Annotated in this window: 50 protein-coding genes, 1 tRNA gene and 2 riboswitches (2 of these 53 running past the window's edge); of the genes, 17 read left to right on the top strand and 34 right to left on the bottom strand. The window is 52.1% G+C overall.

Annotated features, from left to right (window positions below; genetic code table 11):
• Nucleotides 1-838: the 5' portion of a histidine ammonia-lyase gene (hutH, locus tag KIS77_13805; GenBank protein ID MCW5923414.1), read on the bottom strand. Its footprint begins 656 nt before the window's first position; the window shows 838 of its 1,494 coding nt (coding positions 1-838); it begins with the start codon at nucleotides 836-838; its stop codon lies off the left edge, out of view.
• A gap of 103 nt (nucleotides 839-941) precedes the next feature.
• On the opposite strand from hutH, the gene icd reads away from it, so the two are divergent.
• Nucleotides 942-2,207: an NADP-dependent isocitrate dehydrogenase gene (gene icd, locus KIS77_13800; protein ID MCW5923413.1), complete on the top strand. Its 1,266-nt coding sequence runs from the start codon at nucleotides 942-944 to the stop codon at nucleotides 2,205-2,207.
• Between the two features lie 147 nt (nucleotides 2,208-2,354).
• Here icd and KIS77_13795 read toward each other — a convergent pair whose 3' ends face one another.
• From KIS77_13795 to KIS77_13785, 3 genes are all read right to left on the bottom strand, one after another.
• Nucleotides 2,355-3,503, bottom strand: coding sequence for an FAD-dependent monooxygenase (locus tag KIS77_13795; protein ID MCW5923412.1), 1,149 nt, complete (start codon nucleotides 3,501-3,503; stop codon nucleotides 2,355-2,357).
• 267 nt (nucleotides 3,504-3,770) lie between these two features.
• Nucleotides 3,771-4,073: a PIN domain-containing protein gene (locus KIS77_13790; protein ID MCW5923411.1), complete on the bottom strand. Its 303-nt coding sequence runs from the start codon at nucleotides 4,071-4,073 to the stop codon at nucleotides 3,771-3,773.
• Nucleotides 4,074-4,206: 133 nt separating this feature from the next.
• A complete protein-coding gene (locus KIS77_13785) occupies nucleotides 4,207-4,428 on the bottom strand; it encodes a hypothetical protein (GenBank protein ID MCW5923410.1) in 222 nt (73 codons plus the stop codon).
• Between the two features lie 327 nt (nucleotides 4,429-4,755).
• On the opposite strand from KIS77_13785, the gene KIS77_13780 reads away from it, so the two are divergent.
• Complete coding sequence (locus KIS77_13780) at nucleotides 4,756-5,244, top strand: XisI protein (protein ID MCW5923409.1); 489 nt, start codon at nucleotides 4,756-4,758, stop codon at nucleotides 5,242-5,244.
• A gap of 22 nt (nucleotides 5,245-5,266) precedes the next feature.
• Here the strand turns inward: KIS77_13780 and KIS77_13775 are convergent, their stop codons facing one another.
• From KIS77_13775 to KIS77_13745, 7 genes are all read right to left on the bottom strand, one after another.
• Complete coding sequence (locus KIS77_13775; GenBank protein ID MCW5923408.1) at nucleotides 5,267-5,611, bottom strand: hypothetical protein; 345 nt, start codon at nucleotides 5,609-5,611, stop codon at nucleotides 5,267-5,269.
• Nucleotides 5,604-6,578 carry a hypothetical protein gene (locus KIS77_13770; protein MCW5923407.1) on the bottom strand — a complete coding sequence of 325 codons (975 nt, stop codon included), beginning with the start codon at nucleotides 6,576-6,578 and terminating at the stop codon, nucleotides 5,604-5,606. Before KIS77_13770 ends, KIS77_13775 begins: the two co-directional genes overlap by 8 nt.
• Nucleotides 6,568-7,761, bottom strand: coding sequence for a DNA (cytosine-5-)-methyltransferase (dcm, locus tag KIS77_13765; GenBank protein MCW5923406.1), 1,194 nt, complete (start codon nucleotides 7,759-7,761; stop codon nucleotides 6,568-6,570). The genes KIS77_13770 and dcm overlap by 11 nt, the downstream gene beginning before the upstream one ends.
• Before the next feature lie 73 nt (nucleotides 7,762-7,834).
• Complete coding sequence (mfd, locus tag KIS77_13760) at nucleotides 7,835-10,243, bottom strand: transcription-repair coupling factor (protein ID MCW5923405.1); 2,409 nt, start codon at nucleotides 10,241-10,243, stop codon at nucleotides 7,835-7,837.
• 19 nt (nucleotides 10,244-10,262) lie between these two features.
• Nucleotides 10,263-10,829 (bottom strand): hypothetical protein, encoded by a 567-nt coding sequence (locus KIS77_13755; GenBank protein MCW5923404.1) that lies wholly within the window; start codon nucleotides 10,827-10,829, stop codon nucleotides 10,263-10,265.
• The gene (locus tag KIS77_13750; protein MCW5923403.1) at nucleotides 10,826-11,092 is read right to left on the bottom strand and encodes a hypothetical protein; all 267 of its coding nucleotides are present in this window, start codon (nucleotides 11,090-11,092) and stop codon (nucleotides 10,826-10,828) included. Before KIS77_13750 ends, KIS77_13755 begins: the two co-directional genes overlap by 4 nt.
• Nucleotides 11,093-11,272: 180 nt before the next feature.
• Nucleotides 11,273-12,307 carry an IS630 family transposase gene (locus KIS77_13745; GenBank protein MCW5923402.1) on the bottom strand — a complete coding sequence of 345 codons (1,035 nt, stop codon included), beginning with the start codon at nucleotides 12,305-12,307 and terminating at the stop codon, nucleotides 11,273-11,275.
• Nucleotides 12,308-12,673: 366 nt separating this feature from the next.
• On the opposite strand from KIS77_13745, the gene KIS77_13740 reads away from it, so the two are divergent.
• Both KIS77_13740 and KIS77_13735 read left to right on the top strand, forming a co-directional pair.
• A complete protein-coding gene (locus KIS77_13740; protein MCW5923401.1) occupies nucleotides 12,674-13,678 on the top strand; it encodes a trypsin-like peptidase domain-containing protein in 1,005 nt (334 codons plus the stop codon).
• 86 nt (nucleotides 13,679-13,764) lie between these two features.
• Entirely contained in the window at nucleotides 13,765-14,493 is a 729-nt protein-coding gene (locus tag KIS77_13735; protein MCW5923400.1) for a toll/interleukin-1 receptor domain-containing protein, read from the top strand.
• A gap of 31 nt (nucleotides 14,494-14,524) precedes the next feature.
• Here the strand turns inward: KIS77_13735 and KIS77_13730 are convergent.
• From KIS77_13730 to bamD, 7 genes are all read right to left on the bottom strand, one after another.
• Nucleotides 14,525-14,607: transfer RNA gene (locus tag KIS77_13730), tRNA-Leu, on the bottom strand.
• 51 nt (nucleotides 14,608-14,658) lie between these two features.
• Nucleotides 14,659-15,192 carry a Fe-S protein assembly co-chaperone HscB gene (hscB, locus tag KIS77_13725; protein ID MCW5923399.1) on the bottom strand — a complete coding sequence of 178 codons (534 nt, stop codon included), beginning with the start codon at nucleotides 15,190-15,192 and terminating at the stop codon, nucleotides 14,659-14,661.
• 78 nt (nucleotides 15,193-15,270) lie between these two features.
• Nucleotides 15,271-16,620, bottom strand: a complete 1,350-nt coding sequence (gene rseP, locus KIS77_13720; GenBank protein MCW5923398.1) for an RIP metalloprotease RseP — start codon at nucleotides 16,618-16,620, stop codon at nucleotides 15,271-15,273.
• A gap of 203 nt (nucleotides 16,621-16,823) precedes the next feature.
• Nucleotides 16,824-17,741: a DUF4835 family protein gene (locus tag KIS77_13715; protein MCW5923397.1), complete on the bottom strand. Its 918-nt coding sequence runs from the start codon at nucleotides 17,739-17,741 to the stop codon at nucleotides 16,824-16,826.
• 55 nt (nucleotides 17,742-17,796) lie between these two features.
• Nucleotides 17,797-18,984 carry a bifunctional phosphopantothenoylcysteine decarboxylase/phosphopantothenate--cysteine ligase CoaBC gene (gene coaBC, locus KIS77_13710; protein ID MCW5923396.1) on the bottom strand — a complete coding sequence of 396 codons (1,188 nt, stop codon included), beginning with the start codon at nucleotides 18,982-18,984 and terminating at the stop codon, nucleotides 17,797-17,799.
• A gap of 74 nt (nucleotides 18,985-19,058) precedes the next feature.
• Entirely contained in the window at nucleotides 19,059-19,391 is a 333-nt protein-coding gene (locus KIS77_13705; GenBank protein ID MCW5923395.1) for a DNA-directed RNA polymerase subunit omega, read from the bottom strand.
• A 182-nt stretch (nucleotides 19,392-19,573) separates the two neighbouring features.
• Entirely contained in the window at nucleotides 19,574-20,395 is an 822-nt protein-coding gene (gene bamD / locus KIS77_13700) for an outer membrane protein assembly factor BamD (protein ID MCW5923394.1), read from the bottom strand.
• Nucleotides 20,396-20,678: 283 nt separating this feature from the next.
• Between bamD and xseA the strand changes: the two genes are divergently transcribed.
• Both xseA and KIS77_13690 read left to right on the top strand, forming a co-directional pair.
• Nucleotides 20,679-21,899 carry an exodeoxyribonuclease VII large subunit gene (xseA, locus tag KIS77_13695; protein ID MCW5923393.1) on the top strand — a complete coding sequence of 407 codons (1,221 nt, stop codon included), beginning with the start codon at nucleotides 20,679-20,681 and terminating at the stop codon, nucleotides 21,897-21,899.
• Nucleotides 21,900-21,990: 91 nt separating this feature from the next.
• Complete coding sequence (locus KIS77_13690) at nucleotides 21,991-22,872, top strand: NAD kinase (GenBank protein MCW5923392.1); 882 nt, start codon at nucleotides 21,991-21,993, stop codon at nucleotides 22,870-22,872.
• A 7-nt stretch (nucleotides 22,873-22,879) separates the two neighbouring features.
• Here KIS77_13690 and KIS77_13685 read toward each other — a convergent pair whose 3' ends face one another.
• The 5 genes from KIS77_13685 to KIS77_13665 all read right to left on the bottom strand — a co-directional run bounded on the left by KIS77_13685 (nucleotide 22,880) and on the right by KIS77_13665 (nucleotide 27,770).
• A complete protein-coding gene (locus KIS77_13685) occupies nucleotides 22,880-24,775 on the bottom strand; it encodes a choice-of-anchor B family protein (protein ID MCW5923391.1) in 1,896 nt (631 codons plus the stop codon).
• 243 nt (nucleotides 24,776-25,018) lie between these two features.
• A complete protein-coding gene (locus KIS77_13680; protein MCW5923390.1) occupies nucleotides 25,019-25,702 on the bottom strand; it encodes a Uma2 family endonuclease in 684 nt (227 codons plus the stop codon).
• A gap of 406 nt (nucleotides 25,703-26,108) precedes the next feature.
• Nucleotides 26,109-26,792 carry a Uma2 family endonuclease gene (locus tag KIS77_13675; GenBank protein ID MCW5923389.1) on the bottom strand — a complete coding sequence of 228 codons (684 nt, stop codon included), beginning with the start codon at nucleotides 26,790-26,792 and terminating at the stop codon, nucleotides 26,109-26,111.
• 78 nt (nucleotides 26,793-26,870) lie between these two features.
• Nucleotides 26,871-27,383, bottom strand: coding sequence for a GNAT family N-acetyltransferase (locus KIS77_13670; GenBank protein MCW5923388.1), 513 nt, complete (start codon nucleotides 27,381-27,383; stop codon nucleotides 26,871-26,873).
• 30 nt (nucleotides 27,384-27,413) lie between these two features.
• Nucleotides 27,414-27,770: a hypothetical protein gene (locus tag KIS77_13665; GenBank protein MCW5923387.1), complete on the bottom strand. Its 357-nt coding sequence runs from the start codon at nucleotides 27,768-27,770 to the stop codon at nucleotides 27,414-27,416.
• Here KIS77_13665 and KIS77_13660 point away from each other — a divergent pair.
• Nucleotides 27,769-29,046, top strand: coding sequence for an MFS transporter (locus tag KIS77_13660; GenBank protein MCW5923386.1), 1,278 nt, complete (start codon nucleotides 27,769-27,771; stop codon nucleotides 29,044-29,046). The two genes, KIS77_13665 and KIS77_13660, sit on opposite strands and share 2 nt — an antisense overlap.
• Nucleotides 29,047-29,581: 535 nt before the next feature.
• Here KIS77_13660 and KIS77_13655 read toward each other — a convergent pair.
• The 8 genes from KIS77_13655 to KIS77_13620 all read right to left on the bottom strand — a co-directional run bounded on the left by KIS77_13655 (nucleotide 29,582) and on the right by KIS77_13620 (nucleotide 38,986).
• Nucleotides 29,582-30,166, bottom strand: a complete 585-nt coding sequence (locus tag KIS77_13655) for a hypothetical protein (protein ID MCW5923385.1) — start codon at nucleotides 30,164-30,166, stop codon at nucleotides 29,582-29,584.
• Nucleotides 30,167-30,381: 215 nt separating this feature from the next.
• On the bottom strand, nucleotides 30,382-31,578 hold the full coding sequence (locus tag KIS77_13650) for an aminotransferase class V-fold PLP-dependent enzyme (protein MCW5923384.1): 1,197 nt from the start codon (nucleotides 31,576-31,578) through the stop codon (nucleotides 30,382-30,384).
• A 9-nt stretch (nucleotides 31,579-31,587) separates the two neighbouring features.
• Nucleotides 31,588-33,111, bottom strand: coding sequence for a tetratricopeptide repeat protein (locus tag KIS77_13645; protein ID MCW5923383.1), 1,524 nt, complete (start codon nucleotides 33,109-33,111; stop codon nucleotides 31,588-31,590).
• A 152-nt stretch (nucleotides 33,112-33,263) separates the two neighbouring features.
• The gene (locus tag KIS77_13640) at nucleotides 33,264-33,428 is read right to left on the bottom strand and encodes a hypothetical protein (GenBank protein ID MCW5923382.1); all 165 of its coding nucleotides are present in this window, start codon (nucleotides 33,426-33,428) and stop codon (nucleotides 33,264-33,266) included.
• Between the two features lie 42 nt (nucleotides 33,429-33,470).
• Nucleotides 33,471-34,799: a citrate (Si)-synthase, eukaryotic gene (locus KIS77_13635; protein ID MCW5923381.1), complete on the bottom strand. Its 1,329-nt coding sequence runs from the start codon at nucleotides 34,797-34,799 to the stop codon at nucleotides 33,471-33,473.
• Between the two features lie 136 nt (nucleotides 34,800-34,935).
• A complete protein-coding gene (locus tag KIS77_13630) occupies nucleotides 34,936-35,364 on the bottom strand; it encodes a hypothetical protein (GenBank protein ID MCW5923380.1) in 429 nt (142 codons plus the stop codon).
• A 989-nt stretch (nucleotides 35,365-36,353) separates the two neighbouring features.
• Nucleotides 36,354-37,520: a homoserine dehydrogenase gene (locus KIS77_13625; GenBank protein MCW5923379.1), complete on the bottom strand. Its 1,167-nt coding sequence runs from the start codon at nucleotides 37,518-37,520 to the stop codon at nucleotides 36,354-36,356.
• A 275-nt stretch (nucleotides 37,521-37,795) separates the two neighbouring features.
• A complete protein-coding gene (locus tag KIS77_13620) occupies nucleotides 37,796-38,986 on the bottom strand; it encodes a PLP-dependent transferase (GenBank protein ID MCW5923378.1) in 1,191 nt (396 codons plus the stop codon).
• A gap of 257 nt (nucleotides 38,987-39,243) precedes the next feature.
• A riboswitch (SAM riboswitch) is annotated at nucleotides 39,244-39,361 on the bottom strand.
• Between the two features lie 302 nt (nucleotides 39,362-39,663).
• On the opposite strand from KIS77_13620, the gene KIS77_13615 reads away from it, so the two are divergent.
• The 3 genes from KIS77_13615 to KIS77_13605 all read left to right on the top strand — a co-directional run bounded on the left by KIS77_13615 (nucleotide 39,664) and on the right by KIS77_13605 (nucleotide 45,150).
• Complete coding sequence (locus KIS77_13615; protein MCW5923377.1) at nucleotides 39,664-40,116, top strand: hypothetical protein; 453 nt, start codon at nucleotides 39,664-39,666, stop codon at nucleotides 40,114-40,116.
• Nucleotides 40,117-40,149: 33 nt separating this feature from the next.
• Entirely contained in the window at nucleotides 40,150-42,879 is a 2,730-nt protein-coding gene (locus KIS77_13610; protein ID MCW5923376.1) for a T9SS type A sorting domain-containing protein, read from the top strand.
• A 653-nt stretch (nucleotides 42,880-43,532) separates the two neighbouring features.
• A riboswitch (SAM riboswitch) is annotated at nucleotides 43,533-43,650 on the bottom strand.
• 624 nt (nucleotides 43,651-44,274) lie between these two features.
• Entirely contained in the window at nucleotides 44,275-45,150 is an 876-nt protein-coding gene (locus KIS77_13605; protein MCW5923375.1) for a hypothetical protein, read from the top strand.
• Between the two features lie 378 nt (nucleotides 45,151-45,528).
• On the opposite strand, the gene KIS77_13600 is transcribed toward KIS77_13605, so the two are convergent.
• Nucleotides 45,529-48,279, bottom strand: coding sequence for a 2-oxoglutarate dehydrogenase E1 component (locus tag KIS77_13600; protein MCW5923374.1), 2,751 nt, complete (start codon nucleotides 48,277-48,279; stop codon nucleotides 45,529-45,531).
• Between the two features lie 694 nt (nucleotides 48,280-48,973).
• Here KIS77_13600 and KIS77_13595 point away from each other — a divergent pair.
• The 3 genes from KIS77_13595 (at nucleotide 48,974) to KIS77_13585 (ending at nucleotide 51,488) form a co-directional block, all read left to right on the top strand.
• Nucleotides 48,974-50,005 (top strand): IS110 family transposase, encoded by a 1,032-nt coding sequence (locus KIS77_13595; protein ID MCW5923373.1) that lies wholly within the window; start codon nucleotides 48,974-48,976, stop codon nucleotides 50,003-50,005.
• A gap of 31 nt (nucleotides 50,006-50,036) precedes the next feature.
• Nucleotides 50,037-50,531 (top strand): D-glycero-beta-D-manno-heptose 1-phosphate adenylyltransferase, encoded by a 495-nt coding sequence (gene rfaE2 / locus KIS77_13590; protein MCW5923372.1) that lies wholly within the window; start codon nucleotides 50,037-50,039, stop codon nucleotides 50,529-50,531.
• A gap of 297 nt (nucleotides 50,532-50,828) precedes the next feature.
• On the top strand, nucleotides 50,829-51,488 hold the full coding sequence (locus tag KIS77_13585; protein ID MCW5923371.1) for a metal-dependent transcriptional regulator: 660 nt from the start codon (nucleotides 50,829-50,831) through the stop codon (nucleotides 51,486-51,488).
• A gap of 31 nt (nucleotides 51,489-51,519) precedes the next feature.
• On the opposite strand, the gene KIS77_13580 is transcribed toward KIS77_13585, so the two are convergent.
• Entirely contained in the window at nucleotides 51,520-52,635 is a 1,116-nt protein-coding gene (locus tag KIS77_13580; GenBank protein MCW5923370.1) for a DUF1015 domain-containing protein, read from the bottom strand.
• A 180-nt stretch (nucleotides 52,636-52,815) separates the two neighbouring features.
• Here KIS77_13580 and KIS77_13575 point away from each other — a divergent pair, with 180 nt between their 5' ends.
• On the top strand, nucleotides 52,816-54,435 hold the full coding sequence (locus KIS77_13575) for a hypothetical protein (protein ID MCW5923369.1): 1,620 nt from the start codon (nucleotides 52,816-52,818) through the stop codon (nucleotides 54,433-54,435).
• Nucleotides 54,436-54,438: 3 nt separating this feature from the next.
• Here KIS77_13575 and KIS77_13570 read toward each other — a convergent pair whose 3' ends face one another.
• Entirely contained in the window at nucleotides 54,439-55,014 is a 576-nt protein-coding gene (locus tag KIS77_13570) for a hypothetical protein (protein ID MCW5923368.1), read from the bottom strand.
• A 133-nt stretch (nucleotides 55,015-55,147) separates the two neighbouring features.
• Here KIS77_13570 and KIS77_13565 point away from each other — a divergent pair, with 133 nt between their 5' ends.
• The 3 genes in view from KIS77_13565 to KIS77_13555 are tightly spaced (at most 38 nt apart) and all read left to right on the top strand, a layout consistent with a single transcriptional unit that may run on beyond the window.
• Nucleotides 55,148-55,951 (top strand): alpha/beta fold hydrolase, encoded by an 804-nt coding sequence (locus KIS77_13565; protein MCW5923367.1) that lies wholly within the window; start codon nucleotides 55,148-55,150, stop codon nucleotides 55,949-55,951.
• 38 nt (nucleotides 55,952-55,989) lie between these two features.
• Entirely contained in the window at nucleotides 55,990-56,661 is a 672-nt protein-coding gene (locus KIS77_13560) for a PrsW family intramembrane metalloprotease (GenBank protein ID MCW5923366.1), read from the top strand.
• Nucleotides 56,658-57,671: the start of a hypothetical protein gene (locus KIS77_13555; protein MCW5923365.1), read on the top strand. The gene runs 1,269 nt beyond the window's last position; only the first 1,014 of its 2,283 coding nucleotides appear in the window; the start codon lies at nucleotides 56,658-56,660; its stop codon lies off the right edge, out of view. Before KIS77_13560 ends, KIS77_13555 begins: the two co-directional genes overlap by 4 nt.

The following is a 57,671-nucleotide window of genomic DNA, read 5'->3' as shown; positions in this document are numbered from 1 at the left end:
GAAAAGCGTAGGGGTCCTGCACGCTCGTTTTTTCCTTCGGGGCTATTTGACTGTCTTCAAGCCATTGCAACACGTTCCGTGCTGCCTCCAACTGCCCTTTGTGCGGGCGAATCTGATGGATGTGTGCGTCGAGTGGCGACAAGCGACAGTTGAACGCATCGTAGCCAATAGCTGCGTTCATGTTGGCTATTTGGGTCAGTCGGCGGCTTTCCATCAGACACCACACCATATAAGCGGCTGAGAACTGTGTGCCGTTGAGCAAGGCCAATGCTTCTTTGGCCTTGAACACCAACGGGGGCCAACCCCGCAATTGCAACACCACATCCGCTCGTTGCCTGCGCCCTTCGTGCCATACTTCGCCAAGGCCAATGAGCGGCAAACTCAAATGCGCCAACGGAGCCAAGTCGCCCGAAGCGCCCAGCGAGCCTAACTCAAACACAACAGGCAGGATGTCGGCATTGTAAAAATCGAGCAGGCGTCGCACCACCTTTTCTCGCACCCCGGAGTAACCGTAGGAGAGGCTCTGAATTTTGAGCAGCAACATGAGGCGCACCACATCGGGCGGCACCAAGTCGCCTGTGCCACACGCATGACTCACCACTAGGTTGTGCTGTAATTGCTCTATGTCTTCCTCGGAGATTCGGATGTCGCAAAGGGAGCCGAATCCCGTGTTGATGCCGTAGAAGAGTTCGTTCGCTTGGGCGAGTTTGTGGTCGAGATATTCCCGACAGCGATGAATGCGGCGGGCAGATGCTTCTGACAAGGCCAACGGATGCCTTTCGAGTACAATTTGGCGAATGGTTTCAAGGGAAAAATGGTCAGGACTGATTTCGTGCACTTTGTTTGTTGCTTAGTTCGGGCGGCAAAATTAAGGCATTTCTCTACCTTAGCGCCCCAATTTTGCAACATAGTACTCACCACTCTTAACTTACCATTCAAAAATGCAAGGTTCTACCATCACCATCAAAAAAGGCAAACTGAAAGTCCCCAACGACCCCATCATCCCATTCATCGAGGGCGACGGCACGGGGCCTGATATTTGGGCCGCCTCTGTGCGCGTGCTCGACGCGGCTGTGGAGAAAGCTTACAACGGCAAAAAGAAAATCGTGTGGAAAGAAGTGCTCGCGGGTGAAAAAGCCTTCAACAAAACAGGCAACTGGCTCCCCGATGAGACCTTGAAAGTCATTGACGAATATAAAGTCGCCATAAAAGGCCCGCTCACCACGCCTGTGGGCGGCGGTATTCGCTCGCTGAACGTGGCGCTTCGCCAACAACTCGACCTCTACGCCTGTGTGCGTCCGGTGCGTTGGTTCAAGGGCGTGCCCTCGCCCGTGAAAGAACCCGGCCTCGTGGACATGGTCATTTTCCGTGAAAATACCGAGGACATCTACGCGGGCATCGAGTATCTAACTGGCACTCCCGAAGCCGACAAAGTGCTGGCGTTTCTTCAAAATGAAATGGGGGTCAAAAAAATACGCTTCCCAAAAACCTCCTCCATCGGCATCAAACCCGTCTCCATCGAAGGCACGGAGCGCCTCGTGCGAGCGGCATTGGAATACGCCTTCAAATACAAGCGCAAATCGCTGACGCTCGTACACAAAGGCAACATCATGAAATTCACCGAGGGCAAGTTCAAGGACTGGGGCTACGCATTGGCCGAACGCGAGTATGGCGACCGCGTGTTCACATGGGCTGAATACGACCGCATCAAGGAATCGAAAGGCGAGGATGCCGCCAACAAAGCCCAAGCCGAAGCCCTTGCCGCAGGCAAAATGCTTGTGAAGGATAGCATTGCCGACGCTTTCCTCCAACAAATCCTGCTCCGCCCGGCAGAATATGATGTGGTAGCCACGCTCAACCTCAACGGCGACTATCTATCCGACGCTTTGGCCGCGCAGGTTGGTGGCATTGGCATTGCGCCGGGTGCCAATATCAACTACCTCACCGGTCACGCCATCTTCGAGGCCACGCACGGCACGGCTCCCAAATATGCAGGCAAAGACATGGTGAACCCTTCCTCGGTCATCCTTTCAGGTGTGATGATGTTCGAATACCTCGGCTGGGACAAAGCCGCCAAACTAATCGTCAAAGGTTTGGAGCGGAGCATTCGCAAAAAGCGCGTCACTTACGACTTTGAACGCCTGATGAAAGGCGCTACCAAACTGAAGTGCTCTGAATTCGGCTCCGAAATCATTGCCAATATGTAAGGTCAATTCCAAGAGGTTGCTTAATCTCATGCCTCACGCTGCCAAGTTTTCAGCGTGGTTAAAAGCGCAGTCCGCTCAAAATCAAGGATGGCAATTATGCGCATCTGACAAATCGTGGCGAGTCAAGGTATAAGTTTAGGCAACCTCTCAAAAATCCACTTTCAGCAAGGCTTTCAATTGTTGCTCGTTCACGCGCTCCGGCACCAACCGGAACAGCGCGTTGCGCAGAGCGACCAGCCACGGCTGGTTCAGTTGGGCGATTTTCCCCAGCCGCCATGAGTTGTTCACGATGAAATGTGTACGTGCCAGCCTGCGCTTTTCAAATGCTGCAAACGCAGCGGCAGGGTCGGCGTTTTTCCCCAACTCGTCAGCCAAAATCACCGCATCCTCAATAGCCTGACACGCGCCCTGCCCCATGTTGGGGGTGGTGGCGTGCGCCGCGTCGCCGATGAGTACGATGTGCTCGAAAGCAAATTTTCCAATTGGCTTGAGGTCAATGATATCGTTCCAAATCAGGTCGGCATCACGGGTGTTTTCCAAAATGGTCTTCACGGATGGATGAAATTTTTGGAAAAAACGCTGTAAGTCGGCGACTTTGGCCCCGCGCATACTTGGGTCGTTCTGCGGGGCATTCACGCAGGCAAACCAGTAGATTTTCCCGCCTGCCAACGGCACGATGCCAAAACGCCCGTTCGCGCCCCAAGTCTCCGATGCCTCGGAAAGGCCGGCCAAGGCGGTCGGCGCTTCGATGACCGCCCGCCAGCAAGTGTAGCCTGCATAGCGCGGTTCCGAATCGGGGAGCAACTGGCGGCGAACCGCCGAGTGAATCCCTTCTGCCACTACCAGATAATCCGTCCGGTGTGCGGAGCCATCGGCGAAATGAATCACGATGCTGTCGTCAGGTTGTTTTTCGACGCGCATGGCGCGTTTGTCTGTCTGCACCTGATGGGGTGCCAACTCAGCCAGTAGTGCGTCGTGCAAGTCAGCGCGGTGAATGGCGAAATTGTGCAGGCCGTATTGCCGTCCGATTTTTGCGGCATCGGCGGTAGTGATGATGCGGCCTCGCTGGTCGAGGATGCTGAACGTGGGCAGGGCATGGCCCCGTGCCACGATTTTTTCGGCGATGCCGAGGCGTTCGTAACCTTTTACTGCGTTGGCGGCCAGCAGCAGCCCCGCGCCGAGCGGCTTGATGTCGGCTGCGGCCTCAAAAACCGTGGGGCGTATGCCTTTTTGATTCAAGGCAATGGCAGCGGTCAGTCCTGCGATGCCGCCGCCAAGTATGGTGTATTGCTTCATAACTTGTTCGTTGTGACAAAGGTCTTAATGCTTGCCTCTTTGAATTGACGTATTTTGCGTCAAACAAGTGGCAAATTGCGCCATGAAAATCGAATGGTGTAACGTCTGGGTGCGTTTAGGTGGGTGTTTGACATAACAGATGGGGGAAGGGTGGCTTAAAGGCAAATGCAGGCTTTGTTGTCAACTTTTCGTTATTGCTTCGTCCCTTCTATCACCTGCTCCAACATCCAATTCACCGCCTTCAAACTCCGCACCGCGTCCTGTGCATCAAGTGTCTTTGCTTTGCAGCAACTCCAAAAATTCGTCAGAAGTAAGCAAATTCAAAGGCGGGAAGGGCGTTCGTTTCAAAACACGGAAGTCAGCGTCGTCGGAAACAACGTAAGTGGCGTTGGCGGCCACCGCGCAATCGATATATTTGTTGTCGTCAGGGTCGTTGGTGATGAGATTCCAACGGTAGTAGATGTTGCTGATTCTTTCTACATTCGGTAAGTTGAGCAGCAGGCGAACGACGTTTTGAGCAATTTCCGGTGTAGTTTTTTCGCCAACTTTTTCCTCATACTCGATGAGGATTTCGTTGGTGACGGACGAGCAGGGTGAAAATCCCGGCTTTCAGTGCATCAAAAATGGGACGGTACTTTTTGCCAACCGGGAGAGAGATGAGCAAAACGTTTATGTCGAGCACGATGCGCATGGAAAGGCGAGATTAGTAAGGAGTGCGCAGCCGCTCGTGCTTCCATTTTTCGATAGTCGAATCGTCCCAGCCTTTTTCCTCCCACAAGGCAGTCATCTCGCGGTCAATCTGTTCAGCGAAGTAAGCCGCCAATATTCGCTTGATGTCCAGCAGTTGTTGCTCGGACAAATTGGTGGAGTAGAGTTTGAGCAATTCTAATTGAAGGTTGCTCATCGGGCCAGTTTGTGCTCCCATCTTTCAAAATTTTGCTACAAAAATAGACTTTCTTCAAAGTAATGCCAACCTCCCGGTTGGTCGCCAACCAGAAGGTTGACGTTACTTGGTCGCCGAAACCACCTGCTCCAACACCCCCTTCACGGCCTTCAAACTCCGCACCTCGTCCTGCACGAGGATGAGTTCCTTGTTCGTCTGTTTGAGCGAAATGCCTTTCTGATTTATCCCTTGATTCGCTAGGATTTGTTAGATGAACATGATTGATGTTCTTGATTTTTAGTAGATTGCGATTGCAGCCATGCCCAAAACCTAACGGCGCGAAGTATATCTTTGCCCAAACGAAAGCCCATGACAAGAAAAGACAACTACCACGACGCTGTGCGGAACGCGCTCGAACGCGATGGTTGGACAATAACCGACGACCCTCTTGCCGTTCAGACACCGGGTACGGAATTTCAAATTGACTTGGCAGCGGAAAGGGTGGTCATTTCGGCAGAAAAAAGTCAGTCAATGGATAAAGTTCTGAAGTATCAAAAAGCGATTGTTTCCTTTCTGGGGGACTACGCCAAAATCAAGCCCGCCAACTTCAAAGAGGTACAAAATCAACTTTTCCTCGACACGAAAAATCACCATTACCAATTGGTGCGCGTAGGCTGGCAGGACGGCAAGCACGTCCACTACGCTGTTTTTCATTTCGATATCATCGGCGACAAAGTGTGGGTGCAACAAAACCGCACCGACTTGCCCATCGGCTACGAGTTGATGGATTCGGGCATCGCGGAGGGGGATTTGGTGTATGCGTATTTGCCGGTGGAGTTGCGGGGGGCGGCGGCTTGAGAGGACGATGATTCCCTCAATACTATTCAGACAAATTTACCTGTTCGCTCTTCCTATACAGATTTGGAAGAAAGCCCGACTTAATACGAAACTGGCTTCTCCCTTTGGGACGAGGATTGGCCGTAGAGGCATTTTCAATTTTTATGCCCGGGTCATAGTAGATATGCCCTTCCGACATTTCTTGTAAGAACAATTGGAAGTCGGTGCCTATGCCTAAAATGATTTGGTTGCCGTAATGATACTGTTTCGAAGGGTTTTGTGCAGATTTTGCTGGAACATAGCAAGCTTGGTTGTGCTTCGCGTTCCACTTTTTCAACAATGCGGCAAACGACCAAGTGGCGGCCTCATTGTCGTCTTGGTCAATCAAAGTTATTTTTCCATTGGAATCCGATATTTTTTCCACTCACATGGTCAAAACCTACGATTTCCAACCGCAACTTGGTTCTCGGATGCGTGTTTTCTACCTTATAGATGCCTCCAAAATTGATTCTGTCTTCCCGCCCTCGGAGGTCACAGTACCCATACTTCCGCACGAAGGCGCTCAATCCGTGTATTCCGTAAAACCCGCCGTTTGGCTCTGGAGTGAAAAGTGTGATGACACTTCCCGCAAATTTTTCAAATTTCTTCACCCCAAATGCCTTGATTTCCCAACCGAGAAAATCCGGTTCGGAGTAACTGTTGGGGCGCACACCCAGCTCTGCTTCAAGGGTGTAGCCCACACATTGCGGGGCAAGGCACGGGAGGATTTCTCCGGCACTGTTCAATCTTTTTGAGTGAATCCAGCCCAAATAATGAATTCGAGTCAACTCTGCAATTAGGTTTTGACGGTTGTTGGCGATTGAAGCCAACTCAATCACAGAAAACACGCCATATGACTGGGTTTCCGCCAAGTGGTCAAACTCTTGGGCAAGTTGAGAATCAGGAGATGAGACATATCCGATAATCCTGCCTTCCTTGTTAGGCGACAAAAAAAGCAACCTTCCCGGAAGCCTTTGGGTCATAAGTTCAGAAGGAGGATTTTCACTCCCTGCCAGAAAACCCGAAAACCGAACCTCGGGATATTTGGGATAAATGATAAACTGCGCTTTGGGTGCTGGAGAAAGATTGCCGCCCTCTGTGAGCCAATAGAAGTTCACATCAGCTTTGAAACGGTCTCGCTCCCAATCGCCGGAAGAGTCGGCATACACCTCCGACACGGGAAAAATGTTCAAAATGTCGAAGCTGCCGCCCAGATAAACCTGATTTTTAGAGCTGTCATTGGCAGCCAATTTCTTGACGTACAATTTTTGGCAACCCTGTGTGGCGAAAGCAGATTTGAGGTTTTCAAGATTCATGGGCGTTCAAGGCTTTTACAATGTTGGCACCCACAGCTTGCATGAGCGGCACGACAACGGAGTTTCCAAACTGGCGGTACGCTTGGTTGTCCGAGACAGGTATAATGAAATGATCGGGAAAACCTTGCAATCTCGCACATTCACGCGGAGTCAGTCGGCGAGGATTTTGCCCTTTTTGAGGAATAAGTATCTCGGAGCCGTCTTTGTAATATCTGGCACTGAGCGTCCGGGTAACGCCGTCAAAGTCTGCTAAGCCGAATCCAAATCCATTTCCTTTGGCCTTGTGTTTGAGCGAATAGTCTTGCAGATAAGTCCAAAGCTTGTCGGTAAGCGTATATTTTCCTTCGACTGTATGTTCAAGGATTTCTTTAATCGTGCAGTCTGCGATAGACAACTCCGGGAAATCAAATTTTTCTTCCCTTTTGAAAATATCCTCTCGAAATCCTACTATGACAATACGTTCCCGGTGTTGCGGCACGAAGTATTTGCCATCTAATATGCGATGATGAACATTGTAACCCAATTCTTTCAGCGTACCATGAATCACGCGAAAGGTATTTCCCTTGTCATGCGTAGCGAGGTTTTTGACGTTTTCTAAAAGAAATATTTTTGGGTGTTTGGCTTCCAAAATGCGAACAATGTCAAAAAATAGGGTACCCTGTGTCTTATCTTTGAAACCATGTTCTCTACCCAAACTTTTCTTTTTTGACACCCCTGCAATCGAAAATGGCTGACAGGGGAAGCCTGCGAGCAAAATGTCGTGAGCTGGAATTTCCTGTTCGTTGATTTTCGTGATGTCTCCGAATGGCACCTCTCCAAAATTTGCCTCATAAGTTTTTTGTGAGAAAGGGTTCCATTCCGAAGTGAAAACGCATTTGCCGCCGATATTTTGAAACGCGAGTCTTAGCCCTCCGATTCCTGCAAACAAATCTATGAATTTGAATTTAGGCTGCTGGGGGGGAGGGAATGGAACATCCCACTCAATAGGAAGTTCGTATTGGAAACATGGCTCAGCTATCAAATCAAACTTCGATAGATACTCAGTTGCATTTTGGCTGTAATAATGCGCCGCCCCATTTTCCCTGTTTTGAAGAAAATGGGTCACGCTGGCCAAACCCCAATCAGCCCTCGTCTTGGCTTGATCAAGTTTTAATTTTTTCCGAATTTCAGAGTATTTCACCATCTAATTTGTTTCCCAAATTTTAAAACACAAAGTTCTATATTTTTCTTGACCCGCACTTGCTCAATGCTTTGTTTCATGCAAAAGCCGCAGCCCCCACCACCTGCTCCAACACCCCCTTCACGGCCTTCAAACTCCGCACCTCGTCCTGCACGAGGATGAGTTCCTTGTTCGTCTGTTTGAGCGAAATGCCCATGATACGGCCTTTCGCGCCCACGAACTGCACGATTTTGTTGAAAGTCTCCGTCTCGAAAAACGATGATTGCGGGTCGCCGAGGAAGTAGCAGCGCAGTTTGCCGCCTTTCAAAATCAATCTTTCAAAACCCAATTTTTTGCAAAGCCATTGCAGGCGCAGGCCGTCGAATAAGGCGTTGACCTGATGCGGCAATTTGCCGAAACGGTCTTCCAAACGTTTGGCGAAAGCCGCGATGCCTTCCTCGTTTTCGATGGTGTTGAGTTCCGTGTAAAGGCTCAGGCGCTCCTGCGTGTTCGAGACGTATTCGTCGGGGATGAGCATTTCCACGTCCGTTTCGATGGTCACATCGCGGACGTAAGAGCCTTTTTGCGCGATTTCTTCTTTGAAAACATCTTTGAAATCGGTCTCTTTCAACTCCTGAATGGCCTCGTCGAGGATTTTCTGATAAGTCTCGAAACCAATATCGGCGATGAAGCCTGACTGCTCGCCGCCGAGCAAATTGCCCGCGCCCCGGATGTCGAGGTCGCGCATGGCGACCTGAAAGCCGGAGCCGAGTTCGCTGAATTCCTCGATGGTGCGCAGGCGCTTGCGGGCTTCCTGCGTGAGCACGCTCATGGGCGGCGCGAAAAGGTAGCAGTAGGCTTTTTGGTTCGAGCGACCCACACGACCGCGCAGTTGGTGCAAATCGCTGAGGCCGAACATATCGGCGCGGTTGATGATGATGGTGTTCGCGTTGGGGATGTCGAGGCCGGTTTCGATGATGTTGGTGCAGGCCAGCACGTCGAATTTTTTATCAATAAAATCTACCAAAACTTTCTCCAAATGCTCGGCGTCCATCTGACCGTGCGCCATCGCCACTTCGGTGTCGGGGCAAAGGCGTTGGAGCGTTTCGACGATTTTGGGCAAGTCGTTCACGCGGTTGTGGACAAAAAACACCTGCCCGCCGCGATTGACTTCGGCGTAAATGACTTCTTTGATTAAATCCTCGTCGAACACGCGAATCTCCGTGTGAATCGGCTGGCGGTTGGGCGGCGGCGTGCGAATGACCGAAAGGTCGCGGGCGGCCATGAGCGAGAATTGCAAGGTGCGCGGAATGGGCGTGGCCGTCAGTGTGAGCGTGTCCACGTTGACTTTCAGGGCGCGGAGTTTTTCCTTCGAGGCGACGCCAAATTTTTGCTCCTCGTCCACCACGAGCAAGCCCAAGTCTTTGAATCCCACTTCTTTGCCCAACAGTGCGTGGGTGCCGATGATGATGTCAATCTGGCCTTTTTTTAGTTTTTCCAAAATCTCTTTTTTCTCCTTCGCGCTGCGGAAACGGTTGAGATAATCCACCGTGACAGGAAAATCGGCGAGGCGTTCGGAGAAAGTTTTCCAGTGTTGCAAGGCCAAAATCGTCGTCGGCACGAGCACGGCCACCTGCTTGCCATCGGTCACGGCTTTGAATGCCGCGCGGATGGCGACCTCGGTTTTGCCGAAGCCCACGTCGCCACAAATCAGGCGGTCCATCGGGTATTCTTTCTCCATGTCGGCCTTCACGTCTTGTGTGGATTTGTATTGGTCTGGCGTGTCCTCGTAGATAAAACTGGCTTCGAGTTCGGTTTGCAGCACGTCGTCGGGCGGGAAAGCGTGGCCTTTGGCGGCGCGGCGGGCGGCGTAGAGTTTGATGAGTTCCGCCGCGATGTCCTTGATTTTGCGCTTGGTGCGGGCTTTGAGTTGTTTCCAGGCGTCGGAGCCGATTTTGGAAAGTTGCGGCGGCTCGCCTTCGCGCCCGATGTACTTCGAGATTTTGTGCAGCGAGTGGATGCTGACGTAGAGGATATCGTTGTTTTTGTAATTGAGCCGCACGGCTTCCTGCATCTGACCGCCGATTTCGATTTTTTGCAGGCCCGCGAATTTGCCGATGCCGTGGTCAATGTGCGTCACATAGTCGCCCGGCGCGAGTTCGCGCAACACGCGGTAGTTGAGCGCCTGTTCTTTGGAAAATCCCTGCCGGATTTTGTAGGCGTGATAGCGCTGGAAAATCTGGTGGTCGGTGAGCACCTCGATTTTCAAATCCTCGTCAATGAAGCCCTCGTGAATCGGGATTTCGACGGGCAAAAACGCCACGTCGGCCTTCAATTCCTTAAAAATCGCCGCCAGCCGGTCGAACTGCTTGGGGTTTTCGGAGCAGATATAGGTCTCGTAGCCCGCTGCTTTCATCTCGTGCAGGTGGCGGATGAGCAGGTCGAAGTTTTTGTTAAAAGAGGGTTGGGGTTTGGTGTGGAAGGGGATGGTGGTAAGAGACGACATGGCAGACTAGTTTACTTGATTACAAAAATGATGTCTGCCAACGCAGTCTCACGGCAGGCAAAACAGCTGGATGTGATTTGAAAATGTGCTCAATCAGGATGCTCGACCAATGGTTGTACCAACTGTTGAGCACGTATCCCGGCACCGCGCGGCTGATCTCGGTGTCGAATTTAGAGAGAAGCGTTTCGTAGGATTGGAGCGCTTTCACATAGCGGCTGACCAAGTATTTGTCCAAAGAGTTTTGGTAGTCGCCACCCCAATCAAAGTTTTTGAGTTTGTAAAGTTCAGAGACGAGTTGCGCGGTGTCTATGTTGCTTGCTTGCGTTTTATTGATTTTTTGGACAAAGGCATTGAGCAGTTGAAGTGACTTGGAGACATCTTTTGACAAAATTTCGTAGCGTCCTTCAAATCGTTTGGAGAGCGCGGACCGGGTAAGTTTTAGATTGGCTTCTTTTGCAAATGCAGCGAGCAACTCTCTTCGCACGATAGACTTGATTTTCAACCAAAGCAACCCTGCTTTGTCAGAGCCGAACCCCTCCAATTTGTCGCTGTCGTGCAGTTTTTTCCAGTGGTCAAAGTTCTTCATTCAGGATTGTTTCTGCCCTTGAAGTCAGATTTATACCTTGATTCGCTAGGATTTGTTAGATGAAGATGATTGATGTTCTTGATTTTTAGCAGATTGCGATTGCAGCCATGCCCAAAACCTAACGGCGCGAAGTATACAAAATGCTTGGGCTTGGGTTTGCAGACAAACAAAATTTCCTGGCTGCCAGCCACGCTTCCCTTGCCGCCTCGCCCATTCTGATAGGTTTTGGCTTCGACTTCAACGTTTTTATATTTTGAAATCATGTTGGTCAGTTCCTCGACGCTTGGGTAGCTGCGGTCATTGTAACTGATGAGCCAATGGGGTATTTCTTAAGATTGTTCAAAGAGTTTTTCAAATGACCTTACAACGTCTTTCTTTTTCTCAAAACCACTGAACCGTTGCGGCTCATATAGTCGCCCCAGAGTGGTTGTGAACAAAGCGGTTCATGCGACGACAGGCTTGCCGAGTCGCTGAAACTTAAAAGAGATAAGAGAGTCAAGCTCATCTTTGTAGAGGTGGAGTTTTTCGAAGAACTCCAAAATAGCCTTTTTGAACTCTTTGAAAGTGGGGTAAAACGTGGTGTTGATGACCTTTTTTCGCATGAATTTCCACAGGCGCTCGATGAGGTTCAGGTTCGGGGAATAGGAGGGCAAGAACAGGAGGACGACCCGGGGGTGCTTGTCGAGCCAGTCGCTGACGGTGGCGTTTTTGTAGTAACCGGCGTTGTCGGCGAAGGCGCAGATGCGCTCTTTGTCCGCGTGTCGGGTCTCGATTTTCTCCAAGAGAGCGACGGTGGCCTGGGCGTTGACCCACTCGCTGTGGTGCACGATGACCTCCTCTGGCCGGTGGGCGTTCATCGCGTCGCTCAGGTTGAGGCGCTCGCGGCCCGTGTTCGTCGGGATGACTTTTTCCTGCCCCTTTTTGACCCATGCGTAACTGCTCCGCGTGTTGTGGGTGGGATGCACCCCGTCGAGGGAAAAAACAGCCTCGTCCTCGGGCGTTTCCTCCAAAAAGGGGACAAACTGCTCCAAAAACGCCTCCTGCTCCGCCTCGCTGAACCTGCACGGAACTTCGCTCGTCTTTCTGTACACGAAGCCGAGTTTTTCCAAAATCCCCCGAGCCGCGCTCAGCGAATACAGGATGCCGAACTCTTTTTCGATGAAATCCCGCACCTGCTGCGAACTGGTGAAAAAACCAGCCGAAACCTCAGAATCAACCCGGCCCAACTGCTCGTCGCTCATCTTCCCGCTGTAAGGCACGTAGTGCTTGTCCAGATACTTGTCGGCACGGTATTTTTGAAGGCAATTGCTGATGGTGCCACGACCTATGCCCAGAATCGCCACCACCTCGTCGTAATCCTTGCCCATGTCCAACAATATCAAAACCGACAACTTCATGTACGAAAACTTGTCACGGGTGTTGCCGCGCAACTCCTCGACAAATTCCTTTTCCGATGTCGTCAGCAGTTTGCCTATCATGCCACAAAGTTATGTTTTCTCGATGCCCTGTTCAATTCCATTCCGGTTTGACTATAGCATAAGCACACAGGTTAGTAAGTTTTGCATATTATTGGCTTTGTTGCATGAACATTTTTTATTTTGAAAATAGACGATTTTAATTCTGAAAATTTTTTAGCAAGCCGTTATTATGAAATTTATTTGGAAAAAATCAATCTGGCCAAATTTTATTTATTCATGCAACAAAGCCATCTCGCATCCAAACTTTACGAAGCCTTTCGTCAAGTTTTTTAAGCTGATACGGAAGAGATATTTTTTGCTTTCCGAAAGTTTCAGACCTTACGCACGAAAAATTCACCCATCGCTCTCACCGTTCACTTCCTTCAAATGCAAACTGCTCTCAACGTTTATTTCCAGACCATTGATGCCCTTTTGCTCGACAACGAGATTGACAAGGCTTACGAAGCCCTCATCGAGCTGGACAATCAAACCCAAGCCGACATCAAAAACGACGTGCTGCTCATCACCAGCAGCTATCGCCAATCCGCAAAGATGTTTCAGCAAGGGCTGATTGATTTCAACCAGTTCAACATGCAGACCAACAAGGCAAAATTCGGCTTGCAGGAAATGATGAAATCCGTGCCGCGGAAAATCGAGCTCAACGCCAAAATCAAGGGCCTCGGCTCCTACCAGTTCTCGGTGCCGGACGATGCCAAACTAGAGAAAATCATCGGCCAAAACAACCTCCTGCGCATCAAGTGGTTGGAGGAGGCCTTAAAAGCCTCCAAAGCCGTTTGTCGCGTCGTGTGTGCCGATGGAGAGTTGGGCACAGGCTTTCTCACAAAAGAAGGATATGTATTCACCAACAACCACGTCATAAAATCGGCGGATGTGGCAAAAACCGCCCGCTTGGAGTTCAACTACGAAATCGGAACAGACGGCAAAACAAAGGCTCGCACCACTTACCAGCTCGATGCTTCCGACTTCAAATCCAGCCCGCCCAACGAGTTTGATTTCGCTCGCGTGAAAGTCATAGACCGCGCCGACGCACCACTCAAACAGTGGGGCTTTGTCGAATTCGACCCTGACGCTATCCCCGCCGTGGGCGAGGGTGTCACCATCATCCAGCATCCCAAAGGAGAAGATAAACAAATCGCCCTCAATGCCAACGAGGTGCTCGGACAACTCAACCAACACCTTTTCTACTCCACCGATACCGAACCCGGCAGCAGCGGCTCGCCCGTGTTCAACAAGGACTGGAAAGTCGTCGCCATTCACCACGCCGGCAAAACCGACGCGGAAGGCGGCTTGGTCATCAATGAGAGAGGCGAGCGCCGCGGTGCCAACCGGGGCATCCTCTTCCGCAATATTTTCGCTTTTATTGGGCAATAATTCCTCGAATAAACCTCAGAGGCGCTGCCGTAGTCATGTTGGAACAATCATTCACACGCGCCTCTGCGGTCAATAAATTTTAAACCATGCCGCTTCCAAAACCACTTTCGGAAATCAAAAACGATTTGCAGGCACTCGTAGCCAACAATGAGATTGTGCAGGCCATCGCCACCCTGCAAGGCCTGCTGCCAAGCAACGCCGAAAAAAAAGGGCAAACCATCCTGCTCGAAGGCCGGCTAAGCCAAATAAATCGCGACCACCACATCGCCGGAATCGTAAAATTGGACGACTATCAATTGGAGACCGCACGCATCCGCGATGCCATGCTCCAACTGATAAAAAGCTTGGAGGAAAAAGACTTCGACCCTGCCGCCAGTCATGCCCAACCCTCGGTGTCGGCGATTCCAAAGTTTGCCGTCATCTACGACATTGCCGACAGCGAGCATTGCAAGATGCTGAACAAGCACCTCAACGTGTTGAAAATCATGAAGAAAATTCAGGTTTACAACGTGCAGGAAGGTTTCGGCGATTTGGTGGCGCAGGCCAAGCAGGAAGTGGAAAAGGCGGATTATCTGCTCGTGCTCATCACCGTCAATCTCTTCAACTCGCCCGAATGGTTCGAGCTGGTCTATGAGGCGATGGGCGATGGCCGCCGACTCATTCCCATCCGAATAGAGCAAGCGGACTTTGAAGGCACCGGGTTGGAGAAATTGCGCTCCCTGCCCACCATGAATCGCGCCGTGTCGCAGTTCAAAAGCCTCGACGATGCATATGTGGACATCGTGACTGAATTGAGAAAGCTGTTGCCGAAATAAAAAAGCGCCCCGGAAACCCGGAGCGCCTCGGTGCGGGAAGCGAGACTCGAACTCGCACAACCGTGAAGTTATTGGTGTTTGAGACCAACGCGTCTACCATTCCGCCATTCCCGCAAGTTGGTTATTGTTCGTTCAGCGCAATCAACAAGTGTCAATAAACAATCACTAACCGCTTGATTGGGGCGCAAACTTAGAAAGGTTTTCCCGAATACGCAACAAGTATCTTTTTTTCAAAAAAAAGTCGCGCACCGCGAGCAATGGAGCGGTGCCTTCTTCAGCCGTCCACCGCTCCACAATGGGCTGAATTTCTGCCTCCAAGCCTTTTTCAAAGTCGTCTGTTTTTTGTAGCGCCACCGCGTAACGCGCGGCATCGGCATCCAGTTCCAACTCGAACAACATCTCATTGAGGTCCATCATCTCCATCAAAAAATCCTGCGGGAGCGAAGGCTGCGAGTCCTCTTCACCCAATAGCCCATTGATTTCCAAAATATAGCGCATGCGGCGGTCGGGGTCGGAAAGCGTCTTAAATGCTTCGTTGTTCAGGGTGCTCAGTTCGAGCATTCTGGTCTGCTCCGCCTCGTCCGCCAATGTGTGAAAATCGGGATGGTACTTTTTGCTATTTTGCAAAAAGACGCGGCGCAACGCAGACTCGTCCACACGAAAAGAAACTGGAAACCCAAAAAAATCGAAGTAGTTCATTGGAAAGATAGAGGGAGAAAGGTGGAGGGTAGAGGGTGCCAATTTGCAGCTCTCTACCCTCCACCTTCCTCCCTTGTTCTAAAACAATTTCTGAATCCAGTGCTTCCAAATATCATTGCCGAGGGCAAATACCATGAGACCCAACAGCAGGAAGAACCCAACAGTGACGGCTTTTTCCATGAAGCGGTCGCTCACCTTGCGGCGGGTGACGACTTCCCACAAGAGGAACATGACATAGCCGCCGTCAAGCGCCGGGATGGGCAGCAGGTTCATAAAAGCAAGTATGATGCTGATGGAGGCAGTGAGCATCCAGAAACGCTCCCAGTCCCACGTTGGCCCATACATCTTGCCAATGCTGATGAGGCTGCCGAGATTGTCTTTGACCCCGATTTTACCCTTAAACATTTGCCCAAAGGCTTTTATCTGGTTGTTCAGAAAATCCATCCCAGCCTTCACCCCTGCAGGCATGGCTTGCAGGAACGAGTACTTCTCGCGCTGTTCGGTGAAGTAGCCCGATAGTTTGGTGCGCACGCCGATAAGTCCTTCTTCCGTCAAGGCAAGCCCCAGATGCAAGGTGTCGGTGCCACGCAGGATGCCGAGCGTGATTGCTTGGCCTCTGTGTTGCCGGGCCAAGGCGGAAAACTGGTCGAAATACGGGATTGGCTCATTGTTGAAAGCAATGATGCGGTCGCCGGGTTGGATATTGGCCTGTGCGGCGGGTTTGCCCGGCATCACCTCTTCCACCACAAAAGGGATGCGCGGCGACATCAAGGCACCTTTGGGCAACCCCTTTCCTGTGATGCGCTGAGCCATGTCGGCGGGCATTTCTATCACCTGTTCTTGACCATCTCTGATGACGGTGACCTGACGCACGTCGTTGAGCACCAATGCTTCCACAAATGCTGCGGGGTCAAAACGGTCGAAGGGTTGAGCGCCCAGTTTCACGATGTTGTCGCCATTCCTGAGCCCCACTTCGAGCAACACGGAATCCATGGCCACGCCATATTTTAGTTCGGAGGTGGGGATATAAGCTTTTCCATACCCCCAGAGCATCATGCCGAAGATGAAAAAGCCGAGGAGGAAGTTGACCGTGACACCGCCCAGCATGATGATGAGACGTTGCCACGCGGGTTTGGAGCGGAATTCCCAAGGTTTGGGCGGTTCTTTCAGCGCCTCGGTGTCCATGCTCTCGTCCACCATGCCCGATATTTTCACATAGCCGCCGAGCGGCAGCCAACCAATACCATATTCGGTTTCTCCTTTTTTTATTTTCCAGAGAGAGTTGAAAGGGGCAAAGTCAAAAAAGAGGTAAAACTTTTCAACACGTGTCTTGAACCACTTGGCTGGTAAAAAGTGTCCCAATTCGTGCAACACAATCAGAATCGAAAGACTCAGCAGAAATTGGCTTACGGTGATGATGCTATCCATTGAAAGATGTAGATGCGAATTTTGAAATCGTAAAGACGTAAAAACCCCCAAAAAGTTGTGGCTATCGAAAAATGCACGAGGGCTTCCGAAGTTTGGGCAAAACTACGGAAGCCCTCGCAAACGCCCGGTCAAATTCGACCGAACTGGGGAATTTGTGGTCATTAAGAGGTGTGCTCAATAGCGTTGGCCTACCCCTTCTATTCTCAAGTTCCGATTTCTCGATAGCGTGGGCTATTCGAGGGGTCTATTTTCATCATAATCTGCTGAACGCGCTCTTTCTGCGGCCTTCCGGCGATTTTGAACATTTCCACCAACTCATCACGCTTGGCATTGGCAAACATCTGCACAATCAAAGAGTTGAAATAGGCCGTGTTCACCTTGTCCACCTCTTCCAGCGCCGACACAATGACTGACTTGGCCGCGTCCATGTCAGAGGTGAAGGTGTCCAGCCCTTTGCGATGATAATTGTACATGGCCGCGCGATAGGGTTTCACGCGAGGGTTCAAGAGGTTTTCTATCATCCAGTAGCGGTTGCGATTTCTGCTGCCATCGGCAGGGCGCCAACCCGGAGAGCGGTTGGTGGAGGAGTTCTGAATGTTCGTCACGAGCTGCTGCGCCGTCAGCAGGTATGGGTCGCCGCCATAGAGCGAGAACGAGTCATAATCCAACCCAAGAATGATGTAGGCGTAAAAGGCGAACACGGCAGATATATTCTGGTTGTCGGTAGCATCCAACAGGAACTCGATGGGTTGGTTTTGCTCGTAGGTGAATGTGATATCCTTGTCCAGATGCGATATCAAGGGGGTTTCGTAGCCGCTACCATACACTGGGCGCGTGGCCTGCACGGCCAGCTCTGCTTGAAACGTGTTGTTGTCGCCCTCGGTAGAGATGGTCAGGATGAAGTTGCACTTGATGCGCTCCTCCGGCTCAAAAGCATCCGGGGTCCATTTGGTCGTGTTGAGGAATTCGCGCAGCGAGCTCTCCAATTGGTCAAATACCCGACGGTCGTTTCTTTGCAGCTGGGGGGTGCTGACACGCACCGTGGCGTTGAGTTCGCCTTGCGCAAAAAGCGGATAGGTCAAAAGAGCCACCCAAAAGGCAAGTGTGATTTTCTTGAACATGACTACTAAGTTTGTGAACGTGAGCGTGGAACTTCATAATGACGCGGCTCGTGGCTCAAAGGTTGGCTAAACGGGCTATTTCCGACACAATATCGCGTGCCACGTCGTCTTTGGATTTCAGGGGGAATTCCTGCTTGGAGCCATCGCGGCGCAGGATGCTGATTTTGTTCGTGTCGTGGCCAAAACCCGCGCCCGCGTCACGCATCGAATTGAGCACGATGAAGTCAAAGTTTTTCTTTCCCAATTTGACTTGCGCGTTTTGCAGTTCGTCGTTTGTTTCGAGTGCGAAGCCCACAAAAATTTGCTCGGCTCGTTTGTCCTTGCCTAAAGTGGCTGCGATGTCTATGGTTTTCTCCAGTTCGAGCGTCAGCTCGGTGTCTTTTTTCTTGATTTTCGTGTCCGATACCGTTTTGGGCCGATAATCAGCCACCGCCGCTGCCAGCACGGCAATGTCGGTATGTGGGAAAATGGGCGCACAAGCCTCGTACATCTCTTGCGCCGACAAGACGCTGATGACCTGAATGGCGGTGTTGTGCGGTTTGAGATTGGTGGGGCCAAGCACCAGCGTCACCGATGCCCCTTGCGTGGCCAGCTCTTCTGCCAATGCGATGCCCATTTTGCCCGATGAGTGGTTGCCAATGAAGCGCACAGGGTCGAGCGGCTCGAAGGTGGGGCCTGCCGTGACAAGAGCCTTTTTGCCGTGAAAAATTTTCGGGCGTTGCGGGAGGTTTTTTTCCACAAAAACAACGATGTCTTCTGGCTCGGCCATGCGCCCCTCTCCGACCAACCCGCTTGCCAACTCGCCCACACCGACCGGAATCACTTGCACACCGTGCGCCTTCAAACGGCGGATGTTTTCTTGCGTGGCCGGATGATGCCACATGTCCACGTCCATGGCGGGTGCCACAAAGACGGGGCATCGCGCCGAGAGATACACCGCGCTCAATATGTTGTCGCACAAGCCATTGGCTAATTGGGCCAACGTGTTGGCGGTGGCGGGCGCTATCACGACAGCATCGGCCCAGAGGCCTAGCTCGACGTGGTTGTTCCAACCTGCTTCGGAGCGCACATCGGTGAATACCGGGCGTTTGGAAAGGGTGGATAGCGTAAGCGGCGCGATGAAGTCAGTGGCTGCTTCGGTCATCAGCACTTGCACTTCGGCTCCTTGTTTGACCCATAGCCGGGTGAGGTGGGCGGCTTTGTACGCCGCGATGGAGCCGCTGATGCCGAGGATAACTTTCATGGTGAGCGTAGCAATGGTGGATTTTGGGGAAATAGTGGTTTGGTGATGCTCAAATCACCATTTCCCCAAAATCATCAGTCTTGGTCTTCCACATAGCGCCACTGAATCTCGTCGCTGAGAAACTCGTTGGTGGCGATGATGGGCGTGTTGGGCAGGCGCTCGTAGAACTTGGAGATTTCGATTTGCTCCTTGTTTTCCTGCACCTCTTCGATGGTGTCGGTGTTGACGGCAAACTCTTCGAGCTTGCGCTGAATCTCCCATTTCAGGTCGCTCGAAATCTGACGAGCGCGTTTGCTGATGATGGCAATGCTTTCATAGATGTTGCCAGTTTTCTCCACGAGTTCGATGACATCGCGGGGCTGCACGTTGGGGTCGAGGCCTTGGGCTTTACTTTTAATATCGCTCATTGTTGTTTGTTGTTTGTTGCTGGTTGTTTGTTGTTTGTTGCTGGTTGTTTGTTGTTTGTTGTTTGTTGCTGGTTGTTTGTTGTTTGTTGCTGGTTGTTTGTTGTTTGTTGCTGGTTGTTTGTTGTTCGTTGCTGGTTGTTTGTTGTTCGTTGCTGGTTGTTTGTTGGTGGTTCAAGGGGGGGTCAAGTGCTTTTCAGGCGCTTGCGCAAATCCTTGACCGCTTGCTCGGACTTTTTGCGGATGTCGCGCAATTCCTTCGCATATTTGCTATTGGGGTATTTTTCCAGAAAATCGTCGCAGCGTGTTGTGGTTTCGTTGTAGCGGTCAATTTTCTTTTCCACTATGCTATTCTCGCTCAGCAAAAAGTTCGCTTTTGCGATAAGGTAACGGACTCGTTCCACATCGGGGCTTTCTGGGTAGTCGCGCAGCAGGTTGTCAAATGAAATGACCGCCGACTGGTATTGACGGAGGTTGTAGTAGAGTTCCCCTTCGCCAAAAGCCTTGTTTTCCAATTTTCGGCGCAGTTCGTCAATCAGCTTGTTGCACTCTGCTACTCTTGGGCTTTTGGGAAAAAGGTTGACGAACAGTTGAAACTCTTCAATCGCTTTCTCCGAATTGCCTTGGTCGAGTCTGTAAGTGGGCGACTGTTTGTAGTTGGAATAGGCTGACATGAAAGCTGCTTCCTCCCGAAACTCCGAACCCGTGAAAGTGTTCGCAAAACTTCTGAAGTAAAACGCTGCCAACATGAAATCCTTCAAATGATAGTGGGTGTATGCATAGCAAAAGTTGGCTTTTTCTGCCTTGCCAGTCCCTTTTATGTTGCTCATTACCAACTCAAAAAGGGATTGGGCGCGTTGGTACTCCTCTTTTTCGTAGTACTCGAATGCCTTGTTCAGCACCAATTCCGCGTTGCCACTTGTGCGGATGCGCTCGTATTCGCTTTTGCAGGCACCGACCAAAAAAAGAAGGCTGGAAAGTGCCAGCCAACCGAACGTTTTTTTCATAGGGGGGCAAAGGTAAGAATAAGTAGGGAAATGAATGAAATAGCTTGAAAGTTTGCTCATTGCAAGATGTGTGCATGACGAAAGGCGAAACGATTAGGTTGCCGGAAAAGTGGCGCACACGCAAAAAAATCCGCAACATTTCGTCCGATGGCATACTTTCGCACCGATTCCCGCTGCCGGAAGATTGAATACACCTGAAACCTTTAACCGGGTTGGGTCGCTGCCTTGACAGGTAGCGGCCTTTTTTATCCGCGCCTCTTGATGGCGCGCATGGCATATTCCCATGATTTACAGTCTTTTTGACCTGAACGAACATATCCGGCGCGTGTTGGCGCTCAATTTCCAACGCCCGCTATGGGTCGCTGCCGAAATCGCTCAAGTCGGGCTATCGAGGGGCCACTACTATCTCGATTTGGTGCAAAAAGGCGAAGGCGACGATATCGTGGCGCAAAGCCAAGCGGTGCTTTGGGCAAGCGAATGTCGCAAGCTACGCAGTGCTATTGGCCCCGACCTCGATGCGTTGCTGCGCGAGGGATTGGAAGTGAAATTGCAGGTGCGCGTTGATTTTCACGAGCGATATGGCCTCAAGCTGCTCATCAGCGATCTCGACCCGTCCTACACTTTCGGACAGATGGAACTGCGCCGCCGACAGACGCTCCAAACGCTGCGCGAACTTGGTTTATTGGAACTCAATCGCTCCCAGCGGCTCCCTCCCGTGTTGCAGCGCGTTGCGGTGGTCAGCTCCGAGGGGGCTGCCGGCTATCAGGATTTTCGGGAGCATTTGTCAAAGAACAATTTTGGCTATCGGTTTCACACTCAATTGTTTGCCTCGTCAGTGCAAGGGAAAAACGCGGAAGCCGAGCTGCGCGACGCACTGACCCAAATAGCACTCCAACCGCAGCGATTCGATTGTGTGGCGGTGGTGCGCGGCGGCGGCGCACGACTCGATTTGGCTGCTTTCGACGGGCTTGAACTCTGCAAAACAGTGACCCAAATGCCCTTGCCCGTGTTGTCTGGCATCGGGCACGAAGTGGACGAGACGGTGTTCGACCTCGTGGCACACGCTGCACTCAAAACGCCCACTGCTGTCGCAGATTTTTTGCTGCAACACAACTTGCTTTTTGAAAACGAGATGCTGCGCATGGCTGATGCGATTCGCGCCATGGGCGAATATCGCTTCAAAATCAGCCTCATGGAACTGGAGCGCCTCGAAGCGGCCACGCATTGGAGCACCCGCGAACGATTGCGCGTCGCGGCGCAAAAGTTGGAGACACTGGAAGAAAATCTGCCTGGATGGACCGTTCAAATCCTTAGAGGCCAACATCGCCAATTGGAGCAGGCAGAGGCGTTTTGTTCGGCAATTCACCCCGAAAACGTGCTGCGACGCGGCTTCAGCCTGACCTTCAAAAACGGCCAAGTGCTTACTGCGGCGAAAGACACGAAGGCGGGAGATTGGTTGGAGACGCGCCTCAAAGAAGGTGTGGTGCGCTCAAAGGTTGAGTAGCGGAAGCAGCGCGTTCTTTGCTGTCCAATCATGTCCCAACTCCCAAGTGTTTTCTACCTTGCGGCAAAATTGTCTCGTCAACCCTTCCCCCATGCAAGTCGTCGTTTTTGGCAAACAATTCAAGGACAAAGACCTGCCTCACTTGCAGGAGCTCCTCAACGTGCTTCATTCGGAAGGCATCACGACCTATGTTTACACGCCTTTTTTGAAAGCCATTGAGACCAAAGTGCGGTTTCCGGGGCCTTATGCCCCATTCGACGATTACCGCGACTTCCTCGTGCATCGCATTGATTTTGTCATATCATTGGGGGGAGATGGTACCATGCTCAATGCCGTCACGCTGGTGCGCGACGCGGGTGTGCCGCTGTTGGGCATCAACTTGGGGCGATTGGGCTTTTTGGCCAGCGTCGAGAAGCGGTATATTCGTCAGGCGGTGGAAAAGCTCAAACGCGGACAGTATATCATCGAAGACCGAGTGATGCTATATTTGGAAAGCCGCCCCGCTGTTTTTGGCGACATTCCTTTCGCGCTCAATGATTGCACGTTGCTCAAGCGCGATACTTCTTCCATGATTACCATCCACACTTACCTCAACGGCGATTACCTCAATTCATACTGGGCCGACGGCCTCATCATCGCCACGCCGACAGGCAGCACCGGCTACTCGCTGAGCTGCGGAGGGCCAATTGTTTTCCCCCGCTCGGGCAACTTTGTGCTTACGCCCGTCGCGCCGCACAACCTCAACGTGCGCCCTATCGTCATTTCTGACGACTCGGTGATTTCTTTCGAGGTGGAGGGCCGCGGCGAGAACTTTATTTGCTCCCTCGATTCGCGGTTTGAGCTCATCAACGCGCAGCATCAATTAGCTGTCAGAAAAAACGATTTCCCTGCCAAAGTGATTCAGTTGCAGGATGTGACTTTTCTCAACACCATTCGGGAAAAATTGGGTTGGGGCGGGGACGTGCGCAACTGACACCGGCCTATATTTTCAGAAACTGCGCCACCACGCGCTCATCCTCCGTTTGCACCACTGCGAAATAAACCCCGTTCGGCAAACGGCTTGCCTCGATGCTCAGCGTGGCAGCATCGGCTACATCCAATTCCCATTGCAAGCCAACTGGCAACCCCGCCGCATTGAAAATCTCCACCCGCACACTGCGCGGCTTTTCCGTGAAAAAATACAACTCTCCGACATCGTGAACCGCATTGGGTCGAAAGGCTGCCTGAAATGCTTGCCCTTTCATGGTCAGAGAGCGGACTTCGGAAAATGTGTTCGTGCCATCCGTATCCACTTGCCGCAGCCGGAAAAAGTGAGTGCCGGAGAGCAGGTCGGGAATCCTGTATTCATAGTCAGCGGGCGCATCTCGATGCCCTTTGGCAGGCACAAACCCCTGTGTTGCCCATTGATGTATGCTGCGTCCGTGTTGCACCTCAAAGCCTTCATTGTCCACTTCGCTGGCTGTTGACCATCGGAGCAGCGCGGCGCGACCTTCGGCCTCCACGGTGAAGCGCGTCATTTCGACCGGAAAACCAACTGGGGCCAACACTACGTTGAGCACGGTGACTTCCCCATTGGCGAGCGAGACGGGTATGTCTTGGGATACGAAACCCAACTTGCTCACCCGCGCCGTGAAGGAGCCGCTTTGCAGTTGTCCCATTTTGTAAATGCCCAGCAGATTGCTTGTTTCGCTCGTGTTGGTGCCCAACAGTTGGACCAAGGCTCCTTGCAATGGCTGCCCTGTCATGGCATTGGTGATTTCGCCTTCCACATAGCAGCCACGCACATAGGTAGGGGATAGCACGAACAGCTGGCCATTGTTTGCATTGAGCATGGGTATGTTGGTAGCCAGGATGTTGCCCGACGGCAGATAAGGATACACCCCCCAACAACCTTCGAAGCCGGGGCCGGCCCCATTGGGCCAAGTATCATAGTTGCCCACCTGCACCAAGTTGTCGGGACGCGACGCGTCCACAATCGTGAAGCCGTCTTTATACCATGACGTGACGGCATAATCGTCAATGATGTGGGTGTTGTGCACCACCGAGTTGCTACCCGGGTTGCTCTGTATCTTGTCCAGCAAGGTGATGTTCCCAAAATCGGAGATGTCGTAAGCGGCAAGAAAGGAATTGTTCACCTCATCGGTGGTGAAGAGGGTGTTGCCGGAGCGCCAAGTGTTGTGCGTAAACAAGCCCGGTGTTTGCTGGGTGGTGATGAGGGTAGGGTTGGTCTTGTTGGTCATGTTCACCACCGAAAAGAAACCGCCGTAGATGTGGCCGGCAAACATAATGTTGTTGTCCACATAGCCATCGTGGACGTAATTGTGGCTGCCCGAAAAATTGGAATTGAAATACCCTGCGTAAGTGGGATTGTAGGGGTCGGGGTTGAGATTGAGCACGATGGGTCTGCCGCCGAACAAATTGGACCCGTATAGATAGAGGAAGCCCTGAGTCTCGTCCACATGCAGCGCATGGACGGTGGAAAGGCCGCTGATGGCGCCGTTTCCGGTGTATGTCTTGTATGGGATATTGGTCGTGTCGGGCAGGTTGGAGAGATTCACGATGAGCACACCGCCGCCTGCGCCTTCCGTCACCACATAAGCGTAGTGCTGGTAGGTCTTGATTTCGCGCCAAGAGCTGGACGGGCCGGGGATTTGTTTCAACTCGACGGGGTTGGCAGGGTTGGTCACATCCACGATGCTGAGGCCATTTTTCGCCCCAACCAAGGCAAACTCATGGCCGTTGCCGGCATAACCCCACACGTTGGCAAGCGTCTGATTGGGATAAGTGAACGTGGACAACAACGTGACATTGGTGTTTTGGGAAAAAAGCGGGACAGCCAACCAAGCCGTCAGAAGGCAAGCGTTCAAAATGCGCATTTTTCACAAATTTTTTCTCTGGCAAATAAAGACAAAACAAGAGGCTCGCCGAGAAAAATGTCTGCCAGCAGGGAACAAAACATTGTTTTCCTCCCATACCAGCACCCAATTGCAAACCTTGATTCGCCAAGACTTATCAGATGCTCATGCTCAAAGTCAGGGGCTTTGAATGAATCGGGACTTTGCGTACACTGAAAGCTTGACGACGCGAGGTGTAAAATAAGACCAAGCCGCCACAAAAAATCACTCGACCAAGGCATTCCGATAGATGTCCGCCAACCGCAGTTTTTTTCGGTTGAGGGTGATGTAGCCGTGTTCCGCGTCGGATTCCTCTATGTTGAGCCACTGACCGGGGCGGTTGGTGCGGCTGTAAAGGGAGACGGCTTGGTTGTGTTGGCTAATCAGCAGAATGTGCTGCACGCTTGGCAAGGTTTTGTATCGCGGCAGCTTCACGCCCAGGTCGTAGCGCGTGGTGGTGCGCGACAATACTTCCACGATGATGTGCGGATTCAAAAGTGTCTTGATTTTTTTCTTTTTCCCTTGATGCACATGGTGCTGTGGCTTGCCTTGCAACACCACCACGTCTGCGTTGTGGACCGCCTGCGCGTCGGGGATGAAGGTGGCAACATTGCTGCCGAGCACATGATACTTGCTGTCAATTCCAAAAATAAGATTTAGCAAATGCCCTACACGCATGACGAGGGCTTCGTGTGTAAGAGAGGCATATCCCATTGAAATAATTTTTCCATCTGAATAATCTATTCGGTATTCGCACTCCGGCAAGAAGTTGAAGTATTCCTCTAAGGTGGCAGGCACTTCGAGGATTTCATCCAGGTCGAGCCGTTCTGCTAGCGTTTTGGGCAATTTGATGCCTTGCTTGGGCGCGACGGGAACAGGGGCGGTGACTGAAATAGAGGTGACTGACATTTTTCTAAATTTTGCTCAAAAATATGGTTTGTTATACCCAGGTCCAGATTAAAGAGGGTTTGAGTCTGCCAGTTGGCAAGGCAGGGATGCCCTTGATTGGTTTGCATGATTTTCAAGGAATCTCAAGCGTTTTAGACTTTGGAGACTTTTAGAGAACGTTCCCAACGGAATGACTTAGCTTATGCCCAAAGTCTAAAAGCGTTGTTTGTTCAAAACCGCTTTGTCCGAACCTGTTTTAAGGGCTTGCCCGGCCAAGTGAAGCGGACGGGGCTGATTATCCTTTGATTCGCCAAGATTTTTCTGATGAGTATGCTCGACGTTCTTGATTTTGACCAGATTGCGCTTTTAGTCATGCCTAAAGCTTGACGACGCGAGGTGTAAAATAAGACCAAGCCGCCACAAAAAATCACTCGACCAAGGCATTCCGATAGATGTCCGCCAACCGCAGTTTTTTTCGGTTGAGGGTGATGTAGCCGTGTTCCGCGTCGGATTCCTCTATGTTGAGCCACTGACCGGGGCGGTTGGTGCGGCTGTAAAGGGAGACGGCTTGGTTGTGTTGGCTAATCAGCAGAATGTGCTGCACGCTTGGCAAGGTTTTGTATCGCGGCAGCTTCACGCCCAGGTCGTAGCGCGTGGTGGTGCGCGACAATACTTCCACGATGATGTGCGGATTCAAAAGTGTCTTGATTTTTTTCTTTTTCCCTTGATGCACATGGTGCTGTGGCTTGCCTTGCAACACCACCACGTCTGCGTTGTGGACCGCCTGCGCGTCGGGGATGAAGGTGGCAACATTGCTGCCGAGCACATGGTAAGTTGTTTCTACGCCAAAAATATCCGTCAACAGATAAATGACCCTACCAACGAGGGCTTCGTGTGTAAGAGAGGCATATCCCATTGAAATAATTTTTCCATCTGAATAATCTATTCGGTATTCGCACTCCGGCAAGAAGTTGAAGTATTCCTCCAAGGTGGCAGGCACTTCGAGGATTTCATCCAGGTCGAGCCGTTCTGCTAGCGTTTTGGGCAATTTGATGCCTTGCTTGGGCGCGACGGGAACAGGGGCGGTGGCTGAGATAGAGGTGACTGACATTTTTCTAAATTTTGCTCAAAAATACGGTTTGTTACCAATCATCTTTAATCCGGGTATTAGAAAACTCGTGAACGTTCCTCATCGCTCCCGTTTCCACGCCCAGATTTTGCCATCCTCTATGTCAACGTGTTCTCCCGCGAAAGCGAATCCGAGTTTGCGCAGCACTGTGCAGGAGGCGTTTTCTTCGGCAAGGGTGTGGGCGGTGATGGCGATGACCGCATCGTGAGTGAGCGCGTGTTCCGTCAGGCGGCGGGCCGCTTCGGTGGCGAAGCCGCGCCCCTGATAGGCATCCGCGATTTCGTAGCCGATTTCAACCAGCCCATCTGGCCCGGGCGGGCCTTTGAAGCCGCAGGTCCCGATGAGCCGCACGTCATGCCGATGCACGATGAGGTAATTCCACCACGTCATGTCGGCGGGATGCTCTCGGGCAAAATCGCGCATCCACACGAGGGCCTCTGGGAAATGGGTCCATTGGTCAGCAATGTCAACCCCTCCAAGCAACGATGAAAGTACCGGCCAGTTTTCGTCGGCGATGGCCTCGAGCATGGGCAGGGAGGTAGGGATGAGAAAAAGGCGTTCGGTGTGGAGCATTTTTGAATTTGAGGATGGGTAACTGGGGATTTAGGTAAGGGGCGCAAATTGGGCAATCGCGGGGAAAATTCCGCACTTATTGCCGATTCTTGTTTCGACTTTTTCAAAATACGCGATACGCAGATATAAGTACCGCAAAAAAGTTTGCACACTCGAACAAAGTTTCGACTTTAGCGCCTGCTTAGCATCGCTGCGCTTGTCCTTTTGAGCGCGGCGGGCGGCAATTAACCAATCGCACTCAATCCATTCTATTGTATGAACGACGCCGGCTGCGGGATTCCGTGGTCGGCGTTTTGTTTTTGCAACCAAAAAAATTTTCTTCTGGTCAGAAACCTTTATTCTGTCAAAAACAGTTTTTTGTTTTGTTTGCAAAAAAGCCTTCTTCATGTTACTCAAATTCTACCGCCATTGGCTGGATTCTTTTTCCGGCATTCCGAAAGCAATATGGTTGCTGGCGCTCATTAATTTGGTGAATCGCCTCGGCAGCATGGTCATTGTGTTCATCACGATTTACCTGACCAAGGAGTTGCATTTTAGCATCCGCGAGGCGGGCTACGTCATGGGGTTCTTTGGTGCAGGCGCTTTGGCAGGTGCTTTTTTGGGTGGCAAACTGACGGACCGATTTGGCTACTATCCGGTCCAGTTCTGGAGCCTCATAGCGAGTGGCTTGGTGCTGATTGCGCTCATCCCCATCCGCGATTTTTGGGTGATGTGTGGGGCTGTTTTTATGATGAGCCTCACGGGGGACGTGTTCCGCCCGGCCAACTCGGTGGCCATCGCCCGCAACAGCAGCCCGGAGAATCGCACCCGCTCCATCTCACTGATGCGCATGGCCTTCAACATGGGCTGGACCATCGCGCCCGCCATTGGAGGCATGTTGGTGGCGGCGTTTGGTTGGTTCTGGCTGTTCTGGGTGGATGGGCTGACTTGCATCGCTGCCGCGTTGGTGCTGCGCTGGCTCATGCCACCCAAGCCTGCCGAGGCAAAAAATGCGACGACCGCAGGCACGGAGCACGACAGCACGCCCGCTTCGCTCTCCCCTTATCGCGACCGCCCCTATTTGTGGTTTGTGCTGCTCACGATGATGAATGCCATAGTGTTCATGCAGCTGTTGTGGACGGTGCCTGTGTTTTGGAAGGATAGTTTTCAATGGAACGAGTCGAACATCGGCCTGATGATGGCGCTCAATGGCCTCATGGTATTTCTTATTGAGATGCCGCTCGTCTATCGCCTCGAAGGGCGCCGCCCGCAGCTCGACTATGTGCGAATGGGGCTGCTGATGTATATGGCGGCGTATCTTTCTTTTGTGCTGCCGTTCGGCGCTGTGTTGGCAGCTGTGTTGTTCACGGTGGCCATTTCGATGGGCGAGATGTTTGTGATGCCCTTCAGCTCCAATTATGTGTATGGACGCTCTGCCGGCACGCATCAAGGGCAATACATGGGGCTTTACACGATGGCTTACTCGGTCTCGAATATCCTCGCGCCATTGTTTGGCACGCAAGTGATTGCCGCATGGGGATACTACACTTTGTGGTGGCTGCTGACGCTGATTGCGGGCATTACATGGGTGGGGTTTTGGTTGTTGGAAAAAAGAAACTCGCGGCAACAAGCCGCCAATGCCAAGATGTCCGACATGGAAATAGTTGAGGGTTTGGGGGTTTGAAGGTTTCTGGTTTGAGGGGGCTCATTGTGTTTGTCATGTTGCAAACATCCGTCCGATATAAGCGGAGGGGTGTTCAAAAACTGTGTCAGCGCGTGGAATGTGATTAAACACAGCGTGCATTGATTGCTGCACAGAGCGCCACAGAGGGAGAATGTTCAGAAAAGCGTGTCAAACCATACCGGGTGTTTTCTTTATGCACAATAAACACCGCGCCCAGAGGAATGTAAATTCTTGAAAACCAAAACTCCGTGCCCTTCGTGCCTCTGTGTTTTCTTATCGTCTCCATTAAGATGACACGGTTTTCTGAACACCCTCGTCATTTATTTCGGGCTGACAAACCTTTGGCTATGTGGTTTCACTCATCGCGGTCGCGGGCCAAGGTTGCTCAAAAGACAATGTCTCGCAAGTGATATTTGTTGACAGGACTTATAAGATTTACAGGATTCGGGCCCTTTTTCGGGAAAAAATCTTGTAAATCTTGTAAATCTTGTCAGAAAAATAATTTTTGGCCAACACAGCCTGTCGCGAGCCTTCATCAGCGATTGGCACGCAAATTCAAAAACATCTTGAATCCGAACCGTGCGGACACGACCTGCGCTTTGGTGTGGTAGCGCCCGTCGAGAAATACCTCGTAGTTCTTGAACACATCACGGATGAAAAAGTATCCGAACTCTGCCCCTACGGTGTAGTCCAAACCGGTAGTGTTGTCCCCGGCCGCAGTTAGGTTCCTCGTGTCAAATGTGTAAAGCAGGCCGCCCTTAGCCAACGCGGTAAAAGCATTGGCGTGTGTCTTCGAGCATTTGTTGCCGTTGGTGCGGTACATCCCCACGCCGACCTCAAGCACCCCATAGGGCGTGGTGAGGAAGGAATCGCCCACGTCGTCGGCTTTGGGGTCAACGGTGAAGGAAGCGCCCCCGCCAATCCGAGCCGTGCTCCAGTGGGTGGCGACGTTCATGGTGGTCTCAAGGCCCGCGCCGAGGCGATTGCCGATTTTTTCCACATCGGGCGAGGTAAAGTAGATGACCGGGACATCGAGGAAAAGGCGCGGGCCGCCGTATTGTGCCTGCGCAACGAGCGAGCATCCCATCAGGGCGACCGCGAACAAGATTTGTTTCTTCATACGAAAAAGGGTAAGGTTTTGATGAAACGATTGGAGCAAAGATGCCACAATGTTGGGCTTCGCTGCTTTTTTGGGACTTGATTCGCCAAAATTCCTCATCTTGCCATTGTTGCTACCCTCGATTTTGAGGGGTTTTGGAGTATGTCGAAAACTGGACGCTCCGAAAGATATCGAACTTGCCAAGATTACCTTCTCTTTTCAGCAAACAGCTCTGGCTACCGCTGCCCAACCACCTCCACCATGCGCCCAATCTCCTCCTCCGTGTTGTAATAGTGCGGCGACACTCGGAGCGCCCATGTCACGCCTTTTCGGGAAAAATCAATCTGCGCCACCGACAAGGGCGACAGACGGCAGTTGATGTGGTGTGCCTGTAGTTTTTCGAGCAGGCCTTTGGCTTCCCATTGCGGTGAATATGCCGTGACGATGCCGCACAGCGCCGTGCCTTGGTCCAACACTTGCACCCCGGGAAGTGCGCTCAATCGGTGGCGGAGCTGAGCAGCGAGTTCCTTCACCCGATTTTCTATCCAATCCGTGCCCACTTCGAGGGCGTATTCGGCAGCGGCTTTGCTACCCAGCACCAGCGCCGGCGACATTTCCCAGTACTCGAAGCGCCGAGCGGTAGGCACCGTCGCGTATGCATCCGCGCTGAGCCAGTCGGCGCTGCGCAGGTCGGGGAATAGCATTTCCAAGCCCGCCTCCAGCACGCGGTCGGATGCAAAAAGAAAGCCCGCGCCACGCGGCCCGCGCATGAATTTGCGCATGGTGGCGGTGAGGAAATCGCAGCCGATGCGCTCCACGTCCAAGGTCATCTGGCCTGCCGACTGGCAGGCATCCGCGAGATACCAGACACCGTGTTCGCGGCAGATTTGCCCGATGGCCTCCACTGGCTGCACGAGACCGCTGTTGGTGGGCACATGCGTCACGGCGGCCAACACGGGTCGGTGTTTTTTCAAAAGCATTTCAAAATCGCCCACATCCACCCCACCTGACGCTGTGTCGCGTGCGCGGAGCAGCTTGACTCCCATTCTTTTTTGCAGGGCAAGGAAGGCGATTTGATTCGACACATAATCGTTCTCGGTGGTCAGAATCGTGTCGTCGGGTCGGAATGGGATGGCGCTCAACACGCGGGCATAAGCATCGGTGGCGCTGGTGGCAAAGGCGATGTTGTGCGGTTTGGTGTGCAGCAGTCGAGCGACTGCCCTGTAAAAGCCATCAATCGAAGCCGCGTTTTTGTCGGCAGCTTCATAGCCGCCGATGTGGGCTTCGAGGTCGAGGTATTCCTGCATGGCGCGAAGCACGGGCGAGGGTGGCAATGCGGCTCCCGCATTGTTGAGGTGAATGAGGGTTGGTTTGTCCGATGGAGCATCCGTGAGAGCAGGGGTGTCGGCGCGAAGCGCATCTATGGTTTTCATAAGACAACATCACTTTGTTCGCCCCAACCCCGCTTTGGCTTGGGCGTGGAGGCTGGCGGCATACTCTTCCGGTTTTATGCTCAGGCATCGCTGAAAAGCCGCGCGGGCGTTGGCCTTGTCTTTGATTTCCTCATAAAGCAAGCCGAGTTGAAGCGCCGCGTTGCAGGCAAAATACCATGGGTCTTTGGCGCCGCTTTCTATTGTTTGAGTGTAGAGCTGGGTGGCTTCGTGGGTTTTTCCCATTTTGTGTGCGATGCGCCCCAAGCGATAGGAGTATTCGAGCTTTTTCTTGCGGTCGCTGGCATAATCGGCGGCGTTGTTTTTCAGCAAATCGTAGGCACGTTGGTAGTAGCCGCCATCAAACAGCAGCCGCGCCTTGAGCAGGCGCGGGTCGGGCATTTCCCCGCTATTGGCCTCGCGTAGGGCCGCCTTGTCGCTTTCGGAGCTGGCGGCTCCTTTGAGTTTAGCGTAGTTCATGTAGGTGCGGTAGCCCATTTCATTGTCGAACACCAAGTGATACCACGCGAGCTTCTGATATGCTTCCTTGAGGCCGTTTTCTCCTTTGAACTGGTTGGTGAATGTTTCGAGTGCCTTGTGCGCGTCGGCGTCAAGGCGGCGGAGTTGGGCGAGGCCGAGCAAGTAGTTGCGGTAATGAAAAGATGCGTATTGCTTGCCTGTTGGGCTTTGCTGCAAGACCTTGATGGCTTCGTCGTTTTGGCCGTTGCGCATGGCCACTGTGGCGATTACATAAGCGGCAAGGGGGTTTGTTTTGGGAGAGAGTTTGCTGGTTTTTAGGATTTGCCAAGCCTGTTCGCTTTGGTTGTTCAAGTACAGTTGGAGGAAAGAATATGCCACGACGGCCTCATCCTCAAAGGGGAAATCGCGGCTTTTGGCGTAGGCCAACACTTCTTCCAGTTCGCGCATCCCTTGTTCCGTGCTGCCTTCCATGCCGCCAAGTGTTTTTACCGCCCACCTGAACTCCTCCGGCACGTTGCCGATGAGGGCGTGCATGATGCCGAGGCTCTTTTTGTTGGGCATGAAGTCGGGGAACTTGCGCTGATTTTCCTCGAGCAAGGTGTAGGCCTGCTTGATGTCGCTCAGGGTGGTGAGGAAGTCGTTGTATCGGCTGCGGGTGATGGCCCATTGGAGGCGGATTTCGGCTTGGGTGTAGAGTAGCCAAGGTGAGCTGGCTGGTCCCTTGGCTATTTTCTCCAAGCGTGGTTCCGTGTTTTTGGCCAGCCGCCGATACTCGTTTTTGTCGTCGTTGATGAAAATAGTGAAGAAGTCGAGATAATTTTCCAAATAAATGGCCATCAAATTGTCTGGCTCGTTGCGCTGCATGAGCGCCAAAGACGCTTGGGCTTCCGAAAAACGCAGACTGGACACTTTGTTGTAAATGTCTTTGGCTACTACGGAAAATTCGAAGTATTTGCCTTTCGCATCGCCATCGGGCAGCGTGTTCGCCGGTTTGGCGCTTGTGGCGGCTCCGAGTAGGATGCAAAGCAGAAAAAGGAGGCGTGGCTGTTGTTGCATGGAAAAATCGGCTTTTGATGTGGATTGCACAAAATATGCGAATGGGGGTCTCTGGCTTTCAAGCACTTATTGAGGCCTTTTCGCAAGTTTATACTTCGCTCCGTCGGGTTTTGGGCATGGCTAAAAGCGCAATCTGTTCAAAATCAGGGACATCAATCATGGTCATCTGACAAATCCTTGCGAATCAAGATATAAATTTCGACAGGATTGACGGGATTTACAGGTTTTTCCCCTAAAAAGTGGTGGTGGGCTTTTCTCTCGCCAAAGGCCTCCACCGAAACAACCCTAATGAAGAAGACACACAGAAACGCTTCCATGTGTCTTCTTATTCAACGGCGAACGATGTCAGTGGGAATGGCTCAATTGCCAGCTGCCACACTATATTCTTTTGCCAAATAACTTTTCACCCACTCGGTGGTGACTGATTTGGGCCGTTCCAGCGGAAGTCCGAGGGCGCGTGCCCAGCATTGGGCTGCCAAAACGCCGAGCGCGCGACTTACCCCAAAGAGCACGGTGTAAAAATTGTATTGCGTGAGGCCGTAGTGAATCAGCACGGCACCTGAGTGCGCGTCCACGTTGGGCCATGGGTTTTTCACTTTGCCGAGGCTGGTGAGGATGGGCGGCACCACGTCAAAAATTTTCCAAACGATTTTCACCAAGTCGCTGTCGGGTATATTGTCTTCGCAGAATTGACGCTGCGCCATGAAGCGCGGGTCGGGCTTGCGCAACACGGCGTGCCCATAGCCCGGCACCACACGACCGCCGGCCAAGGTGCTTTTCACATATTCGCTGATTTGTTCGCGGCTGGGTTTGGAGGTGCCGAGGGTGTCCACCATTTTCTGAATCCACCGGATGACTTCCTGATTGGCAAGCCCGTGCAAGGGGCCGGCGAGGGCGTTCATGGAGGCGCTGAGCGAAAGGTAGGGGTCGCTGAGCATGGAGCCGACGAGGTGCATGGTGTGCGCCGAACCATTACCGCCTTCGTGGTCGGCATGGATAGTGAGGAAGAGGCGCATATATTCGAGAAAGCCCGGGTTGTCGTAGCCGAGCATGTGGGAAAAGTTGCCACCCCAGTCGAGCGAAATATCGGGGAGGATGTGCTCGCCCTTGTGATATACCCTGCGGAAAATGTAAGCTGCCACGCGGGGCAAGCGGGCGACGAGGTTCATGGCATCCTCATATGTGGCATCCCAGTATTCGGATTTGTTCATGCCCGAATTGTAGCGCTGCGCGAACACGCTGGTGTTTTGCATGGCCATGATGCCGACCGAAAATTGCGTCATTGGGTGTGTGTCAATGGGCAAGGCTTCGATGGCTTTGAAAACATGGTCGGGCACGTTGGCGCGGCGCACCCAGTTCTCGGTGAGCCACTTTACCTGCTCTTTCGTGGGAATTTCGCCCACGAGCATGAGCCAAAATAGACCTTCGGGCAGGGGTTCTTTCCCGCCTGTGGCGCGCGGTAGTTTTTCACGAAGTTCGGGAATGGAATATCCGCGAAACCGGATGCCTTCCTCTGAGTCGAGCAGCGATGGCTCCCAAAGCATACAAGTGATGTCGCGCATACCGCCATAGACTTGGTCGAGCCGCACTTCGTCCACCTTTTTGTCGCCGTGTTCTTTAAGCAGTTCCTTGACTTCTTTTGAAAGTGCCTGTGCTTTTTCGTAAAAATGTGCTTTTAATTGATCCATACGATAGAGAGCGTGGAGGGTTAGGGCCAAAAGTGAGTGTAAAGGTATGTACTTTGGTGTTTTTTAGGGAAAACAAGGGGGTAACACTAAGAATGGGTATTTGTTGGGGGGCGTGAGGCATAATTCCGCCAACATTTCAATCCAAAATCTCAATCTGGCTGGGCTGACGCAGGGAAATGGAATAACGGAGGGCACCCGTCTCTTTGTCTCCGTACTGGCGCACCTTGCCCGTCACTCTCACCTTCTTGCCCTCAAACTGTTCGATGGGCGCAAAAAACGGGAGATGTTGGCGGTAAATGGTGATGGAGAATGGCGTCTCCGGCCAAGCCCTGAACATATTGATAAACGAAATCACCCCGTCTTTCCCCTCGGTTTTGCCAGTGCCCACCACGGGTCCGGTGATGCTCACCACTTGTGTGGCGAAATACTTCACCGAATCGCCATCTGTGAGGGGAATGGCATCGGTTATGATGCCGTCGTCGGGTTGGGCTTGCGTCTGCCCGATAGCAAGGTGGGAAGAAAATAGAAACGCGGACAGCAGGAGGTATCGAAGCAGGATGCTCATGGCGAATAGGGAAGGTTAGGAATTTGACCGGGGGCGAAGGTAACGACATTCCGCTTTCCGAAAAAAGACTGTTATGTGAGCCTATGCTGCACGTGGGCGCATTTCAAATTGTCGCTTTTGTACCCCGGGACGCTGTCCCGGAATATATCGGAACAGCGTCCCGATTTACTTCCCCCGCGCTTGGTGCTCTCACCAAGCGCACCCCCGGCGAGATGCTAATCTGTCCCCTTGCTCCGCAGCTTATGCTTGGTGAAAACACCAAGCAGGGAAGGAAGCGGTAAAAATAGGAGTGCGTGAAAAGAATTTTTCGGCATGATGCCCTACCTTATTTTCTATGTATAGGTAGGAGGTGTTTCTGTTCACCAAGCCTATTTTTTCAAAATGCGCTCTGATGCCAGCACGTTTGTGATATTTAGAGAGTTGGGGTAAATTATGGTATCTATTCGAGAATGATTGGTTCGATAAATTACAACCCCGCCGGAGAAAAAATCATAATTGTTGGCATCTAAAAAATCTCCTGTGAGAAAAGTCGAACTCTCAGTCGGGGGGAGGGCGTCAGGGCAAACGCATCAAAATGGCACAAACCTCGGAGAGGTCAAATGTTGGTAGAAATGCCCCATTTTCGCGGTGTTTACGACCCCAGCGGGGTCGAATGTTGGTGACCTGTTTGCTGCGATAGACATTTGACCTCTCCGAGGTCGTGATATACCTCGCGCCGCCAAGTTTTCAGCATCGTCTAGGGTAACGTTTACTAAACTTTTGAAGTTTAGTAAACGTGGTCTCATCCTTCCAACCATGCTGAAAACTTGGCGGCACGAGGTATAATTATCACAAAAACACACCATCTCTACCAACATTTGACCTCTCCGAGGTCGGTTGTATTTTGATGCGTTTGCCCTGGGGGGGATATATCCAAAAACTTTAACGTTAAAGTTTTGCCTCTGCTCAATGACGGCGACTAAACATCTGTAAATCAGCTTACTAAAAAGTCACCCACACTCAATCACATTCACCCCCGGCTCCCGCAGCCACGCCGCTGATTGCAATTTTTCTAATGGAATTTTGCCCACTAAATACTTCGCTTTGCTCGAAGCGTAGCGTTCCGTGATTTCCGAAAAATCGCTTTCCGCCACTTGGCCGTCGTGTTCGTGGCGAACGTAAACCGTTAGTTCCGTGCCTTTTGTGTCAAAAAAAGTTCCGTTCTGGCCGAACTTGCGGTACTCGTATTTGTACTGGTAGCGCAGCGCCGAAATGTCGGAAAGCACGGCACAGCCTGTCGGTTTGTCGCCCGCGCCTTTGCCTGTGAACACCTGTCGCTCGGAAAACGCGCTTTCGAGCGTGACGGCGTTGTACTCATTTTTTACCCCCTCGTAGCGGTGATTTTTTGGCACAAAACGCGGTAAACAATAGGCGGCTACTTTGTCATTTTCCCGAAAACACCGCGCCACGAGTTTCAGCACGCTGCCCCGCGAGCGGGCAAACTCGATGTCGAAATCGTTCAAGCGATGAATGCCGAAATGCAGCACTTTTTCCGGTTGCACAAACACGCCGAAAGCATGGAGCAGGAGGATGCAGAGTTTGAATTTAGGGTCGAAACCCTCCACGTCGAGCGTCGGGTCGCTCTCGGCAAAACCATTGGCTTGCGCGAACCGCAGCGCCTCGCCGAACGTGAGATTTTCCTCAAAAATTTTTGTCAAAATGACGTTCGTCGTGCCGTTGAAAATGCCTTCTACCGATGTAAGCAGGTCATTGTCGTAGTATTCCTCCAAATTTCGAATAATCGGAATGCTCGCACAACAAGCCCCCTCGTAGAGGAACGGCGCGCCCGTTTTTTGCTGCAAAGCGTAGAGTTCCGGCAGGCGGTGGGCAATCATTTTTTTGTTCGCGGAAACAACCGCCTTGCCCCGCGAGAGTGCGCCGGAAACGATTTCAAAAGCCGCTTCCGCGTCGTCGATGAGCTCCACCACCACATCTATTTCAGGGTCGTCGAGGATGTCCGCCGCGTGGATGGTAAAAAAATGCGCCGGCACCGGGCGCTGTTTATCAGGGTGTTTGATGCAAATCCGCTTGATGTCGGCGCGGATGCCTTTGGTTTCGTGCAATACTTTCCAAAGCCCTTGGCCGACGCAGCCGAAGCCGAAGAGTCCTAATTTCATGTGAGAGGAGTGAGAGGGTGAGATGTGAGGGTTGATAAAGTTGATGAAGGTTGATAAGGGTTGATGAAGGTTGATAAAGTTGATGAAGGTTGATAAGGGTTGATGAAGGTTGATAAGGGTTGATGAAGGTTGATAAGGGTTGATGAAGGTTGATAAGGGTTGATGAAGGTTGATAAGGGTTGATGAAGGTTGATAAGGGTTGATGAAGGTTGATAAGGGTTGATAAAAATTTGATTATCAACTTCATAAACCCTTATCAACCTTCATCAACAGTTTTACACTGCTTCTGCAAACTGCCGACTGCCACTGTAACTGCCACTTCCAACAGCCTCCAGCCCTAGCCGCACATCGTCCACCAAATCGGCAGCACCTTCGATGCCGCACGAAAGGCGGATGAGCGAGTCGCGGACCCCAGCAGCGAGTCGTTTTTCACGAGGGATGCTTTTGTGGGTCATCGTTGCCGGGTGACAGAGCAGGCTTTTCACGCCGCCCAGGCTTTCGGCCAATTTGAAAAGTTGGGTGCTGGTAGCGAAGGCGCGGGCTGCTTCTTCGGTGTCGTCTTTGAGCGTGAAAGAGACCACACCGCCGCCAAGCCCGCGTTGCTGTCGCGTGGCGATTGCGTGGTTTTTGTGCGTCGGCAGGCCGGGGTAGAAGACTTCGGCAACGGCTTCGTGTTCCGCGAGGGTGCGGGCGACGGCGAGCGCGTTGCGGGAGTGCGCTTCCACGCGGAGCGGCAAGGTCTCGATGCCTCTGATGGTCAGCCAACTGTCCCAGGGGCCGAGTATGCCGCCGGAGGCATTTTGGATAAATTTCAGGCGAGCGCCGAGTTCCTCATCCTTCACGGCGAGCAATCCTGCAATCACGTCGGAGTGCCCGGCGAGGTACTTGGTGGCTGAATGAATCACGATGTCGGCGCCGAGTTCGAGCGGGCGCTGGAGGGCGGGGCTGGCAAAGGTGTTGTCCACCACCACGAGCGCCCCTGCTGCGTGTGCGAATCGGCTGATTTCTTCGATGTCGGAGATTTTCAGCGTCGGGTTGGTCGGCGTTTCGAGCCAGACGAGGCGGGTTTTGGGCGACAACACTTCCAAAATGTTGTGCGCCTCAGTTGTGTCCACATAGTGGACTTTCACGCCGAATTTTTCATAAACATGGGTGAAAAGCCTGAACGAGCCGCCGTAAATGTCGTCCACCGCCACGATTTCGTCGCCTGCTTCAAGGAGTTTGAGCACACAGTCAATCGCCGCAAGACCGGAAGCGAAAGCGAGGCCGCGCCGTCCGTGTTCGAGCCGGGCAATCAGATTTTCAAGCACTTGTCGGGTCGGATTGTTCGAGCGGGCGTAGTCGAAGCCCTTGTGTTCGCCCGGTGCTTCCTGCACGAAAGTGGCGGTTTGATAGATGGGCGTGGAGATGGACCCTGTGAGCGGGTCAATGGGGAGTGAATGGAGAATTCTGGTAATTTCCTGCATTTTTCCAGTGTTTTTAATGGTGAAACCACGAAAAACTTACCGAAAAAGCCGGTCGCCGGGTGTTGTGTGCTGCTTGCCGAGAGGGGAGTTGGATTGATTCGATTATTTCGATTTTTCGATTGTTTCGATTGTTTCGATTCAAAAACACTCAATCGAAACAATCTGATAATCGTCCAATCGAATCAATAAAATAAAAATCCCCTCCGGCAAGCCGGAAGGGACAATTTCTTGCGCAGGGAAATTGGCTGTTGCCTTCCGACTTATCTATTTTTCCTTTCGGAAAAACGGAATTGGCACCTTAATCACATTTGCGCTAAACGTGAGCAGGTTGCCAAGGCGTCAACGGGCCGGTCCCTCTGCCTTTCTGGATAAGTCTGCCTCAACTTTCGCTGAGGCTGTTTTTAAAAGAACTGGGGCAAAGGTGAGAAAAAGGTTTTCGGAGAAAAAAGGGGAGAGGGAAATTTTAGAGAAAATTTAACAAAAGACAGAAAGTACTGCGTCTCTTTTTCGCTCAAAACCATCTGTTTTTCCGCCGTTGTCCCTGCCGTTCTGCCGTTGTTGGCATCCTCGCCAGCAACACTTATGGCGGCACGAGATGACTGATGAAGAGCACTGCACATTTGCTCAGCCTCGTGCGCGAGGGATTGTTGGCAAGAATGCCAACAACGACAGAGATTGTGAAAAAAAGCCTCTTCGCCACTTTCCGCATCCGCCGAGCCAGCTATCTTCGCAGCTGCAAACCAATCGCAGCGCGACCCATGGCACACCGCACCGGACACGACCGTCACATCAAGCGCAGCCTCGACGAGGCCACCGACGAGACCAACCGTCTGCGCGTGCTCAACAACTGGCCCAAAGTACAAGTGACGACAGGCCATCTTCGGCGGAGGGGATTCTATCACACCCTGTTGAAGGGCAAGGAAAAGGTCGAAGGGAAAGACAGTCTGGTGTTTCTGGCCTACAATATGCGCCAAGCCCCTGTCTATATTGGGCGTTTCAGGCTTGGTCGAGCGGGTAAAACGCCTGTTTTCCCGGTTTTTCGCACGTGGCGCTCCGTGGCGGGCATGGGTACGAGTCCAGCTCATCTCTCCGAGATTGAGCAAGGGGCCTTTTTTCACAATCCGCTTTAAAAAGACATTTCAAAATTGTAAAAATCACGAAAAATGAAAAAAAAGTTAGTGTTCTGTTTACTCATTTTCTTCTACAGGGGTTTGTCTTTTGCCCAATGCGGTGCGAATGAAATTGAAATTAAAGTCGAGATTGCAACAGATAACTGGGGCGACGAAACCTCTTGGAGGATAACAGACCTTACGGGTGCTATCATCTTGCAAGGCGGTCAGGGAGGCACTTATGGCAGCTTGTCATTTTATTCAGACAGCATCTGTGTAGCTGCTGATGGCTGCTTTTTCTTCGAGATATTCGATACGTATGGAGACGGAATATATGCTCCTTACGGATATAAACTATTTGCAGACGGGATGCTTGTTTCAAGCGGTGCTGACGATATTGGGCATTATGCCAAGGCAACGGCTTATTGCCCCAACGTGTGCGCCTATACCCGGAATGCGCTGAATGATTTGCAAGGGCACATTGATGGTTCCATCTCCCTTGCTGTCAGCGACATGAATTTAATATACAACATCTTCAATAACTTCCCGGAATGTTTGGCGCAAAGCGATACGATGATATTACTGGCTAAAAACGTAATAGAATCTTATGATACTGCGATTGGCGCTCTCTTCACTACCCCAAATACACTATATGGTTTCAGTAAAACCCCGGGAAACAATCCAGATATAGAGCTGGCACGGGCAATGGCAGGGCTGGAACAGGGAGTATTCGACCGGGTTTTCACCGCTGATGTGTATTCAGCATATCCGCATTACATCAATCAGTGGAAATTTAATTCATGTGTAACCTTCCCCGGATATGTGGATCCGCCATTAGATTCTTCGCTGACCCATTCCATTATGATTCTTGCCAGTTTTAAAGACCCGGTTGGCATGAATCCGTATTACAATATCAATGGAGATGGAACAGAACACGCTCTGCGGCCCACAGGGTTTTATTTATCTCCGGGAAGTGTCGCTCGTGTAACGGTTCCGGCAGAGCTTGTTGGAAAGGACTTTTATATCAGGGTAGGCTCCCATGAATGGGATCTTTCCAACAGACCTTTTTACAAAAGACTGAATAGAATTTCAAAGAAATTTGCAATCAACGCTACAAGCATTGATGTATTTAATCCTCTTGGCGGTGCCATATCTATTCTTGTCCCTTACGGAGCTGTAGAAGGTATCGTTCAGGTAAGCGCCACAAATATTGTGGAAGCGCCTTTCATATCATTAAAATCTTTTTACGAAACTCAAGACATTCAAGCCGAGTTGAACAAACCCGGCCCATGGGCAGTATTCGAGTCTGAAAATGTAATGTACACCATTCCAAAACACTCCATCATACCTGGTCAATATGACCTCATTCAGACATTGCAAGATTGGGAAACAGCTGTAAGAGGCATCAATTCCATACTTGCAAGGCAAATTACCCCTGACAAGCATAATATGTATATGATCGCTGATGTAATGATAAGATTTGAGGCGTATTCCATAGGTTACCCTATGTCCAACACTCCACTCGATTATTTCAATGTCCCCGGCCCGGCATACTTTATAAATGGCCCGGGGCCTGATGACGATACAAATTTCCATGAAACAGGACATGCATTGGCCATGAGTAAATTTCCGGGCGAGGTGGAAGCGATAGTCAACTTTCCATACATCATGGCCGTGAATTATGGCATGAACACAGACTTGGACAAAGCTATGATGAACAGTTTTGGCCCAAGTCTTTTTAATATTGACAGGACAGCTACCCACAGAATGGTCTCTAATACCTTTGGCTCGGAAAGAGATATTTCAAACACCACAACGGATGAAGTGCGTTATCAACAAAGAGGTTACGGGCATTATACCGAAATAGTCAACCTGCTTGGCTGGTGTCCGCTCAGGAACTTTTGGAGACAGGAATACATTGATTTTAATAATGGGATAGACCATGGCGTCAATGACCAGAACATTGACAGCAGGATAATTAGAATGTCCACTGCCGCCCAAGCCGATTTGCGACCCCTGTTCCATGTTTTTGGAATCCTTCCAAAAGACCCAATTGCGGTTCAGGCGTCATTTGACCAATTAAACATTCCAAAATCCCGGGCTATTTATAATAGGCTCCAAGATTATATCAGCCTTATTCCGGCAGACAACGCAGCGTTCGTCCAATATGCCCTGTCCGTATATCCCGATTTATACACGAATGGACCAACGGATAATCCTGATTATGGGGTCGGCTGGCACTATCAGAAGTCATTGACTTACACTGCGGCAGAAGCCCAGCAGCGAACCGATATCTTGCTGTCCATCATTAATTTGTATTATCCAGATGGCGAACCATTAGGAAATACGGACCCAGATGTTTGCTGCATGCTGGATACCCTGACTGTCAATATGGTAAACGAAGCTATTGTCGTGACGGGAGGCGTAGAACCCTATAATATTTCAATTGACACAACTGGAAATGTAAAGATCATAACAGTGGTAGATTATGATGGATGTGAATCCACTGTACAGTACACGATTAGCAATTTGCTGGAATTAGAAAAACCGAATTTGATAGTCTTTCCTAATCCTACTGATGGGGAAGTACGAATAGACTTCGGAGCCATTCAGGAACAAGTTTCCATTTCCCTGTTTGACCCAATTGGAAGATTGATTCAAACTCAAAGTGTAATGCCCGCAGAATTCGTTAGTTATCGGCTTCCTGAGCCCAAGGGGATTTATTTCCTTCACATTGCACTCTCAGATGGGAGGTATAAGTCAATGAAGGTCATAAAAAAATAAAAACATTTCCAACAATGCATAAATGTTCGTGTGCCCTAAACAGGCACACCTTGTTTATGCTTGGCCGTTCTCCACAATTGAAATAGAAGAAAAATAGCAGAAACTTAGGTAGAAGGCTGATTTCATCTCCCTTGAAAGAGCATAAGACTCAAAGGCAAGCCTCTCTCCCCCAGGGCAAACGCATCAAAATACAACCGACCTCGAAGAGGTTTGACATGGGTAGAAATGGTGTGTTTTTGTGATAATTATCACGACCTCGGAGAGGTCAAATGTCTATAGCAGCAAACAGGTCACCAACGTTCGACCCCGTCGGGGTCGTAAACACCGCGAAAATGGGGCGTTTCTACCAACATTTGACCTCTCCGAGGTTTGTGCCATTTTGATGCGTTTGCCCTGGCCTCTCTCCCCTCCGCCTTCTACTTAAGTTTTTACGAAAAATATAACTATAATATGCCCAAGTTTTCCGCTACGCTTAGTGTGCTCACCAAGCGCGAGCAGCGTGAGGGGATTTGGCTTGGCGCCTCGCGTGGATGCATTTGGTGAAAACACCAAACATGGCAGAAATCCAAAAATCGAGGCAATAAAAACAAAAATCCCCTCCGGCAAGCCGGAAGGGACAATTTCTTGCGCAGGGAAATTGGCTGTTGCCTTCTGACTTATCTCTTTTTCCTTTCGGAAAAACGGAATTGGCGCCTTAATCACGTTTGCGCTAAACGTGAGCAGGTAGCCAAGGCGTCAACGGGCCGGTCCCTCTGCCTTTTTGGATAAGTCTGTCCCGACTTTCGCCGAGACTGTTTTTAAAAGAACTGGGATAAAGGTGAGAAAAAGGTTTTCAGCAAAAAAAGAGGAGAGCAAAATTTTAGAGAAAATTTAACGTGAACTCGAAGATATCTGACCTAACAGATGGCGCTTCGCTAACTGATTCCCTGCCACTCTCGGTTTGCAAGAGGTGTCATCTTTTGAGGAACGAAAAAGGTGACACCTCGGCCTGTTTTTGAGATGTCACCCCTCCATGCTTCCGGGATGACACCTCAGAGTCCGACAAAGCGAGAATAGCTGACTGATTCCCGATCTTTATCAACTTTTCACCTCTTTGAGGTGCTAAAATGACTTTATGGAGATCAAGCGTTTGCGGCATTTGAGTTTTTGTGACCACTGGTGCAGCGCCCCGAAAAATCGATAGGAGATGCTCGATATTGTTTGATAGAGGGGCAGCGCCCCGGAATGTGTTTCAGGGCACCGTCCCCGGATTTTCAAGAGTTTTAACTCCGAACTCACGTAAAATTTAACAAAACGGATGTGTTAGTCATAAAGTAGCCATGCCACATCTGCGCACAAATGCAAGCATCCGCGAGCGCAGTCGTACTTTTAGCCCAAATTTTTCTGCCGACTGTTATGCTCCGTTTTTTTGTCATCGCCATCTGCATCGCCGCTTATTTGCTGCCATCCTGCAACCCTCCTGTTCGGCTGCGGCCGCGCAATGTGCAGACGGGCTTGGATTCGACCCTCTACATCGGAATCGTGGAACATCCGCTTTCGGTGGACTTGCGCACGGCGCGTTTTTTGGCAAAAATAAAAGTGGGCGACATCGGTGTCAGCCTCGACTGCCGATACCCGGACGCGCTGAACCATGCCGCCGACCGAGCGCGGAGCATCGGCGGGAACCTGTTGGTCATCACGGAACACAAGCAGAACAACGTGAAGTCGAATTGCCACGTCATCAGAGGGGACATATACGCGGCGCCTCAGTTGGAAGGCATGGAAAACAGGATGTGGTGGCACCCAGCTCGAACCCTGCTGCCCGGGGACTTGCGCGGCGCTCTCAACCAACTGCCTCAAGCGCCTTTGCCGCCGCTCCACACGGAAATCACCTGTCGGCTGGGCGGCGATTTTGTCAAGACGGCCATCATCCGCACCGAGACCATTTTTTATTGCGATAGCACTTACCTGCCTCCCGCTCCCAGCCAAACCACACTCGCCCTGCGACGCGCTCAACTGCACTTCGACCTTGCCGAACTCCATGCCCGCCGCCTCAAGGCTGCCTTGGCCGACCTCGGCCCGAACTTGTCTGCGCTCACGCGCCAAGTCCGCGACCTGACCGCTCGCCAACAGGAACTGCTCCGTGCGGAACAGGCAGCCGTGGATGCCGAGCTTTCCGTCGAAACCTCCGATGCCATCTTGGTTCGCTGGGACACACAAGTCAAAACAGAACTGAGCGCCCTTTCGCCATACGCTGGGGAGGTGCTGATGGGTTTGCGAAAGCGGGGGTAGGGCAGATGCCCTTCCGCTTGTTGTTGGCGGGGACGCCAACAACGGCAATGGACGGCAATGGTTGTCTACTGTCGGGCAGCGAAGACAGTGTGCTTCGAGTTTTGCGATTGCTCTCCGCCGCTTGTTGTTGTTGGCGGGGACACCATAGGTGTACGGAATGTTGGAAAAGATGCTTTTTGTGTACTCTACGTTTGTCATTTTGTAAAAATCTGTCCATGTTACGAAGGGAAAATCCCTGCGTTTTGCTCGTTTTAGAGCGGGCAGATGTTTACAACATGACAAAAAAGCAGAGCGCCCATACATTCCGTACAGTAGTGGCGGGGACACCAACAACGGCAATGGGAATGACCATAATGACCTCAATAACCTGAACGCCCCTCACCCCCCAAACGCCCTTTCCACTATCTCCATCTGCTCCTGCTCATGCACTTTCGGGAACCCCGTGGCGGGCGAAGCGGCGGCGCGGCGGCTTGTGCATTTCCAGCCGTAGTGCCCGTGATTGATGGCCAGATAGCTCCAAGCGCCCATGTTGTAGGGTTCTTCTTGCACCCAGTGGAGCTCGGCGTTGTTGTATTTTTTCAGCACGGCATCGAACTGGTTTTTCGGGAACGGGTACACTTGTTCGAGGCGGACGATGGCCACGTCGTCGCGTTTGTCCTGTTGGCGGCGCTTGTCCAAATCGTAATAGACCTTGCCCGTGCAGACGAGCAGGCGCTTCACTTTTTTGGGGTTGGCGCTGTCGTCGTCAATGAGTTCGCGGAAGCGGTTGCCAGTCTCAAGCTCTTGGATGTTGCCGAGGTTGAAAGGCGCACGGAGGGTTGATTTGGGTGACATCACCACCAAAGGTTTGCGGAAGGGGCGCACCATCTGTCGGCGCAGCAGGTGGAAAAAGTTGGAGGCCGAGGTGACGTTGGCCACCGTGATGTTGTTCTCCGCGCTGCCTTGCAGGAAGCGGTCGAGGCGGGCGGAGGAGTGTTCGGGGCCTTGGCCTTCGTAGCCGTGCGGGAGCAAGAGGGTGATGCCGCTCATGCGTTGCCATTTGGCTTCGCCCGCGAAGATGAATTGGTCAATGATGGTGCCGGCGCCGTTGGCGAAGTCGCCGAACTGTGCCTCCCAAATCACCAGCGCGTCGGGTGTGGAGAGCGAGTAGCCGTATTCGAATCCGAGCACGGCGTATTCGCTGAGGAGCGAGTTGAAGATGCGGAATTTGCCCTGCTTGTCGGCGAGGTTGTCCAAGCGGTTGATTTCTCGGTAGTTGTTGGCGTCAATGATGCAGGCGTGGCGGTGGCTGAAGGTGCCGCGTTTCACGTCTTGTCCGCTCATGCGCACGTCGTGGCCTTCGAGCAAGAGGCTGCCGTAGGCGAGCAACTCGCCGAGTTGCCAGTCAATTTTGCCGGTGGCGACCAATTGTTTTTTCGCCTCGTTCAGTTTGGCGATTTGTGAAATGGGGGTGAAGTCCTTGGGGAAGGTGAGCAAGTGGTCGAGCAGTTTGTCAATCGTCTTGCGCGGGATGCCAGTGTCGGGGCTTTCCTGAAAATCGCTGTCGTCGGAGGTTTTTTTCAGCGCCTTCCAGGCCAATTCAGGCTCTTGGTAGGTGTAGGGTAGTGGTTTTTGGCGCACATTGTCGAGGCGAGCTTGCAGGTCGGCGCGGAATTTTGCCTCCATGTCTTTGGCCAGCATTTCGTCCACGTCACCGCGGGCAATGAGTTTTTGGTTGTAGACCGTGCGTGGGTCGGCGTGTTTTTCGATGATTTTCCACATTTCGGGCTGGGTGAAGCGCGGCTCGTCGCTTTCGTTGTGGCCGTTGCGGCGATAGCATACCACATCAATGAACACATCGGTGTTGAAGGCTTGGCGATATTCCACCGCGAGTTCGGCGGCGAACACACAGGCTTCCGGGTCGTCGCCGTTGACGTGGAACACCGGGGCCTGCACCACGCTGGCCACGCTCGTGCAGTAGGTGGAAGAGCGGGCATCTTCCCAGCTCGTGGTGAACCCGATTTGGTTGTTGATGACCAAATGCACGGTGCCGCCCGTGTTGTAGCCTTCGAGGCTCATCATCTGAATCACCTCATAGACGATGCCCTGACCTGCCAACGCCGCGTCGCCGTGTATCAAAATCGGCAGCAGTCGGTCGAAGTCGTCGCTGTAAAGGATATCGAGTTTGGCGCGGCTGAAGCCCTGCACCACGGGGTCCACCGCTTCGAGGTGGCTGGGATTGGGCAACAGTTTGACGTACACCTTCTTGCCATTGAGGGCGTTGACTTGCGAGGAGTATCCTTGGTGATACTTCACATCGCCGGAGCCGAAGCTGAGGTCGGGTATGCTTTTGTCCTCGAAGGCGCTGAAAATCTGCTCATAAGTCTTGCCCACTATGTTGCACAGCACATTGAGACGCCCCCGGTGGGCCATGCCGATGACGACTTCCTCTACGGGCGTGTCGGTCTCTGCGGCGCGATTTATCATGGCATCGAGCACGGCGATGGCCGATTCGCCGCCTTCGAGGCCAAAGCGTTTTTGGCCCACGAATTTGGTGGCCAAAAACTGCTCGAAGCCTACCGCGCCGTTGATTTTTTCCAAAATGCGTTTTTTCTTTTCAATGGAAAAACCATAGTCGGGCGAAAGGTCGCGCTGTTCGATTTTCTTGCGCAACCACTCTCTTTTTTCCTTGTCGAACACCTCCGTGAATTCAAAACCGATATTGCCGCAGTAGAGCAGGCGCAGGCGTGTCACGATGTCGCGCAGGGTAGCGTTCGGCATGCCCAATTCCAGGCCTGCGGCAAAGCGAGCGTCCAAGTCGGCATCCGAAAGGCCGTAGTCGGCCAGGTCGAGGCGGGGCTTGCGGTCTTTGCGGGGTTTGATGGGGTTGGTGGTGGAAAGCGTGTGCCCCCGGTCGCGGTAGCCATGAATGAGGCCCAACACGGCGAATTCTTTTTGCAAATTTTCTCCCGATGGCGTTCCGTCGCCTGTTGTGGCGGGGCTGCCGTTCGCCGAGGTCAGGGCAAAATCAAAACCTTTGAAAAATGCTTGCCAGTCGGCTTCCACCGAGGCCGGGTCGCGCTGCCAAGAGCGGTAGAGGGATTCGATATATTGAGGGTGCGCGTTGAAAACAGCAGAATGGTCTGTCATTGCGAAAAATATGTTGATGAAGGCGCTCCGAGGCGGCTTGTGTTGACAAGTCAATTTGTGTCAACCGCCATGTGCACTTTGAACAGCCTGTTTGTTTAGCCCGCAAAAGTAGCAAGTTTGACAGGCAATTTTGGACAAGAACGAAAGGCAAAAAATAACGCGCCGACAGCCCTTCAAGTTTAGTGCCGCAAAACAAAGAGAGAAAATTTGTCGAACGTGAATGTTTAAGCACCCTATTGGGCATTTTCAAATTTGCCACGAAGTCACAAAGACGCAAAGCAAAATACTCAATGATTTGTGCATTTTGAGTCTTTGCAGCACAAAAATAACGTTGTATCTTAGCCCAAGTCTTTAGGGTGAAACAAAATTTTGTCAGAATGTAAAAGAATCAAAAAATTGAAGCGGAACAGGTAGGCCGAGATAATGGTGGTCTTAGAGACCGTACTGGACGATAGCCGCCTGCGCCGCTACAAAGTCATGCGAGCCTGGACAGTTCAATAGGTCTTAGAACCTGCATCTACAACGATAGGCCAAATATACCTCGCGCCGCCAAGTTCTCAGCATGGTTGGAAGGATGAGATCACGTTTACTAAACTTCAAAAGTTTAGTAAACGTTACCCTAGACGATGCTGAAAACTTGGCGGCGCGAGGTATACATGACACAATTTAATTGAACCAACTTTCTGACAAAACTATGGTTGAAAATTACATTGGCATTGATGTAGGCAGTAAGAGGTTGGATTTGTCTTTCCTTCAAAATGGGTATCCAGCCAGTACCCTTCTGCCTAACAACGTCTCAGCCATTAGCGCCTGGGCCAGCCAACTTGGTGCCACCGACCACTGCGTATTTGAGGCTACGGGGGTCTACTCCCGGAATTTGGAATACGTTCTATCGGAAAGAAACCTTGCCTTCAGCAAGGTAAACCCGAGTAAAATAAAAGGTTTTATGTCTGCCAGCGGAAAACTGCAAAAGTCTGACAAACAGGATGCCCATTGCATCAGGCAATATGGCGAGTTGTTCAACCCTGACCAGAGTCTTGCGTTAAAGGCTGCGGAGTTGGAGCGAAAACGTTTGGCGCAGGCAATGATGGCATTAGAAAAACAAAAGCATTGGCTTGAAAACCAAATCCATGTGCTGGCACAAGAGCCTGTAGCCATCCCGCTCCTAACCCAGGGGTACCAACAATTGATTGAGGCCATAGAGGAACAGCAGGGAGCAATTAACACCCGATTGGGCCAATTCGCAACCCCACAGGAAGAGCACGCCAAGGAACTGATGCAAACCATTCCTGGTATCGGGAAAGGAACTGCAAATGCCCTGGCGCTTTCAACTCAATGCTTTGAGCATTTTGACAACGATAAGCAGGTAGTCAAGTTCTTAGGTCTGGCGCCCGTAGAAGCACATTCGGGCACTTCCGTCAAACGAAGACTTGGCATTAACCGAACGGCTGTGCCTCAGGTCAGAGCCATCTTGTATATGGCAGCCACCGCCGCAATACGTTATGACCCGCGTTCCAAAGAACTTTTTGATCGACTCAGAGCCAGCGGAAAACCACCCAAAGTAGCCAAGGTAGCTGTCATGCACCAACTCGTCCGCTGGGCTTTCGCTGTCGTTAAATCAGGAAAAGTGTACGACCCAGAAATCGATAAATCATTCTCAAAAAAACTGACAAAATTTAATTCGCTTTTTTCTTGGGCCTTTAACGCAGTTCGTCCAGTAGTGTGAACTCATGCAAATGTGAAAAACTGAGCCGCTTATGTCTTTTTTCTCGACCATAGCTTCAAAAATACACACTTGGGAACAACTGCCAGCCACGCTCAGCCAGTGGCGAGCCAGTGGCGAAAAAATCGTGTTCACCAATGGCTGTTTCGACCTGCTTCACTTTGGCCACCTGCACTATCTGGCCGATGCCCGCGACCTCGGCGACCGCTTGGTGGTGGGCCTCAATAGCGCCGCCTCCGTCCGCCGATTGAAAGGCCCCACGCGCCCCATCAACGACGAACTCACCCGCACACATTTGCTCGCGGCACTCGAAGTGGTGGATGCTGTGGTGATATTTGAGGAGGATACGCCCCTCGAGCTGATTCAACTCGTGCAGCCCGACATCCTCGTGAAAGGCGGCGACTGGCAGCCGGAGCAGATTGTCGGCTCCGACGTGGTGTTGGCACGAGGCGGGCGCGTGCTAAGCCTTCCATACATTCAAGGGTATTCGACCACGAATATCGAGCGCAAAATCAGGGCGCAACAGTAGAATCCAGCAGACTGCGGCATATAAGTATGTTACTGGCAAAAGTGTCCCGAACGATCACCCACCCCTGCCGTTCATTTCCGTTGATAAGGAACGGGTTAGCTGTCGGGGTTCGAGTTGACAAAAGTAAGCGCATTCCCCGTGTTTTGGTTCGGTCGCGTGTGTTGTTATGCCTTGCGTCGCCAAGTTTTGAGCATCGCCAAAAGTGCAATCTGCTAAAAATTGGGGAGAGCAAGCATGGCGAACTGACAAATCCTCGTGAATCAAGGCATAACTTTGCCCACCCTTTTCGCTCGCACCATGCCAACCACACAAGCAGAAGAGAATTACCTCAAGGCTATCTTCACCATCGTGGAAAAAGAGGCCGGCCCCGCGCTCACCAATGCCATTGCCGCCGTGATGCAAACCTCTGCCGCGTCCGTCACCGATATGCTCAAGCGCCTGTCGGACAAGCAGTTGATTACTTATGAAAAATATCGGGGCGTGCAGCTCACCGAGGCGGGCAACCGTGTGGCAACGGCGCTCATCCGCAAGCATCGTTTGTGGGAAGTGTTTTTGGTGGACAAATTGGGATTCGCTTGGGACGAGGTGCATGTGCTGGCCGAACAACTTGAACATGTGCAGGGCAACGACTTGGTGACGCGCCTCGATGCTTTCCTCGGCCACCCCAAATTCGACCCGCACGGCGACCCCATCCCCGATGCCGAAGGACGCTGGACTTTCCGCAAACAGGCACCGCTCGCAACCCTCCAACCCGGCGACCGGGGCGTGGTGACGGGCGTTGACGACCACAGCGCCGCTTTCCTGCAATATCTCGACCAGCTCGGCCTGACACTCGGCGCCGAAATAGAATTGCTAGAGCGTTTCCCCTACGACCAATCGGTGCGCGTTCGCACGGGCGATGGCCGCGAGCTGACGCTGAGCGACAAGGTGACACACAATCTTTTCGTGAAAACGTGAGAAAATGGTTCGATTGTGCTCACTGAACCGATTAGCGGCGCAGCATTTTTACCAACATCCCACTTTTGAGGCGCGGCTCGAAATAGGTGCTTTTGGGCGGCAGGCTTTCGCCCGCGTCGGCCAGTTTCATCATGTCGTCGAAGGAGACGGGGAACAACACAAAACCGATGCGGTCGTCGCTGCCGTTGGTGGCTTTGCGCACCCCGTCCAAGCCTTTCGCGCCCTCTATGTAGGTGATGCGGGTGTCGGTACGCACATCGGTGATGCCAAAAATCTGGTCGAGCACGAACTCGTTGAGCAGCGTCGCGTCGAGCACCACGCGGTCTTTGGCGTGGGTTTTCAGCACGGATTCCTTCCAACGCAGACTGTACCAGTGCTTTTGGGCGTACATCACGAGCTCGTGCTTTTCGAGTGGCTTGCGCGGCACCTCCAACACATCAAGGTCAAAAATCTTGGACATCTTCACCATGAAATGTGTCGGGCTGACATCTTTTAGCCCTTCCACCACGCGGTTGTAATCGAGGATTTCCAGCTGGTCGGTAGCAAAAAAAGCGCAAAACAGGCTGTCGAAATCAAATTCCTTGCTTTTGTCTTTCAGCCGCTCGTGCAGAAGCGCCACGGTGGTGGTTCGGTGGTGCCCGTCGGCGATGTAGGTGCTGTTGACGTGTTGGGCAAACAGGCGCTGCAATTGTCGGATGTCCGCCTCCGCCGTCACCATCCATACGCGGTGCGTCTGGCGGTCTTTGACGAAGCGAGTGACATAGAGCGGCTTGTGGGCTTGGGTGAAGTGTTCGAGCCAAAGGCTAATGTCTGGCACGGGCGGGTAGGTCAGCAGCACGGGCTTGAGTATCGCGTTCCATTTAAGGAACAGCTGCATTTGCTGTTGCTCGCGCTCGCTGAGTGTCTTTTCATGTTTTTTCACCTTGCCCGCAAAAAAATCCTCCACGTCGTTCAAAGCGATAAGACCCGTGTGCAGGTGGTCGTCGGTTTCTATCTGATAGACGTAGAGCGCGTTTTGTGGTGCTTTTTCAAAAAAGCCGTTGGCCTGAAATTCGCGGAAAGAATTTTTCGCGTCGTCGCAAAACGAATCGGGAGAGGCGATAAAATCGAAATTGGGATAGGTAGCCTGAAAAGGTTGAATCTTCATGCAGAGAGTGGTTAAGGCGCTCAAAAGTAGGGCTTTTCGACGAAGTCATTTGTATGGAGAAAAGTTGTCAGAAACCAAAAATCTTCGACCTTTGCCAACCGCCCCACCATAACATCTTTTTCAAATGCTCGTTTGTGGGCTTGTCCGTCAGGGCAATTTTGAATTTTTTTTCGACCTGTGATGAAACATCAATCCGCCTTTGTTTTCATTTTTTTCATCCTTAGCGCAGGGCTGCTCCAAGCCCAAGCGGTCAGCGAGCTCGAAGCTCAACTAAAGCGAGCGACCAGCAAGAGCGACAAGATGAACATCTCTTACCAATTGGCTGAGAAACTGTTGGGCTCCAATCCCACCAAAGCCGCTGCCTACGCCCAGCAGTCGAGCCAGTTGGCCACCGAAATCGGCGACAAGCGCCGCGAAGCCGACGGTGCCTTTCTGAGCGCCGAAGCCCTCTATCGCGCCCGCAACTACAAGGAAGCTGCCACCCGTTTCCAACACTCGTGGCAGTCGGCTCGCAACTACGGCCTGCGCGACGTGGCGCTCAACTCCACCGAAAAGCTGCAAGACATCGCGCTCAAACAAAACGACTACCGCGAGGCGCTCAAATGGAGCCGCGAGACGGTGGCCTATCTCAACGAGACGGGCGGCGGCGGGCGCAGCGGCGGCGATGTCGTGCGGAGGCTCGAAAACCAACTCGCCAAAGCACAAGCTGAAAACCGCGAGCTGCGCGAGCAAATCGCCCAACTAAGCGGCCAAAGCCAGAATCTGGAGGCATCCTACCAGTCGCAAATCAAGGAAGTGCAGGAGAAGACCAAACAAGAACTTACCCAAAAGGAAGCCGCCATCACCCAGATTTCCACCGAAAAGCAAAAAGCCGACTCCCTTGTGAGCACCAAAGTGGAACAACTAATGAAACTAAGCGAACGCCAGATGGTGGATTCCATCATCAAGGCGCAACAGGAACGCGAGATACAGGTGCAAAAGACGCGACTGGCAGAGGCAGAGCTGTTGCAAAAAAAGAGCGAGAACCTGCGCAACGTGTTGGCACTCGTGTCAGGCTTTGTGTTGGTGTTGGCAGCCTTGTTCTACCTGCGTTTCCGCGCAAAAAAACGCGCCGCCAACCAATTGTCTCAAAAAAACGCACTTATTGAGGAAGAAAAAAAAAGAAGCGATAATCTCTTGCTCAACATCTTGCCGCCAGCCATCGCGCAAGAGCTGAAAACCCGCAACAAGGTCGCCGCCCGCAAATATGACCAAGCCACCGTCATGTTCACCGACTTTATCGGCTTCACCAACATTGCCGAGCGCCTCAGCCCCGAAATGCTCGTGGAGGAACTGGATTTTTGTTTCTCGAATTTCGACAAAATCATCAGCAAATACCGCATCGAGAAAATCAAAACCGTCGGCGATGCCTACATCTGCGCTAGCGGCCTTTCCGATATGAATGCCAGCCCTTCCGACATGGTGAAGGCTGCGCTGGAGATTCAGGATTTTCTGCAACACACCAAGGCCGAACGGCTCAATCAAGGCTTGCCCTACTTCGAGGCCCGCGTCGGCATACATACCGGCCCTGTGGTGGCAGGCGTGGTGGGTGCCAAAAAATTCGCCTACGACATTTGGGGCGACACGGTGAACACCGCAGCCCGCATGGAAGAAGCCTGCGAACCCGGTCGCGTCAACGTCAGCGAGGATGCCTACTGGCTTGCCAAATACGAATTCGAGTGGCAGCATCGCGGCAAAATCGCCGCCAAAAACAAAGGGCAAATGGATATGTACTATGTCACTTCCGCTAAGTCGTACTGACCTTTAAAGCGAGAGATAGAGAATGAGACCCATGAGTATGATGAACAACACCCAAGCCCAGATGCTGAGGCTGTTGTCGCGCCAGATGTTGTAGAACTTTTCCATCACATTACGCCAGTCAAGGTCTCTTCCTCTAGCGCGGCTGGCAGGTTCGTGCACCAAGCAAAAGTACTTGCGCAAGCCCTTGCGCGATTGGTCCCCGTGTTTGGAAAGAATCAGGAAATCGGAATTTAGAAACTCCATGTCAAACAACTCGCTCTTGCCCGACAACTCCAGAATAAGCGTGTTGTCTTGATTGAGGCGCTTCCAGCTGCCTTTCGCCACGTTGCCATCGAGCGAGAGCAGGTATTCCCCCCCATTGTTGAAAATATGCAGAATAGCCTCGTGGAAGCCCTCATCGTCGCGCACCTCCTTCCATCGCTTGCTAAGCCAGAATTTTTCCTCCCTCAAATCTTCGCTATACGGTGTCACTTTCGACAAAATGAAGTCGAGGTGAGCATCCATGTCGCCCAAATCCTTCGGCAAGTCAGGACTGATAGCGTGCGAGATGTCGCGAAAAAAATCGTTGTAGAAAGCCATAGTTCAGTTGGCAGCCCGTGTCGCTGATTGACAGTTTGTGGGTTGCTCATCAGTTGTCAACAATTGATTCAAGGCACAAAAGTCGGGAAAATAACGGCAAATTTAATCCGCGCTTTTTTGCAGCTTTGCCGCCATGAAACTCACCCGACTTCCCGATGCCATCGCCTACCGCTCCGAAGGAGCTGCCGAGGGCCTGCCGCTGGTGCTGCTCCACGGCTTTTGCGAATCTCATTCCGTCTGGGACGTGTTGATGCCTTCGCTGCCCGCCACTTGCCGCGTCGTTCGTCTAGATTTGCCCGGTTTTGGCGCATCGGCACCACTCGCTGCGGCGAGCATGGGTGCTTATTCGGAGGCCATTCGCGCTGTGCTCGACGAACTCTCCGTGGAAAGATGTGTGCTTGTCGGGCACTCGATGGGCGGATACGCGGCGCTCGAATTTGCCGAACACCACCCCGAACGGTTAGCAGGGTTGGGGCTTTTTCACTCGCATCCGTTCGAGGATTCCGACGAGCGCAAGGAGGCTCGCCGGCGCGGCATAGAGATGCTGCAGGCGGGCAAGCGCGATCTGTATGTGTCGCAGCTATTTCCCGGCTTGTTTGCCGAAACGTTTGCAAAAACCCATCCCAAACGTCTGAACGCCTTGATAGACGAGGCAAAACGTTTTGCGCCCGAAGGCATAGCGGCTGCTTTGGAAGCCATGCTCGGGCGCAAGAATCATACAGAAACGCTGCGCCGCATTGCCTGCCCCGTGCTTTTTGTGCTCGGCGAGCAGGATGCCATCGCGCCGCCCGAACAGGCGCTGCAAGCCGCCGTGCTGCCCCGCGTGGCGGATGTGCACATTCTGACCCGTGTGGGACACATGGGAATGTTTGAGGCCACCGAAAAGAGCGCTGAAATTGTGCGCGAGTTTTGGGAATTTTGTGCCAAAACGATTTAGCCCCCCGTTATTTCGAGGCTACCCGACTGACATTGAGTTTGCACCTGCTCCTTCTCGCCATCCTTCCCGGTCTGCTTATTTGCTACGCCATATTCCGGGCAGACAAGTACGAGCGCGAACCGCTCGTGCCCCTGTTGGTTTGTTTTGGACTGGGAGCAGCCGCTACGTTTCCCGCCTTGGAGATTGAAAAATGGGCGTTCGCGCAATTGCGCCCTTACGAAAAAGGATTTTTCACCGTCGTGCTCACGGCGTTTGTTGCTTTGGCACTCAACGAGGAGATGTTTAAGTTTGCCGTGCTGCGTTTTGCGGCTTTTCCCCGTGCCTTCTTCAACGAACCCTTGGACGGCATTGTCTATTCCGTGATGATTGCGATGGGGTTTGCCACCATGGAAAATTTGTTCTACGCCAGTCGCTTCGGCATGGAGACGTTGTTGCTTCGAGCCTTCACCGCCGTGCCTGCCCATTTGGTTTTCAGCGTGGTGGCTGGCTACTACGCGGGTTTGGCCAAATTTGCCCACACGCGGCGCAACGTGTTGCTTTGGCGGGGCTTCGGTATGGCATTTTTGCTGCACGGCATCTATGATTTGTTGATTTTGCAAAAATGGTCGGACTGGTTGCTTGTGTTGGCCACCCTATCGCTCTACCTGTGCCTTTATTTCTGCAACAACCTGATTAAGGAACACTTGGACAACTCCCCCTTCAAGGCATGAGCATCGAAGTTTTTGGCATCCGACATCACGGCCCCGGCTCTGCTCGCAGCCTTGTGGAGGCATTGGAGCGTTTTCGCCCCGACCTGCTCCTCCTAGAAGGCCCCCCAGATGCGGAGGCACTCATCCCCTTGGCGCCGCACCCAGAAATGCAGCCGCCTGTGGCCATGTTGGTCTATAATCCCAAAAACCTCGAACAGGCATCCTTCTTCCCTTTTGCCGAGTTTTCCCCTGAATGGCAAGCCATATTGTTTGGCCTGAAACGGCACATCCCCCTGCGTTTCATGGATATGCCCATGGGCGTGGCGTTCGCCATGCGCGAACAAGCCGCACCGCCGACCTTGAATTTTCAGGAGAAAAACGACGATAGCCTGTCAGCCGACCCGTTCCGAAAAATGGCGCTGCTCGCCGGATATTCCGACCCCGAACGCTGGTGGGATGCGTTGGTGGAACGTTCCGCAGTCCCTCCCGCAGCAGACATGAGCGCACCGGATGCCTCCATTTTTTCCGTCATTCTGGCATTGATGCAGGCCATGCGCGAAGAGACCATTGCGGAGCGCGACAACCTGCTCCGCGAAGCGTTCATGCGCCAACACATTCGCGCGGCGCGTAAAGAGGGTTTTTCAAAAATAGCGGTCGTGTGTGGCGCTTGGCATGGCCCGGCGCTGGCTGATTGGGAAAAAACGAAAGCGGCGAACGATGCCGCGCTCCTGAAAGGTTTGCCAAAAATCAAGACCGAGGCGACTTGGATACCTTGGTCGTTCGACCGCTTGGCCGCCCAAAGTGGATACAGTGCCGGGGTGGTGGCACCCGCGTGGTATCGAACCCTGTGGGAATGCGGCATGGGGCACTCCGAAGCCCCCGCCCGAAGCCCACAGGTGCAATTCCTCACGCAGGCAGCTCGATTGTTGCGCGAAAACGACTTGGCCGCCTCTTCCGCGCACGTCATAGAGGCGGTGCGGTTGGCAGAGCATTTGGCGGTGTTGCGCAACACGCCCTCGCCGGGCATCGAA

The organism is Saprospiraceae bacterium (assembly GCA_026129545.1).
Taxonomy (GTDB): Bacteria; Bacteroidota; Bacteroidia; order Chitinophagales; family Saprospiraceae; genus M3007.
This window is presented reverse-complemented; position numbering and strand designations above follow the sequence as displayed.

Bases quoted from the DNA above. Each gene is read 5' to 3' on its own strand.
- dcm (MCW5923406.1), bottom strand. From the start codon at position 7,761: ATGGTGAAATACTCTGAAATTCGGAAAAAATTAAAACTTGATCAAGCC.
- KIS77_13770 (MCW5923407.1), bottom strand. From the start codon at position 6,578: ATGAATCTTGAAAACCTCAAATCTGCTTTCGCCACACAGGGTTGCCAA.
- coaBC (MCW5923396.1), bottom strand. From the start codon at position 18,984: ATGAAAGTTATCCTCGGCATCAGCGGCTCCATCGCGGCGTACAAAGCC.
- KIS77_13750 (MCW5923403.1), bottom strand. From the start codon at position 11,092: ATGATTTCAAAATATAAAAACGTTGAAGTCGAAGCCAAAACCTATCAG.
- KIS77_13600 (MCW5923374.1), bottom strand. From the start codon at position 48,279: ATGACAGACCATTCTGCTGTTTTCAACGCGCACCCTCAATATATCGAA.
- KIS77_13735 (MCW5923400.1), top strand. From the start codon at position 13,765: ATGCCGCTTCCAAAACCACTTTCGGAAATCAAAAACGATTTGCAGGCA.
- KIS77_13795 (MCW5923412.1), bottom strand. From the start codon at position 3,503: ATGAAGCAATACACCATACTTGGCGGCGGCATCGCAGGACTGACCGCT.
- KIS77_13655 (MCW5923385.1), bottom strand. From the start codon at position 30,166: ATGAAGAAACAAATCTTGTTCGCGGTCGCCCTGATGGGATGCTCGCTC.
- rseP (MCW5923398.1), bottom strand. From the start codon at position 16,620: ATGGATAGCATCATCACCGTAAGCCAATTTCTGCTGAGTCTTTCGATT.
- KIS77_13585 (MCW5923371.1), top strand. From the start codon at position 50,829: ATGCCAACCACACAAGCAGAAGAGAATTACCTCAAGGCTATCTTCACC.
- KIS77_13685 (MCW5923391.1), bottom strand. From the start codon at position 24,775: ATGCGCATTTTGAACGCTTGCCTTCTGACGGCTTGGTTGGCTGTCCCG.
- KIS77_13785 (MCW5923410.1), bottom strand. From the start codon at position 4,428: ATGGGAGCACAAACTGGCCCGATGAGCAACCTTCAATTAGAATTGCTC.
- KIS77_13645 (MCW5923383.1), bottom strand. From the start codon at position 33,111: ATGCAACAACAGCCACGCCTCCTTTTTCTGCTTTGCATCCTACTCGGA.
- KIS77_13715 (MCW5923397.1), bottom strand. From the start codon at position 17,741: ATGTTCAAGAAAATCACACTTGCCTTTTGGGTGGCTCTTTTGACCTAT.
- KIS77_13740 (MCW5923401.1), top strand. From the start codon at position 12,674: ATGCAAACTGCTCTCAACGTTTATTTCCAGACCATTGATGCCCTTTTG.
- KIS77_13565 (MCW5923367.1), top strand. From the start codon at position 55,148: ATGAAACTCACCCGACTTCCCGATGCCATCGCCTACCGCTCCGAAGGA.
- KIS77_13580 (MCW5923370.1), bottom strand. From the start codon at position 52,635: ATGAAGATTCAACCTTTTCAGGCTACCTATCCCAATTTCGATTTTATC.
- KIS77_13705 (MCW5923395.1), bottom strand. From the start codon at position 19,391: ATGAGCGATATTAAAAGTAAAGCCCAAGGCCTCGACCCCAACGTGCAG.
- KIS77_13625 (MCW5923379.1), bottom strand. From the start codon at position 37,520: ATGAAATTAGGACTCTTCGGCTTCGGCTGCGTCGGCCAAGGGCTTTGG.
- KIS77_13650 (MCW5923384.1), bottom strand. From the start codon at position 31,578: ATGAAAACCATAGATGCGCTTCGCGCCGACACCCCTGCTCTCACGGAT.
- KIS77_13575 (MCW5923369.1), top strand. From the start codon at position 52,816: ATGAAACATCAATCCGCCTTTGTTTTCATTTTTTTCATCCTTAGCGCA.
- bamD (MCW5923394.1), bottom strand. From the start codon at position 20,395: ATGAAAAAAACGTTCGGTTGGCTGGCACTTTCCAGCCTTCTTTTTTTG.
- KIS77_13745 (MCW5923402.1), bottom strand. From the start codon at position 12,307: ATGATAGGCAAACTGCTGACGACATCGGAAAAGGAATTTGTCGAGGAG.
- KIS77_13610 (MCW5923376.1), top strand. From the start codon at position 40,150: ATGAAAAAAAAGTTAGTGTTCTGTTTACTCATTTTCTTCTACAGGGGT.
- KIS77_13605 (MCW5923375.1), top strand. From the start codon at position 44,275: ATGCTCCGTTTTTTTGTCATCGCCATCTGCATCGCCGCTTATTTGCTG.
- KIS77_13675 (MCW5923389.1), bottom strand. From the start codon at position 26,792: ATGTCAGTCACCTCTATCTCAGCCACCGCCCCTGTTCCCGTCGCGCCC.
- KIS77_13595 (MCW5923373.1), top strand. From the start codon at position 48,974: ATGGTTGAAAATTACATTGGCATTGATGTAGGCAGTAAGAGGTTGGAT.
- icd (MCW5923413.1), top strand. From the start codon at position 942: ATGCAAGGTTCTACCATCACCATCAAAAAAGGCAAACTGAAAGTCCCC.
- KIS77_13680 (MCW5923390.1), bottom strand. From the start codon at position 25,702: ATGTCAGTCACCTCTATTTCAGTCACCGCCCCTGTTCCCGTCGCGCCC.
- KIS77_13670 (MCW5923388.1), bottom strand. From the start codon at position 27,383: ATGCTCCACACCGAACGCCTTTTTCTCATCCCTACCTCCCTGCCCATG.
- KIS77_13665 (MCW5923387.1), bottom strand. From the start codon at position 27,770: ATGAAGAAGGCTTTTTTGCAAACAAAACAAAAAACTGTTTTTGACAGA.
- KIS77_13690 (MCW5923392.1), top strand. From the start codon at position 21,991: ATGCAAGTCGTCGTTTTTGGCAAACAATTCAAGGACAAAGACCTGCCT.
- KIS77_13635 (MCW5923381.1), bottom strand. From the start codon at position 34,799: ATGGATCAATTAAAAGCACATTTTTACGAAAAAGCACAGGCACTTTCA.
- KIS77_13570 (MCW5923368.1), bottom strand. From the start codon at position 55,014: ATGGCTTTCTACAACGATTTTTTTCGCGACATCTCGCACGCTATCAGT.
- KIS77_13630 (MCW5923380.1), bottom strand. From the start codon at position 35,364: ATGAGCATCCTGCTTCGATACCTCCTGCTGTCCGCGTTTCTATTTTCT.
- hscB (MCW5923399.1), bottom strand. From the start codon at position 15,192: ATGAACTACTTCGATTTTTTTGGGTTTCCAGTTTCTTTTCGTGTGGAC.
- xseA (MCW5923393.1), top strand. From the start codon at position 20,679: ATGATTTACAGTCTTTTTGACCTGAACGAACATATCCGGCGCGTGTTG.
- rfaE2 (MCW5923372.1), top strand. From the start codon at position 50,037: ATGTCTTTTTTCTCGACCATAGCTTCAAAAATACACACTTGGGAACAA.
- KIS77_13620 (MCW5923378.1), bottom strand. From the start codon at position 38,986: ATGCAGGAAATTACCAGAATTCTCCATTCACTCCCCATTGACCCGCTC.
- mfd (MCW5923405.1), bottom strand. From the start codon at position 10,243: ATGTCGTCTCTTACCACCATCCCCTTCCACACCAAACCCCAACCCTCT.
- KIS77_13640 (MCW5923382.1), bottom strand. From the start codon at position 33,428: ATGGAAGCGTTTCTGTGTGTCTTCTTCATTAGGGTTGTTTCGGTGGAG.
- KIS77_13660 (MCW5923386.1), top strand. From the start codon at position 27,769: ATGTTACTCAAATTCTACCGCCATTGGCTGGATTCTTTTTCCGGCATT.
- KIS77_13780 (MCW5923409.1), top strand. From the start codon at position 4,756: ATGACAAGAAAAGACAACTACCACGACGCTGTGCGGAACGCGCTCGAA.
- KIS77_13755 (MCW5923404.1), bottom strand. From the start codon at position 10,829: ATGAAGAACTTTGACCACTGGAAAAAACTGCACGACAGCGACAAATTG.